The organism is Paenibacillus sp. Z3-2 (assembly GCF_054161325.1).
In genome coordinates this window covers 6,111,593-6,169,263 of record NZ_CP096397.1, presented here as the reverse complement: position 1 = coordinate 6,169,263, position 57,671 = coordinate 6,111,593, and the positions used below count along the sequence as shown (strand labels likewise).

Sequence of the window (57,671 nt, the reverse complement as noted above, 5' to 3'; positions counted from 1 at the left end):
GTGGGCGAAGAGGTTGTTTGCGTTAGATTAGAGCCGCACCTCTCGCAAAAATGGGCATCTCCATTTTCGTGATTACATACTGGACATTTCATGGCATGAGCCTCCAATTTCTAGAAATAATAAACATGTTGACATTGTGTCTAATTTTAACGGTTGGTGACGAAGTTTGTCTATGTTTCGCAGGAATTAATACCCCTATAGGGAAAGTTGAAACGAAGACTCGAATCCTGGTATTAAAATGGAGTTTAGAAGTAACAATAGTATAGAACTGACATGCAGGCATATTAATGTTAATTTCACTATGGTATAAGATGAATTGTTTTCGGCAGTTATTGTCTCATCGTTCGCTTTTATGTGTTATTATCATGTTAACTATATCTTTTGGGTTGCCTATGATCGCATATTTATGTATAATCAATCGTGTTAACACGTCGAATGTACGGTAGTAAGAGATGTGGGTGAGTTCATGGAACTACTGGACAGCAATGAGAGCAAGAAGAAGATGTGCCAGTATTATAACGAAATTTCGAAGGAACTGTTCGGATTTGGCACCACTCTCCTGAGAGTGACCATTGACCAGAATATTGTTACCTTCTACGCGAAGCACCGACGTTCACCGCGCTCTGACGCCCTGGAAGGGGAGGCCCCCGGCTTAAAGCTGGAAGTGGACTTCCGCATGTCTGTCTTATATAAGAAGAAATTCCGGGAGAAGCTCGAGCAACACATGGGTTTGCCAATTGAAGCTATATTGCGGGATTATGATGCGTCCACTCAGTGGGCGATCACGAATGTGATTCTGGAGCAGGCCTAGGATGAATCGGCAGGATTGATTCTTGTTGATGCTTACGGGGGTTGTTGACTGGATTCATAATCAGCTTCCGTACAATTTCATACGATGGCGTCTGTCTTTGGATTGATTCTGAAGCAGAAACCGATGATGTACCGGCAGCGGGTGTCGCTTTCCTTTGTTTACGAAGAAAAGTGTTCTTGTTTATACAAGAGCGCTTTTCTTTTTGTTTTTTAAGTCGAACTATACACAATCAACTAACGTAATTTACACGGGCACTCGATGACAGAACAACCTTCCGATCGCTGTTATCCCCAGATTTTTTGATCCTTTAATAAAGGTGAAATCCGGTGATAAAGGCGCACGCTTCGCTTCTTCAGGTTATTTCTGTCCTCTCCGTTATGTGTAAATGCTTAGCAGAGCATGTACGCTAGTTCAACTTAATGGTTGGGTTGTAAAATCACACATATCAGGGGGAATAAGGATCATGATGAAAAAGTGGATTAGCGGTTTGGCAGCAGTGGCAATGACATCGGTATTACTTGCAGGTTGTGGCAGCAGCACAGAGGATGCAACAGGCGGATCAGGCAGTGGGGGAACAGCGGCTAACAAATTGGTTATCTCCACTTGGGGCTTCTCGGAAGATTTCTTCAATGAATCGGTATTTGGTCCCTTTGAAAAAGAACATAATGTAGACATCGTGCTCGAAGTCGGCAATAACGCTGAGCGTTTGAACAAAATCCGCCAAGGTACATCGAACGTCGATGTCATCTACCTGTCTGACTACTATGCACAACAAGGTATCGATGAAGGTCTGTTTGAGAAAATCGATCGTTCCAAAATTCCAAATGTAAATGACATTTATGATATTCCCAAAGCACCACTTGGTGATGATTATGGCCCGGCCTACACGGTTGGACAGCTCGGTATCGCCTATAACCCGGACCTCGTTTCCAAAGAAGTGACTTCATGGAGTGACCTGTGGGACCCGGCGTTCGAGGGTAACCTGACCATCCCGAATATTACGGCAACGGCAGGCCCAATGGTTGTGGATGCAGCTTCCCGTGTAGCCGGAAACGATACGTTTAATGAAGATGCGGCATTTGCTGAACTGAAAAAACTGAGCGGCAATGTGGTGAAATTCTACAGCCAAACGTCCGAATTCGTGAATATGTTCTCCCAAGAAGAGATTGCAGGCGGACCGATCATGGAAATGTATTTCAAAGATCTGAAAGCTGCCGTGCCTAATGCAAAGTTTGTTACACCTAGCGAAGGTGCATATGCCGTGATGAACACAATCAATGTCGTGAAGGGTAGCAAAAACAAAGAGCTTGCTGAAGAGTTCATCAATTGGCAGCTCAGCCAGGATGTACAAGCGAAATCTGCTAAAGCCAAAGTCGATTCCCCGGTAAACACGAAGGTTGAACTGACTGCTGAAGAAGCAGAAGGCGTAACATACGGCGCTGAAGTGGTTGAGAAGCTGAACAAGCTTGATATGGAATTCGTGAATCAACAAGTTAAAGGCTGGACAGATCGCTGGAACCGTGAGATTGCACAATAAAACAATTAACCGACTGACTTAAAAGTTATCTTTGGTCAACATGTTGAACTTATATCATTTGCAGCAAGCAACCATAACACCGCATAGGAGTTGAGAACGGATGAGTGAAGCGCAGAATCGCATCATTCTGGACGTGGACACGGGGATTGACGATGCACTGGCAATTTTGCTGGCCGTCAAAAGCCGGAAGTTGGACATTCTCGGTATCACCACAGTCTGTGGGAACGTATCACTCCAGCAGGCAACAGAGAATACATGCAAAATTCTTGAACTCGCAGGTGCACCAGCCATTCCGGTGATTGCCGGAGCATCTGGCCCCCTCACTCGCAAGTCGCATTATGAACACCGGGTACATGGACAGGATGGATTGGGCGGTGCGCTGCCTGATCCGGCGGTGTCCAAGCAAGCTGAGGAAGGTTTTGCGCCTGACTTTATCGTGGAACAAGCCAAGCGATATCCAGGCGAACTGACATTGATCATGACCGCACCCTTAACGAATCTGGCACTCGCGCTGATGAAGTGCCCTGAACTGCCTTCTTTATTGAAGGAAGTCATCTTCATGGGTGGTGTTGTTCGCGGACATGGCAATATTACACCGACAGCCGAGTACAACACCTACGCTGATCCGGAAGCGGCTCGTATCGTATTGCACGCAGGTATCGAGAAGCTTACTCAAGTCGGACTGGATGTGACGCGTCAAACATTGCTGAATGAAGCAACGATTGAGCGTCTCACAGATCCTGTACTTCGTGCGTACGTCGCTCAAAGCACCGAGATTTATATCAACCGTTATGAACAAATGAACGGCGTTCGCGCTTGCGCGTTGCATGATCCACTAGCTGTGGGTGTAGCCCTTGCCCCAGAACTGGTAGGACGCAAATCGTATTACGTCGATGTCGAAACCGCCAGCCGCCTGTGCGATGGCCAGATGGTATGTGATTTCCAAAACCGTTTGGGCGAGCAACCCAACACGCTCGTCTGCGAAACCGTAGATGCAGAAAGCTTCCTTGAACTGTTTGTCAACGCGTTAAACGCGTAGCTGCTCTGCCCAATAAGATATTTATAAGATTGCGGAGAGTGCAGAACCGATCTGCGAAGCGTTCCCCTTTATCCCCCGATTTTCACCTATGAAAATGAATCAAAAAAGTCGGGAGATAACAGGGATCGAAGGACGGTACTGCAGTCGGAGTACTCAAGTATCAATCTCGAATTAAATTTACAAGTCAGGAGTATCGCGATGAAGAAATCAGTAATCTACTGGCTATTGCTGCCGGGATTCGTGTTTTTGGCGGCATTTATGATCATTCCGATTGTCCTGACGATCGGGTCGACGTTTTTCCAAGAAAACTCCTTCACGTTTGAAGGATACATGCATTTTTTCAGAGACCCATACTTTTTGAAAATATTGCTTACGACGCTGCAAGTCAGCGTGGTCACCACCATCGTCTGTGTGGTGCTCGGATTCCCGACAGCTTATTATATCTCGCAGAAAGCACCGCGCCGCAAAGGCATTTTGCTGGCACTGGCGATCTTCCCGCTGCTGACGAGCCCGGTCGTGCGCTCCTTTAGCTGGATGATTATCCTTGGACGCAAAGGGCTGATCAATAACACCCTTGTTGGTCTGGGCATCGTGGACAAGCCGCTGGATATTCTGTACACACCGGCAGCGATGATGATCGGTCTGACGCACCTGTTCCTGCCACTGATGATTATCTCTTTGGTGGGTGTGCTTGAGAACATTGACGGTGACCTGCTCAAAGCAGCACAAAGTCTGGGCGCATCGCGCATTACGGCATTCCGCCGAGTCGTGTTCCCACTGGCTGTGCCAGGACTTGTGATCGGAGCCGTGCTTGTCTTTGTCGGAAGCCTGACGGCGTATACCACACCTGCCCTCCTTGGAGGAAAACAGCGTGTAATTGCTACGTTCCTGTATCAGAACGCCATGACCCTCAACGACTGGTATCTGGCCTCGGTTGTTGCCGCGATTATGATTGTGATTACATTTGTCGTGGTCGGTGTCATGAACAAAATGGCCAAAACTTTAAATCCGAAGGGGTAGACATATGCGGGAGAAACATATCGGGCTGGGCCTGTTCAGTCTGCTGGTCTTTATCTTTCTGCTGGGCCCGCTTCTGATCATATCGGTCACTTCGTTTGAACCGGGAACGGTACTCAAATTTCCGCCGGAAGGGTTCTCCTTCCGCTGGTATGAGAATATTTTCAACACAGGCGGATTCCTCCGCACGTTCCAGACGTCCATCCTCATTTCCCTGCTGGGGAACCTGTTGGCGCTGGTGCTCGGAGTTCCGGCTGCGTATGCACTCAGTCGTTACGATTTCAAAGGCAAGTCTGTGCTGAACGCACTGTTCCTGTCCCCGGTACTGATCCCGGGAATCGTGCTTGGTTTTACATTGATGAAATACCTGATCGTAATCTACCATCTTCCGATGTATCTTGGACTATTGATCGGTCATACGATTATCATGCTTCCATTTATCATTCGGGTTATTGCGTCGAGTCTGTCGAGCTTTGACTTTGCAGTGGAAGAAGCTGCGCTGAGTCTCGGAGCGGGACGCGTAAGAACGTTCTTCACGATCGTGCTACCTAACATTCGTTCCGGTATTCTGGCGGCGGTGCTGATTGCCTTCCTGGAGTCCTTCAACAACGTGGATATCTCGGTATTCATGACCGGACCAGGGGTAAGCACATTACCGATTCAGATGCTGACGTATGTCGAGAATTATTTTGACCCAACAATTGCAGCGATTTCCGTGCTGTTGATGGTACTGACCGGACTCTTAATGTTCGTGATCGAACGGATCATGGGCGGATTTTCATACTTTACTAAACGTTAATTGGAGGCGCAGAACGCTATGGCATTGCTGACATTAGACCACGTATCCGTGGCATACGATAAGCAGACAATCCTGAAGGATTTTCAGTTGGATCTGGAAAAAGGTAAGCTGCTCTCCCTGCTCGGACCGAGCGGTTGCGGCAAAACAACTACGCTGCGCCTCATCGCCGGATTCCTGGAAGCATCGCAGGGCAAGTTTATGTTCGGCGGCAAGGATTATACGAAGGTTCCGGCGAACAAGCGGAACTTCGGATTTGTATTTCAGAGTTATGCGTTATTCCCGCATCTGTCTGTCTATGACAACGTGGCCTTTGGCCTGCGGATGCGCAAGGTGAAAGACAAGGATATCTCTTCCCGTGTGATGCGAATCCTTGAAGTCGTTAACCTGAATGGATTTGAGAAACGTTTTCCACAAGAACTGTCCGGTGGACAGCGTCAACGTGTGGCGATTGCCCGGGCATTGGTGATTGAGCCTGACTTGCTCTTGTTCGACGAACCACTCAGTAACCTGGATGCTAACCTGCGACTCAACATGCGGGTGGAGATTCGCCGGATTCAGCAAGAGCTGGGCATTACAACGCTGTATGTCTCTCATGACCAGGAAGAGTGCTTCTCCATCTCGGATCAGGTCGCGATTATGAACAAAGGTGTAGTCGAGCAGCTCGACCGCCCGGAAACCATTTTCAAATATCCCGCAACGGAATTTGTAGCACGATTCATCGGGTTCCATAACTTCATTGAATTTGCAGAGCGTAGTGATGCTGGTGAAGTGATTACCCTGAGCGCAGGTGGACGTACGTTTACAGCAACAGCACATCCCGGAACAGCACGTCCCGGTGCACGCAAAGGTGCGATTCGCCCGGATGATCTGATGGTTAGTGGAGATACTTCTGCGGATGTGGTGAACGCCTTGCCGGGGATTATCAAAGTCAGCACGTATCTGGGACGCAGTTATCAGTATGTAATCGAGACGGAACTGGGTGACTTTACAGCAAATCAGGAGATGGAAACGCCGTACCTTAGTGGGCAGCGTGTCAGCTTGATTTTCCCACAGGACAAGCTTGTACTGGTAGAGTAGTCGTGAATGTAGGGAGTAGCTTTAAGAAATAAGAGCAGCAAAGAAGGTGTTTCATGCGATGATTCCGGACGAGGCAGTGGTACGCAATCAAGTGCAGTGCATCAGATTAAAGTGCAGTTTCATTGTCCAGTCCGGATCGCGGTGAAATGCTTGTGAAAGAAGGAGATTATGCCCCATGCGTGCAGATCAACTCATTGTGAATGTACATGTGTATAACAGTTATTATAAACGGTTTGAAATGAACAACGTTGCTGTACTCGACGGCAGATTCATGTATGTTGGACCCGGCGGACCAGAGATGATTCAGGCAGATGAAGTCATTGATGCGCGGGGAAGATACATGATTCCTGGCTTGATCGATATTCATCTGCATATCGAAAGTACGATGGTGACACCGGAAACCTTTTCCCATGGTCTGATTGGCTGCGGGGTAACATCCATTGTAGCGGAACCGCATGAGATGGCGAATGTATTCGGGCTGGAGGGTGTGCAGGAGATGATGGCTGCGAGTCGGGAGACGACGGTGGACATGTTCTATGCGATCCCAAGTTCCGTTCCGGCAACCCCGATGGAGACAACAGGTGGTTCAATTGAGATCGAAGACATGGACGTGCTGCTCGCCACTGGCGAGATCATCTGTCTGGGCGAGATCATGAACTATGTCGATGTCATCCGTGATCCGGATTGCAAGACGAACCAGATTTTACAGCATATCCGCGAAAACTATCCCGATCTGGTGATCGAAGGTCATACACCGAAACTGCTTGGACTCGATCTGCATCGACTGATCTACGCAGGTATTGATTCCGACCATACCCATCAGAGCATTGAGGGATTGAAGGCGCGGATTGCGGCAGGCATGTTTATTGAAATCCAAGAGAAATCAATGACCCCGGAAGTCATGGAGTACCTGATTCAACATGATGTGGCGCAGCATTTCTGCTTCGTGACGGATGATGTGATGCCAGATTCACTGGTGGAGCGTGGTCATCTGGATCATATCGTACGCAAGGCAATTCAGATGGGGATGCGCCCGGAAGATGCGATCTACGCAGCAACATCTACCCCTGCACTCCGTATGAAAATGACCGACCGTGGCAGCATCGCGCCAGGCAAAGTGGCGGATTACGTGTTACTGTCCAACCTGGGGAAACTGTCGATTGATCAGGTGTATAAAAAAGGCCGCAAAGCTTATGACGACTACGAACCGTATAAGCAGGAACGGAGCACAGGACAGTTCCCGCCTCACTTCTATAAGAGTGTGCAGTTGGAGAAGCTAGGTGTAGCGGATTTTGCAATTCAGTTGTCAGACCCGAAAGTCAGTGGATCAGATGTTGATCTCGCTGGTGAAGGGGAGTACCAATGCCGTGTCATGATGGTGAAGGATGGTTCTACTTTTGTAGAAGAGCATATTGCATCAATTCAGTCTTCGGATGGCGAATTGCAGTGGGAAGACAGCGGATATGCCCAGATCGCGACCTTTGAACGTTATGGCGTGAACGGCAATCGAGCACATGGTCTGATTGGTGGAGACACCATCAAACGTGGTGCTATTGCTACGACATACTCGCATGACAATCACAACCTGCTGGTTGTAGGACGTAACCGTGAAGATATGATACTGGCAGCTAACACGGTGATTTCGAGCCAAGGTGGATTCTGTGTGGTGGAAGACGGCAAGGTGCTGTCCCATCTGGAACTTCCCGTAGGTGGCATTTTGACGGAAGAACCGCTTGCAGTGGTGTCCCATCAAGTGAAGGAGCTGAGAGCAGCGATGTTGTCTCTTGGGTACGTGCATTACAATCCGATCATGTCGATCAGCACGCACTCCCTTGCGGTAAGTCCGGCGCTGAAAATTACGGACCATGGCCTGATTGATGTGAATGCAGGTAAGGTTGTATCCTTGATTGTAGAATAGAGTTTATTAAAAAAAGAGCGTCACCCCATTTCATGACCATGAGTTGTGAAATGGGGTGTTTTTTTATGTATAAGAATGACTGTTCAATGCTTCTTTGCCAGACAGAGGTCTTTGGCTATGGTTTAACCTAGAGAGGGCTGCAAGAAATCCTCTTTTGGACGGGACAAAAGAATACATATATAGTAAGAAGAGAATGTTTGGACGCAAAAGCAGGAGGATAGACAACCATTATGAATGAAAAAAATAATGCTAAAACCATATTTTTCGATGTAGATGATACCTTATACGATCACCTGCAGCCGCTTCGTGGCGCATTGCAGGACGTTCTCGGCCTGCCGGAAGATTTCCCTTATGATGAGGCCTATCATCGTTTTCGTTATTATAGTGACTGGCTGTCTGCTCAAGAAGATCTGTCCGCTGTACCAGAACCGGATGCAGTAGAGCGAATGCGTCGTCGGAGATTTGAGCTGACGATGGAGGAGTTTGGAATCCCTCTACAACAGGGACAAGCTGAAGAGCTACAAGCGCAGTATTTGAGCAGACAATTTGAGATTGTACCTTTTGAAGGAGCATATGAGCTAATCAAAAGGCTTCAGGCAGAAGGCCATACCGTCGGTCTAATCACCAATGGAGAAGGGCAGCATCAGCGGCGCAAGCTTGAAGCACTGGATGTGCTTAGTCTCGTGGACGAGCATCTGATCTTCATCTCCGGTACGACTGGGTATGCCAAGCCGGATCGGAGGTTGTTCGAATATGTGAGTAAGCAGACCGGGACAGAAGCTCGTTCCAGCTATTACATTGGAGACTCGTGGCGTAATGATGTGGTAGGTGCAGTTGATGCGGGGTGGACAATTATCTGGTTCAACCATCGGGAGGCATTGCCGGAGTCCGATCATCAGCCCCATTTTGTAGCACGGAGCTATGAGGAAATCAGTTCTATTCTGACTTTTGAACCCGTCCGAGTTTAAGGAGATTTATGTCTAAAGGAGCAGTTCTGCTACCAGCTTGGTGCAGGTCTGCTCTTTATATTATACCTTCTATAAAGGCATCAATGATGAGGTGTCTAACTCTTCGCTTTCAATTACAATTGCCATTAGTCCAGTTTCTGTTTTAGTTTCATGCCATTCATGTTTATCCCAGAGAACCGCTTCAGCACAATGAATTTTGATGTATTCATTTGTTTCACCTCTAACCCAACCCTCTCCGTTTACGATTAAAAGGAGTTGAGGAACCACAGCTTGGTGATAGCCTATTTCTCCATCCTTATCCAAGTGCATGCATCCTATATGAGCTTCTTTATGGGTCTGCGTGATACGTGACATTACGAAATTAGATTCGAATTTGGTAATCCTCTTACCTGACTCTTGCTTAAATTGAAATATCCTCATGTTTACCTCCGCAATAGTGACAAATTTAACTTCCTACAACGGTAACTGTCCTTATGATGGGTATCATCCTATTCCATAAAAATGATGGAAACCCAATCAGATGAGTTTATCATAGCTCTAATAGGTTGGGAACAATTTGCTTACAATCATCACTTTTCTTATTGCCTGTACCAATGTTTCTATGAAGCTGTGCTTCATGAAATATTCATTTGAAAGAGTAGTTCAGAGCCTTCCCAAACCGTATATGCGGTGTTATAATTAAAACAGGATTTAGATTAAGTCTAAATTAAAAGAAACGAATTAAAGCAGTCCATCCTAAATTTCAAAACCATTTTTATATTCGAGAGGGGATAAATTCCATGAGCACAATCCAAACTAGAAACAACACTTTTGCTAACAACGCCACAGCACTTCAAGAGGTTCTGAACCGTCAGATCGCAGGTTGGTCCGTAATGTACACGAAACTGCATCACTTCCACTGGTATGTTCAAGGACCTCATTTCTTCACACTGCACGCCAAATTCGAAGAACTGTACAACCTGGCTACAGCGAATATGGATGAAGTTGCTGAACGCTTGCTTGCTATTGGTGGACGTCCGGTAGCAACCATGACTGAACAACTGCGTCTGTCTCCGATTGAAGAGGCGCAAGGCCAGTTGTCTGCTGAGCGTATGGTAGAGTCGGTGGTTACTGATCTGCTTACGATGGTGGAGGTGATTCGTCAAGGCATTCACGAAGCAGGAGAAGCGGAAGATAACGCAACGGAAGATATGCTGATTGGATTCACCGCTGCGCTGGATAAAGAGGTCTGGATGTTAAACGCATTTCTGGGCAAATAAACAAAGTCACCCTACATCCTGACAACGATATGTAGAGTCCGTGAACAAAGTGTCCGTTCGCTTACAAATCCGGTGTGCTTGCCGTATAATGATGGCATCCAAGAAGTACAGAATGGTGGAGTGAACAATGCGGTCAGACCTGGAACAATTGCAGGAAGAAGCTGAACGGTTTATATATACATGTTACGAAGAGCTGGGCTATTCGCGTGAAGACGCGCAGGCCCGGCTTGCTGTCGTTATGAGCGAGATTCAGGAAACAGATACTTATGTACACACCACAGAGGAATTGGAGCAGGGTTGTAAAATGGCATGGCGGAACAGCAACCGCTGCATCGGACGGCTGTTCTGGGACAAGCTGCGGATCGTGGACGCACGTCATGCCGATACAGCAGGAACGGCAGCGGATGCTGTGCTGAACCACATCTCTGTAGCTTCTAACGGAGGTAAAGTCATTCCGATGATCACCATCCTTCCACCGGATGGGCCGAGTGGAGCTCCCGTACGGCTCTGGAATCATCAGCTCATCCGTTATGCAGGATATGAGACAGAGCAAGGCATTATTGGAGATCCTGCTTCCGTGGAGCTGACCAAGGCTGCCATGTCCCTTGGCTGGCAAGGAGCAGGTGGCTCCTATGATGTATTACCACTCATTATTCAGGCAAGAGGACAAGAACCCGAGTGGTACGCTGTTCCCGAGGAAGAGATTGTGGAAGTAACTATTGAACACCCCGAGCGAGCGGAGATTGCCGAGCTGGGCATGCGCTGGTATGGTGTGCCGATGATTGCTGATATGCGACTGGAGATTGGCGGTTTATCTTACCCGGCAGCGCCGTTTAACGGTTGGTATATGGGAACAGAGATCGGCGCCCGTAATCTGGCTGATACGTTCCGGTATAACAAACTACCTGCGGTGGCGGCAGCGCTTGGACTCAATACGTCGAGTGAAACGACGCTGTGGAAGGATCGGGCGTTGGTGGAACTGAATGTGGCTGTGCTGTATTCGTTCAAAAAAGCAGGCGTGAGCATTGTGGATCACCACACGGCAGCAGCGCAATTTGCTATGTTTGAACAGCGAGAAGAGAAGGCTGGACGTGAGCTGACCGGGGATTGGGTGTGGCTAATTCCGCCAGTGTCCCCGGCGACGACACATATTTTCCACAGCTCCTATCGTAATGAGATCGTGAAGCCGAACTTTTTCCGTCAAGATCAGGCGTATACCCTGAAAGATGGCGTGGCATCTGCCGCAGAGCCGCGAAGCAGCGAGCAGCAGAATGCACAAGTGGAGAATCACCAGCCTCAGGCCGGGGATGCATCAATGAAATGCCCGTTTGCACACTGAGTAGTGCAGGCGGGTTATTTTTTGCGATTATTTTTTCCAAAGAAGGACTACCCCTCTTTCAATCGATACCGACTGCGCATCGCGGCCTGAACTACAATGGCAGCAGCAATCAGCACCAGATTGAACACAAACACGGAGTACAGCGACCCAATCTCCATCAGTAGTGCTGCCACCAATGGAGACACAATGGAGCCGATCTCGGCCGCAGAGACGATTTTGCCTATGACAGAACTTCGACTCTCGTCCGGGATGTGATCACCAATATGAGCAAAGAATGAATCCATGTAACAGGCCCCTCCGACCCCGCCAATCAGCATACCAACGTAGACCCACAGATAGGAGGACGTGCTTAGAAATACAACGACTTCAATTCCAATCAGGAACATGCCAAGCATGCAGAGCAACAGGCGATCGCCCATCCGGTCAGAGAGATAACCAACAAAGGGAGCAGCGGCAAGCGTAGAGATCCCGGAGACGGTGAAGGCGAGACTGGTTGCAAAGGGGTTCCAGTGCATGATGTGAGCTGCATACAGTGCGAAATAGGTGAGGAATACCGCATAGGCACTCATCTCCAGAAAATGCACCGTACCGTAGCCAATTAGCTGTTGCCGCCGGGTAAGCCTTGTAATTGGGCCAGAAGATGTTGTTGAAGGGAAAGGAGGGGCAGTCGTTGCAGCATGAGGGTGGGAGTTGACCAGGGGTTCTTGTTTCGGGGTAGCTGTAGCTTCTTCTGATAAATGATCATTCAACGTATTCCCAGAATTCTGATCAAGTCTAACTTGTGCCGTCGTCTTCATCCCCATCGCAGCGACCACGGCCATTAGACAACATAAGGTAACGAGCAAAAAAGGCACCGACAAGGGCCAATGCAATGCAAGCCAGCCACTAATGACTGGGCCAAGTACCATACCGCCACCCTCACTGCTGCTGATATATCCATTGTACAGTCCGCGGTTGTCTACACTGCCCCCATCCCCGATGATGGAACGCACGACCACGGTAAGGCCGGTGGAAGCAAGCCCCTGCAGCAGTCGGAGCAGGCCGAATAACACCGCAGCAGTAGACAGCGCGAAGCCACCCATACAGACAGCGAGCAGTAACAGCATGAGGATGAGAGCTTTTTTACCACCTAGTTTCTTATACATGGCCGCTGCAGGAATGCCACCAATCACTTTCCCGACATAAAAAAGTGCAAAAATAACCCCCATCATCCAGCCAGACAGGCCGAACTCCTCAATAAACAAAGGAAACAGGGGCAGGATCATGAAACCGCCCATCTGACTTAGGAAACAAACAGTCATCAGCAAAGGCAGGTTACGACGAATATCCAAGAGCCAAGACTCCCCTCACCATAAAATGGAATCCCAAACATGATTCATTTTCCAAAGGAATGCGTAGATATCGACATATACCCGTAATGTATGCAGGATTTTTGAAAATAAGAAGAAATGACACGTGGCGTTTACATCAAAACCATTGCGGATATACCTGAATCATATATAATAGATGGGTTATCAATAAGGATACATGAACGAAAGTGTACAGACTTAAGATGTACCTCAAGTATAAGGGGGGCGATGTGAGCATGTCAGAACAACAACCGATTATCCGCTTTGAAGGGGTGACCCAGCAATATGATCAGGATGAAGCCGTATTGAAGGCGGTCAGCTTTGAGATTGAGCGGGGTAAATTTTATACGCTTCTTGGCCCGTCAGGGTGCGGGAAAACAACCATATTGCGGCTGATTGCCGGCTTTGCGGAGCCGACACAGGGCAGTATTTATTTTAACGGTGCGCTCATCAACCGAGTGCCTGCCCACCAGCGGCAGGTGAATACTGTATTTCAGGATTATGCGTTATTTCCACATTTGAATGTATTTGAGAACGTGGCTTTTGGTTTGCGGATCAAAAAGATGAAAACAGCTGAAATTCGCAGCAAAGTGTTGGAAGCCCTCAAATTCGTCAATCTTTCCGGTTATGAAAACCGTGAAATTGGCGAAATGTCCGGCGGACAACGACAACGTGTTGCGATTGCACGTGCGATTGTGAACGAACCTGAAATTCTTCTACTGGACGAGCCTTTGTCAGCACTCGATCTTAAGCTGCGGACCGAAATGCAGTACGAGCTGCGGGAGCTGCAACAGCGATTGGGCATCACGTTTATCTTTGTTACTCATGATCAGGAAGAGGCTCTGGCGATGTCCGACGAGATCTTTGTCCTCAATGGTGGCGTGATTCAACAGAGCGGTACACCGAATGATATCTATGATGAGCCGATTAACCGCTTTGTGGCGGACTTTATCGGGGAATCGAACATTGTATCAGGCAAAATGAAGCAGGACTTTGTGGTGGAATTCGCTGGTGCACAGCACGAGTGTGTCGATCAGGGTCTCCAACCGGACGAGCCGGTAGAGATTGTTATTCGCCCAGAGGATCTGGAAATTACAATTGAAGACCAGGGCAAGCTCAAGGTCAATGTGGATTCCCAGTTATTCCGCGGGGTGCATTACGAGATATCCACGTACGACGATGCGGGCAATGAGTGGCTTGTTCATTCAACCAAGAAAGCCGTTGTAGGCGCGCGGATTGGACTGTATTTTGACCCGGAAGCGGTACACGTCATGCGCTTTAACGAGACCGAGGAAGAGTTCGACAAACGTCTCGAAGCCTACCAAGAGGCCGCTCATGCAGACTAAGGCCAGCACACGCAATGCGTATCTGATTCCATATGTATTATGGATGGTGTTGTTCGTTGTGGCGCCGGTTCTGCTGGTCATCTATTATTCGTTCTTCGACGTCGAAGGCAACTTCACGTTTGGCAACTACGCCCGGTTCTTCACACCTGTGTACTTGCAGATGACGCTCAGTTCGTTCTGGTATGCATTTCTGATTACGGCCTTCTCGCTGTTAATCTCCTACCCGACGGCGTATATGCTGACCCGGACGAAGCACAAGCAGCTATGGTTGCTGCTGATCATTCTGCCAAGCTGGATCAATCTTTTGCTAAAAGCGTATGCCTTCATCGGGCTGTTCGGAACGTACGGCTTGACCAACTCTCTGCTTGAAGTAGTGGGTATTGGCACACAGCAGATCTTGTTCACCGACTTCAGCTTTATCTTTGTCTCGGTGTACATCTTCATTCCATTCATGATCCTGCCGATCTTCAATGCGCTGGAAGAGATGAATCCATCATTGATCTACGCGGCGCGGGATCTGGGGGCCTCATCGTGGCTGACATTTCGCCGGGTTATCTTTCCGCTGACGATTAGCGGTGTGAAATCAGGCTGTCAGGCTGTATTTATTCCTGCGCTGTCTCTGTTCATGATTACCCGTCTCATTGCGGGGAACCGTGTAATTACGCTGGGAACAGCGATTGAACAGCATTTTCTCGTCACCCAGGACTGGGGGATGGGCTCAACGATTGCCGTCTTTTTAATTATTGCGATGGCGATTATTATGTTCCTGACTGGATCAGGCAAGAAGGAGGTGCGTAATGGGAAGAAACGGAAAGCTGTCTAACGTCTATCTAGCCGTTGTATTCGCCATACTGTACGCACCGATTGCGTATCTGATCTTCTATTCCTTCAATAGTGGCGGCCATATGCGCAGCTTCGAAGGATTCACGCTCGAATGGTACAGAGAGGTGTTCGCCGATACTCGGCTGCTCATCATTGTGCTGAATACATTTATCATTGCGCTGCTGTCATCGGCCATCTCGACAATCCTTGGTGTAGCAGGAGCACTAGCGATCTACCATGTGCGACGCAAACGGACCAAAAATACGTTGCTGTCACTCAATAACGTGCTCATCGTTAGTCCCGATGTGATCATTGGTGCATCGTTCCTGATTCTATTCACCATGATTGGCATCAAACTGGGCTTCACTTCGGTGTTGCTGTCTCATATTGCGTTCAGTGTGCCGATTGTTGTCATAATGGTACTGCCGAAGCTACAGGAGATGAGTCCGACACTGATGGATGCGGCACGGGATCTGGGCGCTGGTTCATGGCAGATTCTGACGCGTGTAGTGCTGCCATACGTGAAACCGGGTATTTTTGCCGGATTCTTCATGGCACTGACATACTCACTTGATGATTTTGCAGTAACATTCTTCGTCACGGGTAATGGGTATTCAACACTCTCTGTAGAGATATACTCCAGAGCAAGGCAGGGCGTATCCTTGTCCATCAATGCGCTGTCTACCCTGTTGTTCCTGTTGACGGTGTTGCTGGTCGTTGGATATTACTTCATTAACCGCCGTGCAACGCGGATTCCACCTGGAGGGAAGGGGCTGCGTCCATGAAGCAACTGGTACGGACATTTGCAATTGTATTCGTGGCCGCCTTTGCCCTGATGATCCTGGCTTCGTATCTGAACAAGAGTCAGGGGTATTCTGGCGGTAACACGCTGACCATCTATAACTGGGGCGATTATATCGACCCGGATCTGCTTAAGGAGTTTGAGGACGAGACGGGCATTAAAGTGATCTATCAGACGTTTGACTCCAATGAAGCGATGCTGACCAAGATTGAGCAGGGGGGAACCACGTTTGATGTGGCGATTCCTTCCGAATATGCGATTAGCAAAATGAAAGAAGAAGACCTGCTCGTTCCACTCGAACATAGCAAATTGACCCATCTGGACAACATCGATCCTCGGTTCATGGACTTGTCCTTTGATGAAGGCAACAAGTACTCCATCCCTTATTTCTGGGGAACGGTGGGGGTGGTGTACAATCCCGAACTGGTGGGTGGATTAACGTTTGATAGCTGGAACGACCTGTGGGACCCACGTCTGAAAAACCAGATCCTGCTCCTTGACGGTGCACGTGAAGTCATTGGTATGGGTCTCAACAGTCTCGGGTATTCCCTGAACGATACCAACGAAGATCATCTGCAAGAAGCTCTGAAGAAGCTGTCTACACTGACACCGAACGTCAGAGCAATTGTTGGTGACGAGATCAAGATGTTGCTCGCGAATGAGGAAGCAGCCGTTGGGCTCGTATGGTCCGGGGATGCGTCCGAGATTATGGATGAGAACGACAAGCTGGATTACATGGTGCCGGAAGAAGGCTCTAACCTCTGGTTCGACAACATGGTTATTCCAAAAACAGCGACTAATATTGAAGGGGCACACCAGTTTATCAACTTCATGCTGGACCCGGATCATGCCGCTCGCAATGCGGAGTATGTCGGGTATTCCACCCCGAACGCCGAGGCACTTAAGCAGCTGCCAGAGGACATCTCCGAGGATGAACGCTTCTATCCGGACGAGACACTGACAGGTAAGCTTGAGGTTTACGATAATCTGGGAAAAAAAATGCTCTCGCATTATAACGACCTGTTCCTGGAGTTTAAAATGCACAGCAAATAAGAGACAACACCAGTTGCTAACGAATCCACCCTGCTTTATTAGGTAGATTCATAACATGTGTTTCGTTAGACTTGAGAAATCAAAAAGGGGTGCTGCTCGTCATTTCAATTGATGACAAGCAGCACCCCTATTTTTTTACTTACTTCAGAGCAATAGCTCAGGTCATGTTTTTTTCGTGAACACATTCACGGAGGGGACAGAACATACGAAGGAAGCGAAGCGGTCGCCTTTATCAACGGATTTTCCCATTCTAGATGGGATTCAGAAAAATCCGGGGATAACAGCGATCCGAAGTTGTTCTGTCACCGCAGTGATTAAGTGGAAACGAATAATGGGTTACATGCGCTTTTTGCGACCCACCATGATCCACGCCCCACCCATAATCAGCACAATGGCCACGAACGGTTGGATAAAGCTCAAGCTGCTCAGCATCGTGCCAATCGACATCACGGCGAAGAACAGTAGCGATATAACCGTTAGAATGTTAATGGGGATTAGCAACCATTTGTTCCGACCACCGAACCAGTACAATTCGAACAAGCCAACAGCTACAGCCAGAATGAAGCCCGGCCACATCGTACTCCAGTTATTAAACAGCATGGCGATCTGACACACGATACCAACGGTGAGCAGCAACCCACCAGGAACCAGCAGCCCAACCCCTCTGCCAATCATGGAGAAGTACAACCAGTGGAAGAACAGCCCAAGTGGAATCACGAATAACGTGGGCCAGAAGGTCGCGAAGATCGTACCCGGACCGAGTGAACCTCCCTGGTTGAGAATCAAGTACACGCCCAGCAAAATGAGAACAGGCGCAAGGATCGTACGTTTAGCCATAATATCTCTCCTTCTCAATACAAGATCAAAATTTCCGAACGTTGTAGAAATATTGCTTTCGTTACTCACAGCATACCATGAACTGGAAAAGTCTATCCTCCGTCTTTAGAGTTAAAGTAAGCCTAGACTAAAGTCTAGGTTCGGAATATAAACAATCAGTGTGCAGTTATGATCCCAATCATGACAGTAGGTGGGGATTATTTTCTTTACCTGTTTGGGTTCGCACGGTATTGCCCTGGGGTCTGTCCGGTCCATTTTTTGAAAGCATTTTGAAACGCACTTTGTTCTGAGAAATGTAAGGCATAGGCAATATCACCCAAAGAATAGGTCCCTTTACGTAAATATCGCAATGCAAGTTCTTTACGCACCTGTACGGATATCTCATGATACGTTGTCCCTTCTTCACGCAATCGGCTCTGAAGTGTACGAGTGCTCACATCCAGATGCTCTGCGGTATGGTGTAATGTGGGAAAGAAGGAAGGGAGGCTCTCGGTCATCCACCTACTCACTTTTCCGGAGTATGTATTGGACGAGTAAAGATTATCTCTGCTTTCCTGTGCCATGGTTTCAAACACCTTCAGCATTCTTGTATCCGAATATAGTACAGGCTGATGCAGGATATCTTTATGCATGCGCAGGAACGTATGAGTGCCCCCGAATCGGGGGGTGATTCCGAACATGTTCACATAAGGAGATAGATCATTCGAAGGTTCGGGCACTTCATGACTGAATTGGATTTCGTTTAACTCCACCCGACAATTTGCTAGTTTTCTAATCAAGTAGAGCAGTGATACAGCCATATCCTCCACACAATGACGGGACATCTCCTTCTCCAAATTCTGTAAAGCGAATTGAAGGATTAAGTCCTGGCCGTTTATTTCCCAGTTTAAATTAAATCCACTGTATAGAATAATGTTATATCGTTGATAGGCATCCAGTGCATCTCCAATGGTCCTGGAATGCATCATGACATAACCAGGAAGACCCAGGTCTGCGAAGTCCAGTAGTTGTCCCTGGTTCAATCCAAAATACATATCATCGGAGTATGCCGCAGCATACTGCATGATACGTTCCAGTTCTTCAATCGGCATTCGTGCTTCTGGATTCTGCATGATAGCAGGATCTAACTTGGCGTACTTGAAAAACGATTCAGAGTCGAACCCTTTATTCACCAACGTTTTCAAAATCGGATACAACATAGAGATGGATACCCCATGGTCTTGGTTGTTCATATGTCCCCCATTTGCGCGAATCAGCAATTTTTAGGCATCGTTGATCATTTGTTTATAACTACCTTCACTTTATACTTTGGATATGCCTGCTTCTTCGGCTTTTATAACCTTATTATACAGGAGGTACGATGCATGGAATCAAATATTCTGGTGATTAACGGCCATCCTGATCCGCAAAGTTATTGTAAAGCACTGTCGGAAGCCTATATGTTAGGGGCGCGGAATTCAGGCAACTCTGTTGAACTGATTGATTTGAGCAGTATTCAGTTCAACCCTAATCTTCACTATGGCTATCGCCAGCGTACCGAGTTAGAGGAGGATTTGGTAAGAGCTCAAGAACAGATTCAGTGGGCCAACCACCTGGTGTTTGTATATCCGACGTGGTGGGGAGTGATGCCTGCTATTTTAAAGGGATTCATTGATCGAGTGTTTTTACCTGGATTTGCGATGAATTACCGGGAAGGCTCTATCTTATGGGACAAATTGTTGAAGGGAAAGTCCGCCCATATTATTGTGACCATGGATACACCACGGTGGTACAACCGCTGGGTATATCGACATGCCGGACATCGGGTCATGAAATATAACATTCTTAAATTTTGCGGTGTATCGCCAGTTCGTGTGTCCGAGATTAGCCCTATCAAGAGCTCCACCGAAGCTTTTCGTCTGAAATGGAAGAATAAACTGATGGAGATGGGGAGGAGGCAAGGTTAGCACGGTAATGTCCTTAACCGCATTACTTACTAACATACAAAGAACCCACTAGGTTAAGAGTGGGTTTTGTCTGTCTTCCTTTTTATAAAAGGACACAGTTCATTATTCATCACTTCATCACACTCGAACGTTTCTTGCCCCAGCTGTTCACGCCGTCATCCTCAATAATGGAGATGGCTGCGTCAGCGATGTCGGGGTTCGTCATCAGCTTCTCCTGAATACGGAACTTGATGTCATCCGCATCAGCCAGGCTGAGTCCTTTGGTCAGTTCAATCAGACCTTCCACATGATAATAACGGCCTTCCTGAATGATACGCATCATCTGAATATCGGCAACGTGTGTGTCTGCCAGAATGGTCTGGGACACTTTGTCCTCAATATCCTGCGGAGCCGCTACACCAATCAATCCGATCATATTATCATAACCGACACGGAAGGCTACAGCGATCATCAAGCATCCAATAATCGTCGTTACAATACCATCAAGCAATGCAAAATTGGTTAAGGCAATGACCACGACGGAGATCAAGGCTAGAAGGGCACCAAGTACAGCCACAACATCTTCGTAGAATACGAGACGGGTTGGCGGTGCAGCACGGCCTACGTTTTTGATGGCAGCGGGGACCAAGGCAAATCCGGCGGCTTTGGGTGCGCGTGCTTCTTTGAGGATTTCCTTCATAGCTTTGATCAGAATGGCCCCGTCGATCAGAATGTTCAAGATGAGCACACCGATGTTAATCCAGAGGCCCCCGGAATGACCAGCAGGATGCTGGAGCAGGTGTATACCTTCATGGATGGTTTCATAGGCCATAATCGTCACGACAATCACGGCGATCATACAGAAAATGTTGATGACCCGTCCGAATCCGGTCGGGAAGCGGCGTGTAGGTTTTTTCTCGGACAACACACTTCCGACAAAGACAAACCCTTGGTTAATGGCATCAGCGAGTGAGTGCATCGCCGAAGCGAACATGGCACCACTGCCACTGAATAGGAAAGCCCCTCCTTTGCATACGGCAAGTACGGCATTCCCTGCCATCGCTACGGCGGAGGATGTATTGCCCTTTTTGACGAGAGACAGAAAGCTCTCAGACTTTGGTTGTTCAGCCACTCGTATGTCCCTCCCAGATCAATGTATTAGGTGTAGAAAAGGCAATCTTATCTATATAGCATGTGCATTTCCACTAAATGTTATTATAACCGCTTTGACATATCCCATCATTATGCAAAAAAGGTCATATCATCATGTGTATCTCAGTACTGAATGGCCTCCATGGCACGTAAGTTCCGAACGCTCGAATGCGTCAAGCTGCTCCTCCGTCACGCCTTCAAACTCGCGATATGCGTTGAGCAGCTCCCGGCTTTACTCATACTGTACCTTTTACTCCAGCAATTCATCCAATTCATCCAGCAATTCATATATACGCTGTTCTGGCATCCAATTCCCCCCGTATGAGCTATTGAGATAATATGCTGGGTGATATGCGGCAAACTGTGCCTAATTTCACCTCATATTATAGTTATAATCCAGAAAAGCACACAAGAAACTAGAGTCTTGTCTCACAGGCTCCGATGGTCTCATCATTCAAAGGCGGTTGTTGCATAACCAGCACAGCTAGTTACATCCACAGCTCCATCTACCAACTGCTCCTAACAACAAACAAAGCGTGAGCAACAGGGGCAATCCCTGTAACCCACGCTAATTATTTATCTACTATATAAGAGTATATATCCTCTTTAATCAAACTTCCAGCAGGACAGACTAAGGTTGCCATACTGATACGCTTTGAACAGGAGTGATGCCCGTTTATTCCGATGCCCTGAATGGTAATGGGATGGTAATCGGACGGTCATGTATATAAGGAGAATTCATTGAAAACACCACCTATTGAGGAATAAGTTGATGATATCGTCTCTTGATTAAGTTCACTAATATGAAGTAAATATTCTTATTGGTGAACAACATTTATCATGGTTTCATTGTAGGGTCAATACTTTCTTTGTATGATGAATATATGTTATGTATAAGAAACCTTGAAAGCAGTTGATAGAAGATTCGCTGAAGATGAATTATATTCTATTCCCGAGGACGTGATCAGGATGTTAAAGAGTATCGTGCCTATTCTGAGGATATTTGATGAAAACAAGGCCAGAGAATTTTACCTTGAATACCTGGGGTTCCAATTGGATTGGGAACATCGATTTGAGCAAGATATGCCCTTATATATGCAGGTTTCGCTCGATTCTATCGTGATTCATTTATCCGAACATCATGGAGATTGTACACCTGGAGCCGCCTTACGTGTGGAGACGGATAACCTGGATGCATTACATGGTGCGCTTCATCAGAAAGAGTACAAACATGCGCGGCCCGGTATAGAGGAGACGCCTTGGAATTCAAGGGAGCTGACCGTAACGGATCCATTCGGCAATCGGATTATATTTGTTGAGGCATGCGTCGAATAAATGGAGGTTTTTGCCATCAATCAATAGAAGGGGAGGGACGCGATATGGATATTGGCTGGGCTATTCGTACGATCCGCCGGAGCAACGGATGAACGTGGTGCGTAAGAACGAGCGCAAGGAAACGACGGCGGGAAGCGGACAGATCAAAGTACAGCAGCTCACAGCCAAAGGTGCGATGCGTATGTCCATCGTGGAGTTACCTCCAGGTGCATCGACAGGGGTTAGCAAACATGCAGGAGAGGAGAGCCATCTGGTCTTGCAGGGTAAGATTCGTGCGGAGCAATGCGAAGATGTGGAAGTTCTCGAAGCGGGTGATTCGTTCACCTGGAATGCGATAGTCCCCCATGAAGTGACCAATATCGGTGAGGAGCCTGCGGTGGTGCTCATTGCGGTGTCCAAGGAATTGGGTCTGGATCATCTATGGAATACATAAAAAGGAGGGAACATATGCCCCCTCCCACCTTTATCTATCTCATGCGGTCTATTGCGGATTGGTCGTCCAGATGCCTGCGGCTTTGACGAACACACGGTCGGACAGCTTGAGCGTTGCCAGTGCAAGTTCAGCCACATCTTCTGCTTGCATCATGCGATCTTCGTCCCCGATTTTCAGTCCGGCATTGGTTGCAAGCTCCGTATTGACTGTACTTGGTGTCAGCGCCGTTACACGAATGTTGGACTTGCGTACTTCCTGCATTAGAGATTCGGTCATGCCGAGTAGCGCAAACTTGGATGCGCAGTATGCCGAACCTGTAGCGAACCCTCGCTCACCTGCAGTGGAAGCAATATTGATAATGCTGCCGCTACTTTCCTTGATCATGCTTGGAAGCACAGCACGTGTGACGTAATATGTACCCATAACGTTAACATGCAAGATGCGTTCCCACTCTTCTGGGTCCATATCCAACAATGTGCCGAAGCTTGCGATGCCTGCATTATTGATCAGGATATCCACCGCGCCGAGTTCCATCTCGATGGCTGCTACAGCGGCTTCCGCCTGTGTACGATCCGATATATCTGCTACAGCACTGGTTACTTTCACGCCGTATTCTTGACTAAGAGATTGTTGAAGAGCCTGAAGATCGGCAGCGGTACGTGCAATAAGTCCAAGGTGCACACCTTCTTTGGCAAGTGCCTCAGCAATCGCACGGCCGATACCTTTACCAGCACCTGTGATGATAGCTGTTTTATTTTTAAGTTCCATGTGGGTAACTCCTCCTTAGAATTGGACTGGCATCTGATTATACTATATTACCCACAGTTCGGAAAATTGCTTCATCACTATTTGGTAATCTCGATGCTCCCGGAAGAGGTACGGGCTTTGATTAATTCTCGGCTCACCATCGGGGATTCAGGTACATCTACACTTCCGGAAGTAGCCTTAGCGTCATAGATTCCGTCAAAATCAGGTGCAGCTTGAATGAAAATATCTCCTGATGTTCCGGATGCATTAATCGGGGCAGAATGGGACTGCTCAATATGGATGCTTCCCGAAGTGAATTGAACATCGGCTGCGCCGTTTAATTCAGTGATCTCAATATCACCTGATTTGATCTCGCTGTTTACATGACCTACAACCTGATCAGCCGTGAGGCTTCCCGATGTCTGTTTCACGGTCATGTCTCCATCAATCATGGAAGCGGTAATGTCACCTGAAGTTAGAGCCAACTCAATATGGGGTACCTTGATGTTTTCCAGACGAATGGAACCTGAGGTGTTGTTCAGCTCAAGCTGATTGGCGCTCAGACCTGTCAGATCCCAGTCACTGGAGGAAGAATCCAGCATAACCTCATTTAATTGGTGTCCCTCGGGCAGGGCCACAGTTATTATGGAATCTCGATCATTCCAGTTCAGGGTGAAAAACTGCAATCGTTCACGTTCTGTCTGAGACAGTTGGAATGTGCCGTTGGATAAGGTCGCTTGTTCGAAGCTTTTAACTGCGGCAGGGTCCCATTTGCCATCCACTTCGATATAACCGTTCGAATCCGGGCTTACGACAAATTCGATATCCGCACTGAAGTTAGCATTCATAACAATGTTCTGCAATTCATCCTCTTTGAAATCCCATCGTTTGGAGTAATTCTCCCGCTCATCTCCGAATTGAACTCCATAGATCGATGTACCGAGCAAACCGATTCCAATACATATCACGGCCAAAGCAATCCATTTTTTGGTACTCATGCGGAAACATCTCCTTTCATCATGTTTTTATTCCATCTAATGTATTGAAGAGTGACGATTTTGAAGGCTTTATAAACGGACTTGGATGCGATGGCAAAACAAATGCCGACACCGAAAGCGCCAATCGCAACGAAGATCTCTGCTTTATAGAGTTGGCTCAGGAATACGAAATCCACAACCGCTGCCACAGGAGCCAATACCAGCAAGGACAGGCTGGCAATGACAAGCCATACTGACCACATCACGAGACCAAGTGGGATCCCTAGAATCAGATTAAGAAACAACAGGCCGACGGCTGTGAAAAAGTTGCGAGTGGCTCTGGTGCTGTTTCTGGGTGGCCGCATTTCTTGATACGTTGGTGCATAGAACGCATCTGAACCCGGTGTATGGATGTCATACCGATCACCGAGTGCTTCCTTGGCGATCTCTTCCGGCTGTCCGAGTTCCCGGGCGATCTCCTCTTCCAGTCGGCCTTCTCTTAATCCGAGCTCGAAATGTTGATCATAGTCGGCGAGCAACTCAGCCCGTTCAAATGGGTCCATCGGCCGAAGATGAACTTCCATGGCTTTCATAAATTGTTGTCTATTCATTAGGGGGTTCCTTCCTCAATCAGATTTGCGACATTGCGCACAAATTCATTCCATTCTGTCGTCAGTGCCGTCATGTAGTCGCGACCTGTACCGGACAGTCGGTAATACTTGCGCGGCGGTCCTTCAGTTGATTCTTGCAGATAGGTGGTGCAGTACCCGTCATTTACAAGCCGTCGAAGCAAGGGATACAGTGCACCTTCAGCAACTTCAATATGTTTGGAGACCGCCTGAGCCAGTTCGTAGCCATACCGATCCTGGCGGTTAATTAATACCAGGACGCACAGCTCCAATACTCCTTTTTTGAACTGGATGTTCACATTCACACAGGTTCCTCCTTAGTAGCTTCATTTATCACTAGTGTGTATTGTTCAGTAGTAGTGAATTCATCATAGCATTCAGTAGTGTTTAATGCAAGGTAGTGATTTTAAAATAGTCCCATGTCACGATTTATCCCATAACTACTCGTTTAATGTTGATGCGCAGCCGAAACGGTTTGTTTAGCTATAATTCAGCATACGCAAAAACCGGATCGGTTACTTCCGTCTGGAGGCGGATTCCGATCCGGTCTGTGAGATGACTTTTTGTATCAGCGGTTTACAGATTAATCCCTAAGTGTCGGTTAATCCTGAGCGTCCAGAACTTTAAGGTCTTCCACAGCAGGGCCCTCAATGACATGGCCTGCATAATTGTAGCGGGAACCATGGCATGGGCAATCCCATGAACGCTCCCCCTCGTTCCATTCGACTTCACACCCCAGATGAGTACAGGTGGTATCCACCAGAAACAGTTTGCCACTGGTGTCCTTGTAGGCGCCAGCCCGTTTGCCATTATGTCGAACGACAGCTCCTTCGTCTTCACCAATATCGCTAACATTTTTGTGAACAATGTCTACTTTACCAGAGATTAATTCCTTGGCTACATTGGCGTTCTCCACAATAAAGTTCTTCATGCCAGGATCTGCCTTGAATCTTGCTGGATCAAATACTTCAGCATGCGGATTGTCACGTCCGGTGATGCGATCTGCGAGAATATGACCGGCCATTGTACCAGTCGTCATGCCCCATTTGGCAAATCCAGTCGCGACATAGACGCGTTCATGTCTTCCAGTAATCGGTCCGATGTAGGGCACCTTGTCAATGGAGATCAGATCCTGGGCTGACCAGCGATAAGGAATGTTGCGAATACCGAATGTCTCCGCCGCGAACTGCTCCAGGCGTTCATAATGATCGAAGGTGGAGATACCTTGTCCGGTTTTGTGGTTTTCGCTTCCAAAGAGGATATGTTCCTTCCCGTCATATATAACAGAACGCAAGGAACGATACGGTTTATCATCAGAGACGTACATGCCGCCGGCATAAGGTTTCTCAGGTTCGACTAATACGGCATAAGAGCGGTCGGCATGCAATCGGGTGAAATAGAATCCAGGATCATAGACGGGAAAATGAGAAGCCACGACCACATGATCCGCTGTTACAGAAGGTCCATTGCTATAGGTTCTTACATGCAGTGAAGTATCTTCCTCTACATCGGTAACTGTCGTATACTCGTAGATCTGTACCCCGTGCTTTACAGCTGAATCGAGCAAGTAGTGCAGATAGGCCAGTGGATCAAATCGTGCCTGACCCGGCATACGAATGCCAGCTCTGGCTGGAACCGGAATAGGGAGGGGATCTACCCACTCGCCAGGGATATTCAGTTTGCCATAGGCAGTCAGTTCGACCTCCAGTTTTTTGAGATTCTCTTCGGATTGAATATAGACATAGGCATCTTCATCCGCCCACTGACAATCAATCTGTTTTTCCTTGACCAGATTGCGCATCCACTTGGCAGCTTGAGCATTGCCTTCATAGTACATCCGAGCCTGTTCGTGTCCGAAGTGATGCATAATCTCATCGAATATGACGCCGTGCTGTGCTGATACCTTGGCAGTCGTATGACCAGTTGTACCATCTAATACTTTTCCCGCCTCCAGCACGACGACACGCATACCCGTCTGTGCCAGCAAATAGGCTGTAGTAATACCGGCAATGCCTGCACCAATGATGGCCACATCAGCGGTAATATCTTCTGTCAGTTTCGGATAGCTATCGAATTCATGTGTAGCACGCCACAGTGATTCCGGGACCGGGGGCAGACCCGTCTTGGGCTGCTGATTGTCACTCATTTTTTTTCCTCCTTGATTATCTTCAATCTATCGAAATGGGATGTTGTTCAGCGAAAGTCGTCATACTCTTATTCATGATTGCCAGACTATTCCAGAAAAAAACGATACTCTTCAGATTTTGCAGGGGGATGTTCACAATTTCCTGTGATGCACCTCTGTTTTTTTTGTTAAACATGCTATATGATAAGATTTCCGAAACCGTTTTAGGTATATGAAAAAAAAGAGGTTACACAGCTATAAATGCTTATTATAAAAGGATTAATTTCCACATTGGAAGAACGAATACAGCCGAAATTATACGCGTTTTTTTGCTAAGATATGTATTCGCTATCATTCCAACCAACTACCGATCACCAAAGGAGATTCCATATGACGACCAACCAAACGAAATATCCGTTTCAAGATACAGCACTAGAGTTAGACACCCGGGTGAAGGACCTTGTATCCCGCTTGACTGAAGATGAAAAAATTGAATCCATGCTTCAATATCAGCCGGCAGTAGAACGCTTGGGTGTGCCTGCATACAAACATGGTACAGAAGCAGCACACGGTCTGGCCTGGCTTGGAGAAGCAACATCTTTCCCGCAACCGGTGGGGCTAGCCTGCACATGGGATGCGGATCTGATGAAGGAGATTGGTTCCGTGCTCGGAGACGAGGCACGTGTATTTTACAAACGCAATCCGGCAGTGAACGGTCTTACGCTGTGGGCACCTACAGTGGATATGGAACGTGACCCGCGTTGGGGACGGAATGAAGAGGCTTATGGTGAAGATCCGGAACTGACAGCCGAGCTGACGACAGCATTGGTCAAAGGAATTCAGGGCGACCATCCGAAGTATTACAAAGCGGTCGCTACCTTGAAGCATTTCCTCGCTAACAATAACGAAGTGGACCGCGGAAGCGGTTCGTCCAGCATCGATCCGCGCAATATGCGTGAATATTATCTGAAAGCATTCGAGAAGCCGTTTAAGGAAGGCGGCGCACAATCCATGATGACTGCGTACAACTCCATTAACGGTACGCCAGCATTGTTGCATCCATTTGTGAACGAGATTGTCAAAGGCGAATGGGGCATGGATGGCTTCGTTGTCAGTGACGCAGGCGATGTGATGGGCATTAAGAACGATCATAAATACTATGATTCCCACACACCGGGTACCGTAGAATCTGTAAAGGCTGGAATTGATAGCATCACCGATGATGCTGATCTGTCCAAGCAGGCGCTGCGTGAAGGATTGGAACAAGGCACACTCACGATGGATGACATCGACAAGGCGTTGTTCAATACGTTCCGTGTGCGTTTCCGTCTGGGCGAGTTTGATCCGGAAGAGGGCAATCCTTACGCTGCTATTGGTGAAGAATCCATGATGACGGAGAAAGCGAAAGAATTGTCCCTCAGAGCCGCGAGAGAACAAGTGGTATTGCTCAAAAACGACAAAGGCACACTTCCGATGGACAAAACAAAAGCAGGTAAAGTGGTTGTGATTGGTCAACTGGGTGGAACGGTCTATCGTGACTGGTATGCAGGCACCATGCCGTATAACGTATCCCCGCTTGAAGCGATCCGTGGCAAAGTAGGCAGCGACAAGGTTGCGTTCAAGGATGGCAATGATCGCATTACTTTAACTTCCGTAGCCAATGGGAAGAAGATTGGACTGGCGGAAGGTGAGAAATCACCTGTTATTGCATCGGGAGAAGCGGAGACGTTTATGGTGTCCGATTGGGGCTTCGGAAGTTATACCTTGCAGGCCGAAAGCAACGGCAAATATCTGACGACAGATGAAGAGGCCGTAACAGCATCCGCAAATGAAGTGTACGGCTGGTCTGTGAAAGAAGTATTCCACCTGTTGCCACAAGAGGATGGCAGTGTAGGTCTGACCACATGGAATGGCAAAACGGTGACTGCACCTAATGGTGGAAACGATGCATTCGCAGTGTCTGAAGATCTGAAAACCTTCGGTGCCACAGAGACATTCAAGCAGGATATTATTGTGAATGGACTTGAGGAAGCGGTAGCAGCTGCCAAGGCTGCAGAAACGGCGATTGTCTTTGTGGGTAACAATCCGCTTGTAAATGGTAAAGAAGAGATTGACCGTCCAAGTCTGGATCTGGCCGAATCCCAGCAACGTCTGGTTGAGGCGGTCTATGCCGCGAACCCGAATACGGTTGTGGTCATTGTGGGGAGTTATCCGTTTACATCCAATTGGGTTCAGGAGAACATCCCGGCTGTACTGTATACTTCGCACGCAGGACAGGAACTGGGTAACGCAGTGGCTGACGTACTCTATGGCGACTATGCACCAGCAGGCCGTCTGAACATGACGTGGGTCCAATCGGCAGATCAACTGACGGACATCAAGGATTACGATATCATTCAATCCGGTCGGACGTATCAATATTTTGAAGGCAATGTATTGTATCCGTTTGGACATGGTCTGACGTATGCGACGTTTAAATACAGCAATTTGGAACTTAGCCCAGCTCAAGTGGGCACAGAGGGCAATGTTACGGTAACTGTAGATGTAACCAATACCGGTTCAATTGCCAGTGACGAAGTTGTACAATTGTACGTTCGTGCAGGCAAATCCCGGGTGAAACGTCCCCTCAAAACGTTAAAGGGATTCCGTCGTCTTCATATCGAATCCGGAGCTACAGCGACAGTCAGCTTCACCTTGCCTGTGCAAGAACTGGCCATCTGGGATGTGACTCGTGATCGGTATGTCGTGGAAAGTGGGATATACTCCATCATGGTTGCCAAGTCATCCTCTGATGTTCAGCTGGTTGCAGACCTGACAGTAGAAGGAGAGACAATCCCTGCTCGTAATCTGAGTGTTGCAACTCGTGCTGAGAATTATGACGCTTATCTGGGTGTTGACCTGGATGAGAGCAAAGAGGGCGGAAGTGCTGTCCGTGTAGTTGGAGAGCAAGGATGGATTGCGTTCAACGACGCAGATCTGGGTGTCGGTGCAACCGCGATTGAAGCTCGTGTATCAGCGGAACAAGCAGGCGCTGTGTTGGAAGTGCGACTCGGCTCTCCGGAAGGTACGCTCGCAGGACGTGTGGAACTGGCACAGGGCGAAGCCCAACAGTGGTCTACCGTGAAGGCGGAACTTATGGGTGCAGCAGGTACGCAGGATGTATACATTCTGCTGTCCGCAGGCGTACGCATCAGTCACTTCGAGATTCGTTAAGTCAAATAGCTAATGAAGAAGCCTCCGAATACATTCGGAGGCTTTAGTTAGTTGTTCGCTATCAAATGCATTTTTTTACGTTCCATCAAATGTATCTTTATTTTCCGTCAAACGAAATCATTTTTTGCACAAATTGCTTCAATTGCTTGTTGGTTTCATTCAATTGCTCAATCGTACTCATGAAATTGTTTACGAGTTCAGCTTGTTCTTGGGAGCTCGCAGTAATCTCACCAAGTTCATTCTCCATGCCTTGAATGGATTGCCGAACCGAGAGAAGAGAATCTTCAATACGGGCCGTCGCTTCCTTGGTATCGACAGACAGTTTGCGAATTTCTTTGGCAACCACGCCGAAACCTGCACCTGCTTCCCCTACACGAGCAGCTTCTATAGCAGCATTCAAGCCGAGCAGGTTGGTTTGTTCGGAGATTTCTCGAATGAAGCTGGCGACTTGAGTTACATTTCCAGATTTCTGTACAGCTTGTTTGGAGTTGTTCCGGATCTCTTCGGTTGTGGCACTAAGTTCTTCGGAGTGTGCGGCTACATGTTGTACACTGTCAATTAACTGGTTAGTCAGATTTTCGGTAGCATCCATGAGTTATTGCAGTTGCTCCTGATCATCCATGCTGTAGAGTAGGTTAAACAGGGCGATGACTTCACCTTGTTCATTTTTAATGGGAATAAAAGCCACGTCAAAAGGAATGCCGAATAAATCTTTAGGGTAGTGATCGAATCTTTTTACTGTACCCCCGTTCAGATCTGCAAAATTTCGATTTCCATCCAACAGAGGGTCTCCGGGTTGATAATTCAGTTGCTTTAACGATTCCCCTGCTGAGAAATATAGGAATTTCTCATGATCAATAATGGACAGGGTTACATCCTGACGGATGGTGTCTCGAAAGAAAGGCATACATGTAATTAATGCTTGAACAATATCCATATAAAAGGTTAATCCTCCCTGGCTACCTTATGTAAACGGTTAAATTTTAAAAAGCTAAATTGATAACTACCTATATAATATATTACCATGCAATAGAGAAGAAAGTAGAGAGAAAGGATGCAACATTTTTCTTTCAAATAGGCGACGCTACGTCAAAAAGACACGAGTCCTTGGGGACTCGTGCCTTACAACATACTGAGCTGTATGGTAACGACCTTTTGAGTGGCTAGTGTTGCACTGACATCAATCAAACGCTGATTCCGGCTGCCGCGGAAGGACAAAGAGACATCACGCTCGGCTTCAACATATCGCCCGTCGATAATGACATCGCATAATCGGGCAAGCTCCGCTCTCACAGGGTCAGTGACCAGCTCTTCATATTCGAATCCCGTGTAAGCCCACACCGTCAGATCAGGGCGTGCAGTGCGAAGCTGCTGGACCCAGGATGTACATTCTGCTGCCGAGAAAAAGGGATCACCACCACACAACGTAACGCCATCCAGCAAGGGATGGTTCGTCACTTCATGCAGAATCTGCTGCTGCCGCTCCTCTGTAAAGGGCTCACCTGCTCGAAAGCTCCACGAATCCGGACTGAAGCAGCCCGGACAGGCGTGACGACATCCGCTGATGAATAACACGGCGCGCAGGCCTGTCCCTTCATTCACCGATTCCGGGATGTAACCATACAGATTCACCGGTGCTTCACCCGATCCCGCACTTCGGCCTGCTTCGCAGCATTGAAGCGTACTTTGTAATCTCCAGTCAGATAACCCGTTACGCGGCGTAATCGCTGGAAGTGGACATGGTTCTCGTGGGCTTCGCAGCCTGGACATACATCCCCGATGACCCCTTCATAACCACATGCAGGGCAGCGATCAATGGGGTGATTAATGGAAAAATATCCGATATCCTGTGCTAGTGCATATTGCACGATCCGCAGGAAAGCGGCGGTGTTGGCTCGAACGTTCCCGTCAAGCTCCACATAGGAGATTGCACCCGCATTGCATAACGTATGGAACGGGGCCTCCAGTTCAATCTTCCGATAAGCTGGAAGGGTATGATAGACCGGGATATGGAATGAATTCGTATAATACTCCCGATCATTAACTCCAGGAATGAGGCCATAACGCTTTCTGTCGATCTTTGTGAACTTGCCGGACAACCCTTCAGCAGGCGTGGCAAACAGGGTGATGTTCAGGTTATGCTGCTCGCTCATCCGATCACAGAATTCTCGCATGGTCCGAATAATGTTCAGCGCTTCACGATGTACATGCGTGTCCTGCCCATGATGACGCCCATAGAGAGCTGTCATACATTCAGCGAGACCGATAAAACCAAGGGATAACGTACCGTGTTTCAGCAGATCCGCAACGGGTTCATTGGGAGCGAGCTGCTCTCCACCTTCCCATACACCCTCCCGCATCATGAAATCGGATGCCTTGGCAGGTTGCGCGGTCTGGATTCGGTAGCGATGTAACAGACCGTTAGCAGCATTATACATTACGGATTCCAGTGCGGTGTAGAATCCTGCCCGATCCGCAACGGCTCTGCTGCCTTGGCAGATACCAAACCGGATGCCGAGCTTAACCAGGTTAATGGTGTTGAAGGACAGGTTCCCCTTACCACTCTGACGATTGCGTCCAAATCGATCAGCCAGTGTACGTGTACGGCATCCCATGGTGGCGATGATCGTATCTGGATCTTCCGGATGATAGAAGCGCAGATTGAAGGAGGCATCCACATTGACAAAGTTGGGATACATCCGCCGGGATGAACAGGTGACTGCGAGACGGAACAAGTCATAGTTCGGCTCGCCTTGAGCCTGATTGATGCCCTGTTTGCACTGGAAAATATGTTGAGGGAACACCGGTGTCTCCCCGTTACCCAGACCGCGGATGGTTGCTTCCAGCAACGAGCGTGAAACCAACCGACCTTCCGCTGATGTACATAATCCATAGTTCAGTGAAGTGAACGGAATCTGACCACCTGCACGACTGCTCATCGTATTCAGGTTATGAATCAGCGATTCAGCAGCTTGTCCTGTCTCCAGTTCAGTCTCTTCATAGGCGAAGGCATACGCCTGCGGGCACTGATTCTTCGCTTCGATACTATCCAGATGAAGCTGTTCATCCCCGATCAGGACATTTTCACCGAAGAGACGTTGTCCTTTGCGGTAATGTTTGCGGAACGATCGCTGTACATAGGGAGCCAGATCCCAGTCAATCTTGTTGGCTGACACACCGCCATATTGACTGTTCTGTTGGGACTGGAAGATGATCGCAACCAGGGCCATGGCAGACATGATCGTCTGAGGTGTGCGAACCGATCCGTTACCTGTATTGAAACCTGCAGCCAGAAGACGGTCAAACGGGATAAAGATGCAGTTGGTCGTTCCGAGTGCATACTGATCCAGATCGTGCACGTACAGATCCCCGTTCTCCACAGCTTGAGCAAGCTCTTCCGGCAACACATGACGCAGAGCATGCCACTTGGCGGTCTCCGAACCGAGCCTGCTCATCTTGCCGCTGAAGGAGTCTCCGTTCAGATTGGCATTTTCCCTCAGCGTATCGGCGTCTTCTGCGCCAATAATTCGTCTTCCCAGGTCGGATAATAGATCGGATGCCGGTGGAGTGGCATACTCAAGCATGTTCATGTAAGGTTCCTCCTAAAATGATTTGGATATCATTCAATTTCCGTGTAACACTATATGTAGATTCGTATCATCCATTTATAAACTATATGTGGTTTTTTTGGTGTGATAATGATCACATACCTTACAGGACAAAGTGGACTTTCCTTTAATTGCTGTGGATAAAGTTTCCCAAAGTCTGAGCGGAAGCCTACAATTTCTAGTTATCCTACAAGTATAATATCCGAAGTCGGACAAGATGGACTCTGACCAGTCTGAAAAGGCGTTTTCCCATAACTTTTCGTTTGTTAAACCATCCGTTTAAGACCTGTTTTTGACCGCAAATGGCAATAAGCAGGAGTAAGATTCTCATATATTTCTACGGTGTTAATCATATAAGTATAGATTGTGACAGCTATTCGGATTTGACATTCTGCAAGGTGTCTCTTCTCTGAAGCGCAGATGGGAGATGGATGTGCGTATGACTTCAGGTTCGAGTGTAGCGCATGAGTAAATCAAGGAAGGCTTCAAGCCGGATGTGGCCGTTGTAGATAGGGGACTTCTTCTGGAAGGCGGAGCAGTTGATTTTGTACATGAGCTGAAGCAGCGCATGGAAAATCTGTCCGTCATTGTTCTGGTTCCCTATGGCATGCATATTGACCTAGCATGAGGCGGAATCCTTTGATGCTGTTCTGACGAAGCCGGTTTGACAAGCTGATCTGTTGAATGCATTGAGTATTACGCTGCCTTAATCGAGCAGACAGATGATGGAATACCTTAATTTGCGCACCTGCTATAGGTGCGCAAATTAAGGTATTCTCTTTTTAATTTCCCATTTTCTGAACCAAAACTCTTTTCATTCGAGCTGGTTACGTTACAATAGAATGTGAACTTCATCTTTATAACCAATAGAGGAGGATATGCAATCAATGGATTATCGCAGATTGGGTGGAAGCGGACTGAAAGTAAGCGAGATCAGCTTGGGAAGCTGGCTGACGTACGGAGGGTATGTGGAACGTGAAAATGCGGTGAAATCAATTGAAACTGCATTCGATGAAGGCATTAACTTTTTTGATACAGCCAATGTATACGAACGGGGTGCAGCAGAAGAACTGCTTGGGCAGACGCTCAAAGCTTACTCCCGTGACTCCTATGTACTTGCAACCAAAGTATTTGGAAAAATGGGGGATGGTCCGAATGACCAGGGTCTGTCTCGTAAACATATCATGGAGCAATGTGAAGCCAGCTTGAAGCGCTTAGGCGCTGAATATGTGGATATCTATTATTGCCATCGTTATCATACAGAAACACCGATCGAAGAAACACTGCGTGCGCTTGATGACCTGGTACGTCAGGGCAAAGTATTGTATGTTGGCGTCAGCCAGTGGACTGCGGCTCAGATGGAAGCTGCTTTGGGTACAGCAGACCGCCTGCTTTTGGATCATATCGTGGTCAATCAGCCGGTGTACAACATGTTTGACCGATATATCGAAAATGAGATTATTCCGCTGGGTGAGCGCAAAGGCATCGGACAAGTCGTATACTCCCCGCTTGCTCAAGGTCTATTGACCGGAAAATATACGTCCGTTTCCGATATTCCGGAGAACAGCCGTGCTGCCAAGCTGGGCTGGGACGAAGGAAAGATCAATGCAGATCGCATCGGAAAAGTTCGTCAACTGATTGAGGTGGCGGACAAGCTGGATCTGAAGGTTGGCCAACTGGCCCTGGCATGGATTCTGCGCCAGAGCAACGTATCCAGTGCACTTGTAGGGGCGAGTCGTCCCGAGCAGGTAAAAGAGAACGCAGCTGCATCTGGCGTGAAGCTGGATGCTACCATTGTCGAGGAGATTGAGCGTATTCTTGCTTAATCCCCTGTCAGCACACAAGATCGGATGATATATAATCATCCATAAGCAAAGGGATGTCCTGTACGCCTGAATGGCGAACGTGACATCCCTTTTTGTTAAGTGGAACATGACAGGTGATAACAGGCTTTAAAGCGTAAGAGGCAGAGAGCGAAGTGGTAAGTCACAGACGCGATTACGTCCTGTATTTTTGGCTTCATATAGTGCACGGTCAGCCTGTTCGAAGAAGTCGTTATCATCATGATTATCACAATGATCTGGATACACGGCTACACCGATAGAGATGGTTAGACGAATCATGTGCCCGTCAGGCAGGGCAAATTGATATTTCTCTACCCCTTGCCGGGTCGATTCAGCGATAGCCATGGCCTGTCGGTGTCCACAATCGAGCAAGAGAATGGCGAATTCTTCACCACCGTTTCGTGACACGATATCAGTGGAACGCGCATGCTCAACAAGCAGTTGTCCGAGTTGCTTCAGAACCGCATCTCCGGCGGAATGACCGAAGGTGTCGTTTACCTTTTTGAATCGGTCTATATCGATGGCAAGCAAGGACAATTTTTGTTGATAATCCCGCGCGTGCTGAAGTTCTGATTGAAGTGATTTTTCGAACTGTCTTCGATTGCTCAGGTTGGTAAGATGGTCGGTAGATGCTCTTCTCTCCAAAAGGAATAACATTTCATTCGATTTATTAATAAATTCTGCGATGAAATAGATAAAGATCCCACCGACAAACGAAATCGTCATCTGTAACGGATATACCTTCATTAATGAATTCATGCTGTCCGTGTTTAACATAAGAATAATAAAGATCAACGTGATGCCCAGCAGGTTCATCGTAATAATTTTGGTCAGTCTGGACCAGGAAGCATAGGCGAAATATACACCGGACAATCCGATCAGAGTCATGATAAATCCGGCATCAATGGCAGAAGATGATATGCCGAACATCAGAATACGAAGAATTGAGATAACAAGTCCTGTAACGACCGAAGCCAGTCCTCCCAGATATACCGCTGCGGTAACGATGGGCAGATGCCGTAGATCTACAATCGTACTTTCGTTCAGAGGGAAGGAATAGTTCATGAGTACTGTGCCATATATGCCGAATAATAAGCCGCCGATCAACTGAACACGTAAGGAGGGAAAAGGCAATCGGATACTATAGAACTTGGCGATGATTCCGGACACATACATAAACGTAATCATGACACAGATATTGATGAAAAAAGTGCTTAACAACCGACATTCCCCCTTTTTACGCACATCCCTATATTTTATCTGAAAAATGGTGCTGTAGCGAACCATATTATCCCAAATTATTGAGGGGATTGCTGGGAAAGTTGTTTTTAATTCCATATCCGGGTTGTTGGCGTGGATATTGACTTCAATATACAATAAGATTTATACTTAATCTAAATCAAAATCAAAATTCATCCTCTTTAACTGGGAAGACTATTGTAAGTAGAAGATCAGCGTCTGATTTCATATAAAATGCATTAATGATAAAGGAGAAATGGTTGTGAGAACTTTAAATCTGACGATACAACGGCAAGCAGTATATGATGTGGTGCGCCATTCGGAAGATCACCCGACAGCTGCTGAGGTAATGAATCGACTCGTGGAACAAGGTTATAACCTGGCCTATGGTACAGTATATAATTCCCTTCGTTATCTGACGGACAAAGAATTGATACGGGAGCTTAAACTCGGAGAGACAGCAAGTCGATATGATGCCCGCATGGATGATCACCAGCACATTATGTGTGAAGTGTGCGGCAAAGTGGACGAGGTGATGACGGAGGTTCCTCCACAATGGATGAAACAGGTAGCTGAGGAAACCGGATATGCAATCGATCATGCTCATGTGGTCTTTGGAGGTGTCTGCGGGGAATGCAGAAACAAACGGATCAAGTAAAAATAAAGCTGCCTGGCCGCCGTTTACCCATTCGGGTTAAACCCGCCTTGTCCGATTCAACACCTCTTGTGGACAATTGTCCTGTTACACGGCGTGTTATTCTGATCAGCCCGATGCCGGGGCAGGTGCACGAACTGGTTAAGGCCTTGACGGATAGCTGCTTCGATGTGCTGGTCTTTCACCGCTGGGAACCGGATCTGCATGAACGCCTTGTCTTCGATCTGTTGATCTATGATCTGTCGGTTGCCGGAACCATCGATGCATTTGCTGGGATCAGCAGCCGATTGAACCGGGAGGCAGAACACACAACGCCATGTCTGTATCTGGTCGGTGAGAAGATGATCGGCAGCGCGAGTGGACCGATGCTTCAGGAAGAGTTGTTGGTGTGGCCTGCACGTCCGCAGGAAGCTCTTTACCGGGTGCAACGTATGATTGGCAACAGTCCTGCTATGCCGAAACGTGGATTTTTGCCTGAGGAAGGGCAGCGTGTCGGATTCAAGGATCTATGGCTGGATCGTGAACGGATGAGTGTGCAGCGCGATAATAACCGGATTCATCTGACCAAGACCGAGTATGATCTGTTGCTCAAGCTGATCGATGCCAAAGGTGCAGTCATTTCCCGTGAGGAGATGCTCAGCGATATCTGGGAGACAGATTTTACGGGTGGAAGTAATGTGGTTGATGTTCATATCAAAAGTTTGCGCAAAAAATTGGGCGATAACGCGTCTTCGCCGCAATATATCGTAACAGTAAGAGGAGTGGGCTACCGCCTGGCGGATTAGTCCGCTTTTTTTATATCTATCGCTCACGTATGTTCATACGTCATTCATGATTGGATCAAGAACCTCATCGTAATCTCATGTGAACCTCATGCAACAGATGAATGGGACATGTTAGAATCAATTTAACAGTTAGATCAAGTCTAAATGTATATTTAAACCGAAGCCGAATATGATTTTAATAGTCGATATATAGCAGCCGTGAGACATATTAGAGGAGGACGACATGATGACAGAACGTATGACAACCAATCAAGGTGCACCTGTAGGTGATAATCAGAATTCCCGCACAGCAGGCAGAAGAGGACCAACACTGCTTGAAGACTACCATCTTATTGAGAAAATTGCCCACTTTGACCGTGAACGTATTCCCGAGAGAGTCGTACATGCGAGAGGTGCCGGAGCCCACGGCGTATTCACGCTAGAGCAGAGTATGAAGGCTTATACAACAGCGGACTTCCTGCAAGATCCAGGTACGGAGACCGATGTGCTGGTTCGTTTTTCGACTGTTATTCACGGTACGGGATCCCCAGAGACTGCACGAGATCCACGTGGATTTGCCGTCAAATTCTACACACGCGAAGGCAACTATGATATCGTGGGCAACCATCTGCCTGTCTTCTTCATTCGTGATGCCATGAAGTTCCCTGACATGGTTCACTCCCTGAAGCCAGCTCCAGATACCAACATTCAGGACCCAGCTCGCTATTGGGACTTTATGACCCTTTCACCGGAATCAACCCACATGATGACCTGGTTGTTCTCTGACCTGGGTATACCGGCGAATTATCGGGAGATGGATGGATTCGGCGTACATGCTTTCAAATGGATCAATGCACAGGGACAGGTCCACTATGTGAAGTATAAGTGGGAGTCTGCACAAGGGGTTCGAGGCTTCTCTCGTCAGGAAGCTACCGAGGTACAGGGCCAGGACTTTAACCATGCTACCCGTGATCTTCGTGAACATATCAAGAACGGGCAATACCCGCAGTGGAAGCTTCAGGTACAACTGTTGAAGCCTGAACAGATGGATGATTTTGCTTTTGATCCACTCGACCCTACGAAGACTTGGCCTGAGGATGTACTCCCGTTCCATACGGTGGGAACCATGACCCTGAATCGAAATCCGCAAAACTTCTTTGCTGAAGTGGAGCAGGCTGCCTTTTCTCCAAGTGCGGTTGTACCTGGAATTGAGCCTTCTGAGGACAAATTGTTGCAAGGGCGCTTATTCTCTTATCCGGATACACAGCGTCACCGGCTTGGAACGAACTATTTGCAAATTCCGGTGAATTGTCCGTACGCACCCGTTCGTAACCATCAGCGTGATGGACTCATGAATGTGAATCAGGACCCATCTCCGGTGAACTATGAACCCAACAGTTCCGGGAACAGCCCGCAGGAAGATCCGGCATACCGGGACAGTCAGGTTCCGTTGCAAGGGCACGTTACACGCGAGAAAATTGAGAAGACGGATGATTATACGCAGGCAGGAGAGCTTTTCCGTTCATTTACCCCTGTAGAGCAGCAGCATCTGCTGGATAATCTGATCAATGATCTCAAGGGTGTATCTGTTGATATTCAAATGCGTGCGCTCTGCCACTTCTTCCGGGCGGATGGACAGCTTGGCGGACGGTTGGCTCATGGACTTGGCGTGGATATTTCTGCATATATGCCGTCACAGGATAGAAAATAAAACGCAGTCTGACCATGTACGCATAACATAATATAGGCTGATATTTCGGTGAAGGCCGGGCAGAACCGTGAAATTGCGGAACTCCCGGTCTTTATGCTTTTTTGGTGAAATGGAAAACAAATTTACAAATCATTTACATAAAATAGCTGACATAGAGGTTGACTTCTCACTTGATGGCACTACAATGAGTAGTGTGAGGGGTGTCAGAATATGAGAATACACAATTTCAAAGTGGGTGAGCGTGGGCTCAACCGATTTTTCGGTCCGCTGGAGGCCAAGATCATGGACATTTTATGGGCTCGTCCTGGCAGTAGCATTCGTGAAGTGCAGACCGCACTTGAACAAGACAAAGACGTCAATTTTAATACAGTCATGACCGTCATGAATCGGCTCGTAGACAAAGGACTGCTTGGCAAGTCTCAAAAGGGCAGAACATCTTTGTACCAACCGGTACAGAGCAAGGAGGAGTTTATGAACGACCAATCCAAGGAACTGTCACATGAGTTGGTGGATGAATTCGGAGCGCTGGCATTGAATCATATGCTGGATGCCCTGGATGAAGCAGATGCGGGTCTGATTGAACGCCTGGAACAGAAGATCAAGCAGTGGAAAAAGGATAGCGATTAAGATGTGGAAGGCCCGCTCGAAGCTGTTGTTTACCGTCGGGTTTGGCATTCCGTTACTCGTGTTCATGCAGATGTTCATGTACGCGATGTACAAGATTTTTGGCTGGGATATCCCGTTTAATCTGCTCTGGCTCTGCAATCACTGGATGAGCCGACTGGGCTGGTTATCCGTGGGGCATTTTCTGCTCGCACTCGTCTTGCTGACATTCGCCGGAACAGGCTGGTTGCTTACGGTTCGCATGATGAAAACCAGGGCAGCTGTGCGTAAACTCCGCTCCATGGAGATCCGGGCACTGTCCCGTGAACTGGAGTCGAGATATCACCCTCTCGGACAGCCGGGATTCATTGTCGTGGACAAGCCATCCCCAGTTGCATTTACAATTGGTCTATGGAGACCTTGTATCGTACTCTCCACAGGGCTTCTGACGATGCTTGATGCAGAAGAGGAGACTGCGGTTGTGTATCATGAAGTCCACCATCTGTGGCACCGTGACCCACTGAAAACCACGCTGCTGTCGGTATTTGCAATTATGATGCCTTATATTCCCGTATTGAAGCATACGTCGAAACATTACAATATCGTGAGAGAGATTCTGGCGGACAATGAGGCCATTGAGCGTACAGGTAACGCAGCAGGTATTGGCAGTGCTTTGCTCAAGCTGCTCCGTGCTTGTCCTGAACCTTGGGGAGCAAATGAACTAACTGTTCAATCGTCATTTGCGGATACGTCGGTAAATGTCCGAATTTCACGTCTGCTGGACCCGGAACAGGACGTTACGCTGAGATTGCCACGCTACGCCGTTCTGATGTCGGCTACCGTTTTCCTGTTGCTGTCTATCTTGTTTGTTTGGTCCATTGGATGAATCAACTTAGCTAAATGTGAGGTCGAGTATAACACTAGGAAGGAAGATGAACATGAATAGCAAAAGTGTAGAGATTGGATTACTTTTCTCAAGGATTATGATCGGTTTGATCTTTGTATTGCACGGCTGGAGTAAATTCGAAGGTGGAATCAGTGGTACAGTAGGTTTCTTTGAAAGTATCGGTATTCCCGGATTTCTTGCATCCGTTGTAGCCATCATTGAGTTGGTGGGTGGTGCGGCGATGATTCTTGGTTTGGGAACACGGGTGTTTGCCGCTCTGTTCGTCATCGTTATGGTTGGAGTTCTGTTTACAGCCAAAATGGGTGAGCCGTTCCTGAGTGGTACCGAGTTAGATTACCTGCTGCTGGCGGGGTCCCTGACACTGCTCTTCACAGGAAGCCGCTTCCTGGCTGTGGATTATCTTATCTCCAGACAGGGGAACGCTCGTCAGAATGTTAGTGCTTGAATTTAATCCTGCAATGAGGCTCTCTATGGCCAGCCTGGTTTCGAAGCTGTATTCGCGAACAGGGCTGATCGGTAGAGAGCTTTTTTCAAACGCAACAGCCTTTTTGCCTTATTTGGACGACAAGCCTATGGTTTGATACAATGAGAATAAGTGTGCTACTAAGAAAAAATAAGGAGGATGAATTTATGATTAACGTCATTCCATCCGCTGCCCGCTCCAGCTTTGATCGAGGCTGGCTTCGTGGCAGTCACAGCTTTTCCTTTGGAGAATACCAAGACCCGGAGAATACTTCGTTTGGACCGATGCGGGTAGCGAACGACGATGTGATCGCGCCTGGTCGCGGTTTTGGGGCTCACCCGCATAGTGACATGGAGATTGTATCCATCGTACTGAACGGCAAGCTGCGACATGAAGATAACCTGGGTAATGTAGCCGTTACAGGCTTTGGTGGTATTCAGCGGATGTCAGCAGGCAGTGGCATGATTCATACCGAGCATAATGCATCCGATACCGAAGAGGTACGTTTGCTCCAGCTCTGGTTCATGCCACAGACGAAAGGGTTGCAGCCCTCCTACGAGACCACATCATTTGATCCAGCGGCATTGGCAGGAGCGCTTGTACCTATTGTATCGCCAAATGGGGGACCAAGAGCGGCAACCATTCATCAAGATATGACGATCTACCTCAGCCGATTGGCCAAAGACGAGACGTTAACCTTTAATCAGGATACGGGACGTCGCATGTACATTTTCTCCATCGAAGGAACGTTGGGATTGAATGGAGAGTACCTGTTGAATGAAGGCGACACGGCTCGTGTGGAACAACATAGTTCAATTGAGCTGCAAGCAGGCGAAGATACGTTCTATATGATCATTGATTTGCCGTAGATGGGTGTTGGAATAAACTCCAAGAACAGAGGAGGAGGATTATACGTATGGCGCAGCAGGAATGGTTTATGGTTAAGCATGCGGTGACTGGACGAGGATTGGCTAATAGCAAAACAGATGCACTGTCCTATCGGTTCCAACAGGAGGGCACAGGTTTCATATTTACCGTGACGGGTCTGGACGAGCAGACCGTGGAACAGATTCCTGAAGCTCAGACAGGAACTGAACGTATTTCGATTCGTCCAACGCAAGGCTCAGCCCCTTTTGAAGCACTGGTACTATGTAGAGGGTGAGCGGGTAGCGTATGACGGGGAGCGTCACACGCTAAGTATCTATGCGAAGTCGGAAATTCGTTATGTCCCTGATGATTATTTTGCCGATTAACGTATAAGTGACTATAGAATTTGGAACATCCCAGAAGGTCTCTGTGAATACAGAGGCCTTTTTACTGTCTGGATTCGAAGAATGCATTCTTAATTTTGCAAAAAGGACCACATAATTCCCTGCTTTCTGGCACAAGCTACCTTGTATAAAAAAACAGAGCGGAGGGACGGCATATGGCAGACAAAACATCAGGGAGAGACAAGTCCAGAACTTCGGGACCAGCTTCAGAAGAAAAAAAACATGTTCCTCTGGGACTGCCGTCCCCGCCTTTTCTGCGGCAGCCGATCAGCGCAGTACATGAAACTCAGATTCAGGCGATAAAGGAGATCTTCTCCGATTGCTCGGATGTGGTTTTCCGTAATGTCATGATCACGCCTGAAGTGAAAGGGCTGCTGGTATACATCGAAGGCATTGTTAATTCGGCTGATATTCAAGATCACATGCTGCGTCCGATCATTCGTGGACTGATACAGCAACGTACAGATGAACCTGATGTTCCACTGGATGATACTCGCGTAGAGCTGACGCAGGTGAAGCGAGTTGAAACTTGGGCTGCTGCGACAGAAGGTATCCTTGCATCCTCCGCACTTCTGGTGGTCGATGGAAGTGCCAAAGCCTGGATGTTCAATGTCAAAGGTGGCGCAAGACGCGGTGTGGAAGAACCTCAGACGGAATCTGTCATTCGGGGACCACGGGAAGGATTTACGGAAACGTTACGAGTGAACACAGCATTATTACGCTTCAAATTGAAGACACCTGCCCTCAAGATGGTGAGCATGACGCTGGGCACCGAAACCAAAACCGATATCGTTCTGACTTACCTGGAAGGGATCGCGGATCCAAAGCTGGTCCAAGACGTTAAGGAACGCCTGGAAAAGATCAAAATTGACAGCATTCTGGAAACAGGATATATCGAGGAGTTAATTGAGGACCATCCGTATTCTCCCTTTCCCCAGATGCACTATTCCGAGCGACCGGATACGGTAGCAGGCAATCTACTAGAAGGGCGAATTACCATAATGGTCGATGGTACGCCATTTGCGCTGATTGCCCCTGTTACGATGTGGCAGATGCTTCAAGCCAGCGAGGATTATTATGAGCGATTCTTTATCAGTAATCTGGTGCGCTGGATTCGCTTTTTGTTCGTAGCCATTGCGTTATTCCTGCCAGCACTGTACATCGCTATTACGACATTTCATCAGGATATGCTGCCAACCACATTGATACTGAGTATCGCCGGAGCACGGGAAGCCATTCCTTTTCCGGCACTGGTTGAAGCTCTCATCATGGAGCTATCCTTCGAGGCACTTCGTGAAGCAGGAGTCAGGTTGCCGAAAACGGTTGGACAGGCCGTCAGTATCTTGGGTGCACTTGTAATTGGGCAGGCAGCCGTTCAGGCAGGGATTGTATCTGCACCGATGGTTATTATCGTATCCATGACAGGTATCGCTTCCTTTACGATTCCGCGGTTTAACTTTGCGATTACCGTTCGTCTATTACGTTTTCCGATCATGTTACTGGCTGGCATGTTCGGACTGTATGGCATCGTGATCGGTCTGGTCCTGATTTCGGTGCATCTGACCCAGATGACTTCATTTGGTGTGCCTTATCTGTCGGGTCTTAGCCCTTACAGTAAAACGGATACCAAGGATATTCTCATTCGTGTGCCGTGGTGGAAAATGATCAATCGTCCATCTACCGTCCATGATAACCAGAAACGGATGAATGAGAAGATTAATGGTTCCCCCGAAGCAGAGGAAGGGTGGTAAACACATGCAGTTCATACTTAAGTATCGCGCAGTGGCTGTACTGCTGTTATGTACTGTTCTAATCTCGGGCTGTTGGGATCGTGAAGAGATTAATGATGTCGCCTTTGTGATCGGAATCGCGATTGATAAGGAGAAGGATAACTACAGGTCCAGCTTGCAGATTGCGCTTCCTGGACAATCCGGTTCTTCCGGGAGTGAAGGAGGAGGAGGGGGCACAAGTGGTGATAAATCTTGGTTCATATTGTCCAATACAGCCAAAACCTTTCACGGAACATCTCTTGAAGGGCAAAAGGCGCTCTCACGCAGAATATATTACGCTCATCGTCGTACTCTGCTCATCGGTGAGGATTTGGCGAGGGAGGGCGTTGCCCCTATGCTGGATTTGATGACACGTTACCCGCTCAATCGTTTCTCAGCGTTGCCGGTTGTGACAAGAGGAGAAGCATATAAGGTCTTGGATACTGATGCACCCATAGAAAAATTTCCATCTGAGATGGTGCGGGAATTGTGTTTTTTAAATATGCGAAATCCCCGCTCACTCAAGACGTTTATAGATTCCATTCTTAGCGAAGGCGTAGATCCTTTTCTGCCCATAGCTTCGGTTGTTGACACTGTGCCGAAGAACTGGAAGGACCCCAAAACGAACATCAAGATGGATGGATTGGCCATTTTCAAGAAAGACAAGATGGTAGGCATGATCGACAAAACACCGGCAGATGCACTGATTCTGGCCATGGGTGAGGCAAATGCGCCAGAGGTTATAGTCGAGGCTCCACGGGGAGAAGGAGATATATTCATTAAACTGAACGAGAACAATTCTTCGCTGCATCCCAGTGTCAAGAATGACAAGGTTAAGGTGAACATTCAACTGTACGCCAAGGGAGTTATCGTGGATAACGAATCGAATTACGGTGACCGGCGGGAGGAAGAGATATTGAAGTTAAATGATGCCATCCACAAGAAAATAAAGTCAGACATTGAGGAAGGCGTCCGATTGGTTCAGCAGAAGTATCATGCCGATATTCTTGGAATCGGTCGATCTATCCATCAGCACCTGCCTGCGGAATGGGACAAGATGAAGGATCGATGGGATGTCATTTATCCTGAAGTTGAGGTAACCGTTATTCCCCATGTCATTATTGAAAATGTAGGAGTGATCAATAAACCGATCGGTGTCATAGAGGAGGAGGTCGTACATGATTAAACCGCTTTTATTTACCTATCTGGGCATGGCAATTGTGTTCATCTTGATGGATTTCAGACATATGAAACAGGCAGCAGCCATTAATCGATGGATATCCTATGGTCTGATTGCATTGGGAACGGGCATTTGGTTCTATGTCAGTCACTTGAGTAAAACGCAATATGTCACGGTATGGATAAGCCATGTTATTCAGCGATTTTTACCTTTACCATAGATTGCAGATAAGGGAGTATGCAGATTGCAGAATGAATGACGGAAAGGAGGTATTGTATGAATCAGAGTGTGACTCATCGGCAGATCGTGCTGCTCGTGCTGCTACTCAGTATTACAGGTACGCTGATTCAGCCTCACGCGCAGGCCATTTCCAACGCGAAGCAGCATGCCTATCTCTCGTATGTGCCCGTTGTTCTTGTGATGATGGCGTCTCTATGGTTGATAAGTCGGGTCCAGCGGCGATTTCCCGATCAGGATCTGTTCGAATCCCTTATTCAGCGATTCCCGTTTTTGGGGAGAGTAATGGGATTGCTGTACATTCTATTTTTTTTCTTCGTTTTTGCAAGAGATATCCGACTATCGGGTGACTATGTAAGTATAACGCTACTGGAGAACACACCCATTTCCATTATTGTATTATCTCTGGTGGTCATGGGGGTCTTTATCGTTCGAGGTGGACTGGGTTCTTTAATCGGAATGGCGGAGTTGTATGTTACCCTGTTTCTGCTGATCTCGGTGATTATACCTTTCATGCTTATTCAGCAGGTAAATATGGATAATCTCATGCCTTATTTTCATGTTGATGTTGCAGGGGTAAGCAAGGGGAGTTGGTACATATTTTCTTTTTATGGAGAGATGATTGCATTGCCGTTTGTAGTCAAGGGAAGCGATTTTCGTTTCAAGTCAATTCTATGGGGAATTATCCTCTCGGCACTGCTCATGATGCTGATTATTGTGGAAACTATCACTTCTATTGGCGTTCCTATTGCTTCGAGATTGGTATATCCTTCGTATGAGCTGGCACGACAACTACAAATTAGTGACTTTCTGGACCGGTTTGACCTGGCACTGGCAGCAGTAACCATGCCGACCATGATCACGAAGATTGCATTTGATCTATACTTTGTCTGCTGGGGACTGAAGCGGATGATCCCGAAAGTGTCGGGAAAGATGATGACGGGCCCGGTCGCCTTGGTCGGATTCGTATGTGCTTTCTGGTTCTTCCGAAACGCGATTCAGCTCAATCGTTTTACCCGGGAATGGACATGGATCGCCATTGTGTTTGAGGTGCTGTTTCCGATCGTGCTGTTTCTGTTTCTTCGTCCTCGCAAAAAGGATACCGATGAATCTTCCGAACAGAAATCCGGAGAGCAATCCAAGCGAGAAAAGCAGGAAAAGGAGCAGAAATCGGCTGATTCAGGAAAGGATGGGGAGAAGAGACGGAAGGATTCCCATGGTGGGGAGCTCCAGCCTTCCTGATGCAAACCATCAAAAATCGTTATAGATAAATGGACAGAAACACGTTGAACACCGTTTCCCTTCACTGCAGTACCCTGTATACTGTAGTCAGACTGATGAACATTCGGCTGAACTAACGGGGGGAACATGAATGGCTCAACATTTGGCAGGTGTACGTGTAGCATTGACAGGACCACGAAAGTCGAAAGAGATGTCCTTGCTGGTTGAAAAAATGGGTGGAATTCCGCTTGTGCGACCGGCACAGGGAACGGTATTTCTGGATGATCGGAATATCAGGAATGGTCTGGTATCCTGGATCTCGGACCCGCCAGACTGGGCGGTATTGACCACCGGCATGGGTCTGGACGCGTTGTTTGAAATGGCTGAGGATATGGAAGTCGCGGGAAAACTACTGGATACGCTGTCGGAATCCTCAATTGCGGCCAGAGGATACAAGACGGTGAATGCACTGAGAAAGCGCAAGTTAACGCCGGTAGTACGGGATGACGATGGCAGCACGGACGGGCTCATTCGTGAATTCGCCCCACATGATCTCGCAGGGAAAAAGGTGATGTTGCAGCTTCATGGGGAGACAGCTCCCAAACTCGTTGCATGGTTAGAGGAACAAGGAGCAATCGTGCGCCAAGTGCTTCCTTACCGCCATGTACCACCGGAAGAGGCTGAACTGGAACAGCTTTTGAATGAGATTGTACAGTACGAGATAGATGCTGTTGCTTTCACAAGTGGACCACAGGTTAGATTTCTGACGCAATATGCGGCATCGCAGAATAAGCTCGAACCGATGCTGGAAGCTTTCAGACAAGGTGTAATCCCTGCGTCTGTAGGTAAAGTGACAGCGAATTCGATGCGAGAAGAAGGCATTGAGGCGCTGGTGATTCCGGAGGAAGAGAAGATGGGCGCGCTCATCGTTGAACTCGGGCGTTACTTCGCAGCGGGACATGCGGACAAGATCCGCAAGTAGCAGCAAAAAACAGTCGAGCAATGAGTCTAAACGAATTCAATCCTTAGGCAATTTGATGATTCTAACCGAGTTGTATATGCATATGTTATTCCGGGTTCTGATCTTATTTTTGGATCAGGACTTTTTTCTGTTTTGTCTGAAAATAGAAGAAGAGACAAGTATCATAAGCATGGACATTATTTCCTGAGCGGTGTTATTATGAAGACAATATTGAATGAAAACAAGCAAGGTGCTCTTGCGTAAAGCAAGAGGTAACAGGGAATCGGGTGAAAGTCCCGAGCGGTCCCGCCACTGTAATGGTGAAGCCCTTTTTGATCCAAGTCACTCGCATAGCCGGGGAAGACAGAAAAGGAAGCTGATGATCCAGAGCCAGGAGACCTACCTTGCATGTGTCACCGAACCCTTCGCGGAAAGGAATGGTGTACGAAGAATCAGGAATTGGGCGAACAAGCGGTTCGCCCGGCTGGCCCCCTTGGGCCACATAGTCACAGGATTACCCTCTGGGAGTCTGGGACTGTGTTCTTGAGTGTACGTACATGCGTATCCCATCCGTTATAAGGATGGGATTTTTTTGTTTTTACATGAAAGTGATATCCCTACGATCTCCAGTTTTGTGTTGGAAAAATAGTGGCAGAGGAATAAGTTAACAGAGCTAGGAATTGAACACGCTTAACCGTTGGGGAGAAGGTCGGCATAGCCGTCCTTCTTCACTGTTTAATCCGTACGACAAGTGTGATGAAGGAGGAGAAGCAATGCAAGGTCAAGGCAAGCTGCTAATTATCGGGTTCGGTCCTGGAGCGATGGAACATATCACGAAGCGGGCACTCGAAGCGCTTCAGGAGAGCGAGGTCATTATCGGATATAACACTTACGTGGATCTCATCCGACCTCTGTTGAACGGGCAAGCGATTGTACGTACGGGGATGACAGAGGAAGTAAGCCGTGCGCAAGAAGCGGTCCGACAGGCGGAGATGGGCAAGATTGTCGCGGTAATCTCCAGTGGTGACGCGGGCGTATATGGTATGGCAGGTCTGGTATACGAGGTTCTGATGGAGCAAGGCTGGAAGCCGGATACGGGTGTTGCGGTTGAAGTCATTCCGGGCGTGTCGGCCATTCAGTCATGTGCTTCTCTATTGGGAGCCCCCGTCATGCATGATGCATGTACGATCAGCCTCAGTGATCACCTTACGCCGTGGGAGACCATTATTCGCAGGGTCGAAGCTGCAGCGTCAGCTGATTTTGTCATTGCCCTCTACAATCCACGCAGTGGGCGGCGTACACGCCAGATCGTGGAGACACAGGAAATGATTCTGCGTTATCGTGACCCACAGACCCCGGTAGGTCTGGTGAAGAGTGCATATCGTGAGCGTCAGGACGTTGTCATGACCACACTGGAGGATATGCTGAATCATGATATCGGCATGCTGACGACCGTGATTATCGGCAACTCCTCGACCATGATGTACGAAGGACTCATGGTCACCCCGCGCGGGTATCAGCGGAAATATACGCTGAATACCACGGAACAGTCGCTCAGACCCCATGAGCGACTGCGCACGGAAGCCGAGCCATGGTCGCTCGGCGCAAGGGAAGCCCGCGCTGCCGCCTCCGGCGATGCAGCGGGCGAGAGCACGGCCAGCGATGCATTGGCCGCGCAGCCACAGGCGGAGCCAGCCCTGCGCGGCGCAAGCACCGGAGCGGGCATGGCCCCGCAAGGGCAGCCGCCCGCTGGCGCCGGGGCGGCTGCCGCTATGCCTGCGGCAAGCCCAGCCGGCAGCGCTGGCACCGCTGTGCTTGCCGGCGAGCGACCTGCTTTCGCGGCGGCAGAGGCCGCTCCGCGCAAGGTCGCAGAAGCGCCACGCACCGGCGCAGCTGCGCTCGCCGCTGAGGCGCTGACGCGGCTCGCGGCAGGCGGAGCGCTCGCGAGCGAATCGGCGAGCCGCTGGCTGGAGGCAGCAGCGCCAAGCCAGACGGCAAGTGCGCCACAGGCTGCGACCGCAACAGCGGTACGCACCGTGCCTGAGCCTGGGCGCAAGGCGCCGCTGTTCGAAGTCGGCGTCTCGCCCGGCGTGGGCAACAAAAAATTCACCGCCGCCCAGATGGCGTTGCTGGCGCAGTGTGCAAGTGAAGACGGCGAACTGGAGTATACGCCGGAGCACCAGATCATTTTGAGAGTGCCGACCTTTGAACCGGACTCGCTGGTAGAAGAGCTGCGTGCAGCGAATTTTATCGTTGTCCCGATTGGAGATGTCATCAAGGTGAAGGCCTGTGACTTCTGCAATATGGAGAAGGATGATGCTGTTCCGATGGCTAACCATCTGCAGGCGGTGATCGGCGGACTGGGTGCACCCAAAGAAACGAGTGTGGCACTGAATGGCTGCGGCATGGCATGTTATGGGGCAGTGCTGGAGGATATCGGCATCGTGTATCGCAAAGGTGCATATGACCTGTTCCTCGGCGGCAAGAAGTTCGGTCGCAATGCTCACCCTGCCCAGCCCGTAGCGGAGGGAATTCCGGGTGACCAGATTGGTGGGATTGTGGAACGCATTGTGGCGGATTACAAGGAAAAAGGCCATCCGAACGAGCGTTTCCACAAATTCTTCAAGCGGGTCGGCGTGATTCAGGGCTTCCGCCATGTGGATGCACCGGTCACTGTGGAAGTAAACCCGATATGTGGTGACTAAGACTTGATTAAGTCCTTGACTGATTCGGTCCCTGCGTGGAAACGTGATGGTTTACCTTGTCAGGACTTATGCAATATTGTGCAATCTTCGCTGGATTTCAGCTGATATAGATGGATTGATGTTTCGAGTAATGTATCGAATGGAATGCCAGAAGAATGAATATGCAAAGCCTGATCTGTGGGTCAGGCGGGGGAGGAATAACAGAAGATGGATGCAATATTGTTGGTGGGACACGGGAGTCGTGATCCCGAGGGGAACCGGGAACTGAAGGAGTTTGCAAGTGAGGTAGCAGCGAAGGCACCGGAGAATACGTTGGTGGAGACTTGTTTTCTGGAGTTAACGAGACCAAGTATTGCTGAAGGTGTTACCGCTTGTGTGGATCGAGGGGCAACACGTGTCGTGTTGGTGCCGATCATTTTGTTTGCTGCCGGTCATGCCAAGATTGATATTCCCAACGCCATTGATCGTGCCAAGGCACGTTATCCGCAGGTGGAATTCGTATATGGTCGTCCTATCGGTGTTCATGAGAAAGTTGTCCAAATCATGCAGACCCGTCTGCAAGAAGCCCAACCTGTACTTGTGGCATCCCAAGGCGGAACACCAGTAGTAGCTCCACCTGTTCCGGTGACGGATGAGGAGACCGCAGTATTGGTGCTAGGACGGGGGAGCAGTGACCCGGATGCCAACAGTGACTTTTTCAAAATGACCCGGATGTTATGGGAGAAACTGCCTTACAAGTGGACGGAAAGCAGCTTTATTGGCGTGACTCAGCCCTCATTCCCGGATGGATTAGAGCGCTGTCTGCTGCTGGGTGCGAAGAAAATCATTATCATGCCTTATTTCCTGTTCACAGGTGTACTGATCAAGCGCATTGATGAAATGACTGCGGAATTTGCAGCGGCACATCCAGACATTCAGGTCGAGGTTGGTGGATATTTCGGATTTCACCCGAAGCTGGTTGAACTCGTACTGGAGCGGGCCCATGAGGGGCTATACGGACGTGTAACAGCCAACTGTGACAACTGCCAATTCAGACTGGAAGCAGCCAAACACCATCACCACCATCATGATCACGACCATGGGCATGACCATGATCATCACCACGATCACCATTATGAACACAACCATGCGCACAGTCACGATCATTCAGACCATGATCACTCCCATCATCATGATAAGCATGACCATCTGCACGTACATGCACACGATGAACACACGCATAAGCATGACCACGATCATGATCACAATCAGACTGCCGTCGATCGTGAAGCATCACTCGATTATCATCATGATCATGATGAAGAGCTGCATCATACGCATCACGAGCACGAAGGAACCGTACAGGAAGATGCTTCTCCCGATCAGGCTGAGGTTGCAGCAACTTCAGAGCAGGTGAATCGTCCATGATCTTCATGTTGTGTGGTACGAGTGATGCAAGGGAACTGGCTTTACAGATTCAGCAGCAAGGAACAGACGTGCTGACTTCCGTTGTAACCGACAGTGCGGCGCATAGCCTAACAGAAGCCGGATTACCCGTTCGTACAGGCCGTTTGACAGTGGAGGCAATGGTGGAACTGGTGCGTGAAAAAGGTAGCCGTGCCATCGTGGATGCAAGTCACCCATTTGCCGAAGAAGCACATGCCAATGCGATGGAAGCAGCAAAACAGGCGGGGATTCCATATATTCGTTATGAACGGGCAGGCCTGGCGTACGATGATCATGCGTTACTTCATGTGGTATCTTCCTACGATGAAGCAGCACTCAAGGCCAAAGAGCTGAAGGGCTCCGTCATGCTCACCACAGGTAGCAAAACGTTGCAGATCTTCACTAAGCACCTGCTCGGTGATCCGGACATTCGTCTCGTTGCCCGCATGCTTCCACGTCTCGACAATATGGAGAAATGCGGTGAGCTTGGCGTGGAACAGCGCAATATTATTGCGATGCAGGGACCTTTTTCCCGTGAAATGAATGAAGCCTTGTACAAGCACTATGCGACGACTGTAATGGTTACCAAGGAGAGCGGCAAGACCGGAGCGGTGGATGAGAAAATCCAATCTGCACTGGAGCTGGACATTCATGTTGTGCTGATTTCACGCCCCGAGGCTGAATTTGGGACGGTGTTTGATCATTTTGAAGGTGTACTGGATGAGTTGAAGCGCGTATTGGTGCAGTAGAACACCCCGATAGTCTTAATTTGAATAACGAATATTTGAATGACACCACTACTTGAAGGAGTGAAATGCATATGGATTTCAAAACGGAATTTAAACCGTTGACCGTACAACCACAGGAGATTGAGGGCAAAAGCTTTGAGATGATCACGGAGGAACTGGGTGAGCATCCTTTCACGGATGAGCAATATCCCGTGGTACAGCGTGTTATTCACGCCTCGGCTGATTTCGAACTGGGCCGTAGCATGGTGTTCCACCCGGATGCCATTCAAGCAGGTATTGCAGCACTCCGCGCCGGCCAATCTGTCATTGCGGATGTTCAGATGATTCAAGCTGGCGTAAGCAAGGATCGCATTCGCGGTTTCGGCGGAGATGTGCACGTACATATTTCGGATCCAGATGTGATGGAGGAGGCCAAGCGCCTTAACACTACTCGGGCAATTATCTCGACGCGTAAAGCAAATCAATTGTACGAAGGCGGGATTTACGCCGTTGGTAACGCACCAACAGCACTGCTGGAATTGATCCGTTTAGTCAAAGAAGGCGAAGCCAAACCAGGCCTGATCATCGGTATGCCAGTTGGATTCGTATCCGCAGCCGAGTCCAAAGACGAGCTGCGCAAGCTCGACATCCCGTTTATCACCAACATCGGCCGCAAAGGCGGAAGCACCATCGTCGTAGCGGCTCTGAACGCCATCTCCCTGATGGCAGTAAAGGCTTAATCATTATGTAACCGCCCATAAGGTATTGGCCAGCGTTAACGAACCGTATAGATCTTATATTGTGGATTATCATCCATTTCATATTTTAACGAACCTAAGTAACGCTATCCCGGTGAAAAATCGCCAAAAAGCGTTGGAAACATCGTCTTTTTAATAAAATAACGTCACTACGATTCGTTACAATTTTCGTATGTGGAATATGGCCCTAATAGCGTCTTCTCGGTTCGTAAAAAGGTAGATGTCATCGAAAAGGCATACATCCATGTTCGCATGACTGAAACGAATTTCATGGGTAAGCTTGGTTCACCGTTATAAGGTGGTTAATCCCCAAGTATCTGCAAAAATGAATAGCAGACGCACAAGCACAAAACTGCGTAACTACATTCCATGCCAAGTTTTAGTGGCGTGGAATGATCAGTTACCCAAAACAAACCTCAGGGCATAGTTTAGCCCATGAGGTGGCATTACGCAGTTCCGCCAGGTGGATGCAGAAGCAGGTAGCAGCGAAGGGGACAACGCGATCATAAAAATGATCCGGCCCCGGGGTGGTCCAACAAAGAGGTGAGTTTCCAGATAACCGCAACACCGCGTAACTACATTCCATGCCAAGTCCTACTGGCGTGGAATGATCAGTTACCCAAATAAACCTCAGGGCATTGTTTAGCCCAAGAGGTGGCACTGCGCACTGTGCTAGGTGGATGCAGAAGCAGGAAGCAGCGAAGGGGACGGAATCGATTCTGAAGAAGCGAAGCGGTCGCCTTTGTCTCCGGATTTCTCCCTTTAGAATAGGGAATCAAAGAAATCTGGAGACAACAGCGATCATAAGAACGATCCGTACCCGTAGCGGCCACCCAAGCGCCCAAAGCCACCACCCACGCACGCAGCGTAATGCAACCTAACTAACAAAGGACGGGAGGTTCAAAACCCATGATAGGCGGCAATACCCCAGACCCCGACAAACCAATGCGTTCCGGCTTCACCACAGGAGCGTGCGCGACAGCCGTTGCCAAGGGAGCAACGCAACTCCTGTTAACAGGTGTTACGCCGGCACAGGCCGTGGTTTCATTGCCCGCGGGCTTTGACCACTCGTTCGAACTGATCGAGCAGGAACTGACCGATGGCGTAGCGACCTGTGCCACCATCAAGGACGCGGGGGATGACCCGGACGCCACGCATCGGGCGAAGATCATCGCGCATGTGTCGTGGCGAGACGAGCCCGGCATGGAGCTGGATGGGGGAATCGGCGTAGGCCGAGTCACGAAGCCCGGACTGCCCGTGCCTGTAGGCGAAGCGGCAATCAACCCCGTTCCGCGCCGCATGATTACCGAAGCGGTAACCCAGGTGCTTGCCGAACATGGCACAGCCAGAGGGGTGCGGGTCGTGATCAGCGTGCCGGAAGGCGAAGAGATCGCCAAGAAGACCCTGAATTCCCGGCTCGGTATTCTGGGTGGTATCTCCATCTTGGGTACACGAGGCGTGGTCGTTCCGTTCTCCACCTCTGCCTACAGAGCGAGTGTCGTACAAGCTATTTCCGTTGCTCAGGCATCGGGCTGTGAACATATTGTGCTGACGACGGGCGGTAGTAGTGAGAAATACGCGATGAAAATGATGCCCGAGTTGCCAGAGGAAGCCTTTATCCAGATGGGGGACTTTGTCGGATTTGCTATCAAACACGGTAAACGACTGGGCATGAAACGGATTAGTCTGGTCGGAATGCCCGGCAAATTTGCCAAAGTGGCTCAAGGCGTCATGATGGTGCACTCCAAGAGTGCGCCGGTGGATTTTGGATTTCTTGCGTCTGTGGCCCGGGAGACCGGAGCCGGAGATGAACTGGCGCAAGCGATCGAGGAAGCCAACACGGCGACTCAGGTGGCAGATATGATGACTGAAGCGGGGTACTTGCCCTATTTTGAAAAGTTATGTACATATGCTTGCCAGCACTGTTTGGAACATGCGGGAGGCGGCATAACGGTGGAAGTGGTATTGGTCACGATGAAAGGAATGGAACTGGGGAGGGCGGAAATCAGTGAACTCGAAGACAGCAACTGGAGCAAAGAATCGTAAAATCCGCATTATCGGCGTGGGTGAAGAAGGCGCGGCAGGATTGACAACGGATAGCCTGAATCTCATTCAGGAGGCAGATGTACTTGTGGGCGGAGAGCGCCAGCTGGAGTATTTCCCGGCATTTGCGGGTGAGAAGTTAGCGATCAAGAGTGGTTTAAGCGATCTGGTTGTGAAAATAAAAGCGTTGCAGGCCGCACACAACGTCGTTGTGCTTGCCTCGGGAGACCCGCTGTTCTACGGCATCGCCGGGTATCTGGCGCGCAAATTAGGCCCGGATCAATTGGAGATCCGGCCTAATCTCAGTTCGCTGCAGCTGGCATTTGCCCAGCTTGGCGAGAGCTGGCACGATGCCGTGCTCGAAAGCGTGCACGGACGCCCGCTCAAGGGCCTCGCACAGCGCATCGATGGCAAAGCCAAAATTGCGCTGCTCACGGACGAGCACAACAGCCCTGCTGCGATCGGGGCATATCTGCAACAGTTCGGCATGACCGAGTATGATGCCTACGTTGCCGAGAACCTGGGCGGGGCAGACGAACGTGCCCGCCTTTACACCCTGGACGAGCTGGCGGCAGCAGAATGCGGCCCGCTGAACGTCGTGATTTTGCTGCGCCGCAAGGAGGCACCTGCGCCGCGCAGGGGATTCGGTTTTGCCGATGAGGAATTCCATCAGCGCAAACCGGAGAAAGGCCTGATCACCAAGCGCGAGGTCCGCGCATTCAGCTTGGCTGAACTGCGACTTGGCGTGGACAGCATTGTGTGGGATATCGGCGCTGGCTCAGGCTCGGTGGCGGTAGAATGCACGCGGCTCGCGCCGCAGGGACAAGTCTTCGCCATCGAAAAAAATGAAGGGGACCTCGTGAACATCGAGGCCAACCGGATCAAATTCCGGACAGACTTCACCGTCCTGCATGCCAAAGCACCAGCAGGGCTGGACGAACTACCGAATCCGGATGCGGTGTTCATTGGCGGCAGCGGCGGCGAACTCGCTCAGCTGATCGCCTTGTGTGCGTCCCGGCTGCGGCCAGAGGGACGCATCGTGGTGAATGCAGCGACCATCGAAACGCTGC

55 protein-coding genes and 1 riboswitch (2 of these 56 running past the window's edge) are annotated in these 57,671 nt (G+C 48.7%); of the genes, 39 read left to right on the top strand and 16 right to left on the bottom strand.

What is annotated here, in order from left to right:
- Positions 1–92, bottom strand: partial view of a hypothetical protein gene (locus tag M1D71_RS27515; RefSeq protein WP_458124454.1) — the beginning only. 826 nt of this gene lie to the left of the window's left edge; 92 of the gene's 918 nt are visible here — the first part of the coding sequence; its start codon is at positions 90–92; its stop codon lies off the left edge, out of view.
- 374 nt (positions 93–466) lie between these two features.
- Here M1D71_RS27515 and M1D71_RS27510 point away from each other — a divergent pair, with 374 nt between their 5' ends.
- The 8 genes from M1D71_RS27510 to M1D71_RS27475 all read left to right on the top strand — a co-directional run bounded on the left by M1D71_RS27510 (position 467) and on the right by M1D71_RS27475 (position 9,166).
- A complete protein-coding gene (locus tag M1D71_RS27510; RefSeq protein ID WP_017691786.1) occupies positions 467–811 on the top strand; it encodes a Na-translocating system protein MpsC family protein in 345 nt (114 codons plus the stop codon).
- Positions 812–1,277: 466 nt separating this feature from the next.
- Entirely contained in the window at positions 1,278–2,348 is a 1,071-nt protein-coding gene (locus M1D71_RS27505; protein WP_458127366.1) for an ABC transporter substrate-binding protein, read from the top strand.
- A 100-nt stretch (positions 2,349–2,448) separates the two neighbouring features.
- Entirely contained in the window at positions 2,449–3,387 is a 939-nt protein-coding gene (locus M1D71_RS27500; RefSeq protein WP_458124453.1) for a nucleoside hydrolase, read from the top strand.
- A 198-nt stretch (positions 3,388–3,585) separates the two neighbouring features.
- Positions 3,586–4,407, top strand: coding sequence for an ABC transporter permease (locus tag M1D71_RS27495; RefSeq protein WP_036612869.1), 822 nt, complete (start codon positions 3,586–3,588; stop codon positions 4,405–4,407).
- Positions 4,408–4,411: 4 nt separating this feature from the next.
- On the top strand, positions 4,412–5,203 hold the full coding sequence (locus tag M1D71_RS27490) for an ABC transporter permease (protein ID WP_458124452.1): 792 nt from the start codon (positions 4,412–4,414) through the stop codon (positions 5,201–5,203).
- A gap of 18 nt (positions 5,204–5,221) precedes the next feature.
- Positions 5,222–6,280: an ABC transporter ATP-binding protein gene (locus M1D71_RS27485; RefSeq protein ID WP_458124451.1), complete on the top strand. Its 1,059-nt coding sequence runs from the start codon at positions 5,222–5,224 to the stop codon at positions 6,278–6,280.
- Positions 6,281–6,455: 175 nt separating this feature from the next.
- Positions 6,456–8,198, top strand: coding sequence for an adenine deaminase (locus M1D71_RS27480; protein WP_458124450.1), 1,743 nt, complete (start codon positions 6,456–6,458; stop codon positions 8,196–8,198).
- Positions 8,199–8,428: 230 nt separating this feature from the next.
- The gene (locus M1D71_RS27475; protein ID WP_458124449.1) at positions 8,429–9,166 is read left to right on the top strand and encodes an HAD family hydrolase; all 738 of its coding nucleotides are present in this window, start codon (positions 8,429–8,431) and stop codon (positions 9,164–9,166) included.
- A gap of 69 nt (positions 9,167–9,235) precedes the next feature.
- On the opposite strand, the gene M1D71_RS27470 is transcribed toward M1D71_RS27475, so the two are convergent.
- On the bottom strand, positions 9,236–9,586 hold the full coding sequence (locus M1D71_RS27470; protein ID WP_458124448.1) for a cupin: 351 nt from the start codon (positions 9,584–9,586) through the stop codon (positions 9,236–9,238).
- A gap of 359 nt (positions 9,587–9,945) precedes the next feature.
- Between M1D71_RS27470 and M1D71_RS27465 the strand changes: the two genes are divergently transcribed.
- Positions 9,946–10,425 carry a Dps family protein gene (locus tag M1D71_RS27465; RefSeq protein WP_458124447.1) on the top strand — a complete coding sequence of 160 codons (480 nt, stop codon included), beginning with the start codon at positions 9,946–9,948 and terminating at the stop codon, positions 10,423–10,425.
- Between the two features lie 127 nt (positions 10,426–10,552).
- Positions 10,553–11,764: a nitric oxide synthase oxygenase gene (locus M1D71_RS27460; protein ID WP_458124446.1), complete on the top strand. Its 1,212-nt coding sequence runs from the start codon at positions 10,553–10,555 to the stop codon at positions 11,762–11,764.
- 47 nt (positions 11,765–11,811) lie between these two features.
- On the opposite strand, the gene M1D71_RS27455 is transcribed toward M1D71_RS27460, so the two are convergent.
- Entirely contained in the window at positions 11,812–13,095 is a 1,284-nt protein-coding gene (locus M1D71_RS27455; RefSeq protein WP_458124445.1) for an MFS transporter, read from the bottom strand.
- A gap of 254 nt (positions 13,096–13,349) precedes the next feature.
- On the opposite strand from M1D71_RS27455, the gene M1D71_RS27450 reads away from it, so the two are divergent.
- The 4 genes from M1D71_RS27450 to M1D71_RS27435 are packed head-to-tail and all read left to right on the top strand — an operon-like array spanning position 13,350 to position 17,136.
- Entirely contained in the window at positions 13,350–14,459 is a 1,110-nt protein-coding gene (locus M1D71_RS27450; RefSeq protein ID WP_458124444.1) for an ABC transporter ATP-binding protein, read from the top strand.
- Complete coding sequence (locus M1D71_RS27445) at positions 14,449–15,282, top strand: ABC transporter permease (RefSeq protein WP_017691799.1); 834 nt, start codon at positions 14,449–14,451, stop codon at positions 15,280–15,282. The genes M1D71_RS27450 and M1D71_RS27445 overlap by 11 nt, the downstream gene beginning before the upstream one ends.
- A complete protein-coding gene (locus M1D71_RS27440) occupies positions 15,257–16,066 on the top strand; it encodes an ABC transporter permease (protein ID WP_062836831.1) in 810 nt (269 codons plus the stop codon). Before M1D71_RS27445 ends, M1D71_RS27440 begins: the two co-directional genes overlap by 26 nt.
- Entirely contained in the window at positions 16,063–17,136 is a 1,074-nt protein-coding gene (locus M1D71_RS27435; protein ID WP_458124443.1) for an ABC transporter substrate-binding protein, read from the top strand. Before M1D71_RS27440 ends, M1D71_RS27435 begins: the two co-directional genes overlap by 4 nt.
- Before the next feature lie 336 nt (positions 17,137–17,472).
- Here M1D71_RS27435 and M1D71_RS27430 read toward each other — a convergent pair whose 3' ends face one another.
- Both M1D71_RS27430 and M1D71_RS27425 read right to left on the bottom strand, forming a co-directional pair.
- Positions 17,473–17,973, bottom strand: coding sequence for a hypothetical protein (locus M1D71_RS27430; protein ID WP_036667859.1), 501 nt, complete (start codon positions 17,971–17,973; stop codon positions 17,473–17,475).
- 206 nt (positions 17,974–18,179) lie between these two features.
- Positions 18,180–19,205 carry an AraC family transcriptional regulator gene (locus M1D71_RS27425; RefSeq protein ID WP_458124442.1) on the bottom strand — a complete coding sequence of 342 codons (1,026 nt, stop codon included), beginning with the start codon at positions 19,203–19,205 and terminating at the stop codon, positions 18,180–18,182.
- A gap of 132 nt (positions 19,206–19,337) precedes the next feature.
- On the opposite strand from M1D71_RS27425, the gene M1D71_RS27420 reads away from it, so the two are divergent.
- A complete protein-coding gene (locus M1D71_RS27420) occupies positions 19,338–19,919 on the top strand; it encodes an NAD(P)H-dependent oxidoreductase (RefSeq protein WP_458124441.1) in 582 nt (193 codons plus the stop codon).
- A gap of 109 nt (positions 19,920–20,028) precedes the next feature.
- Here M1D71_RS27420 and M1D71_RS27415 read toward each other — a convergent pair whose 3' ends face one another.
- Positions 20,029–21,030: a cation diffusion facilitator family transporter gene (locus tag M1D71_RS27415; protein ID WP_458124440.1), complete on the bottom strand. Its 1,002-nt coding sequence runs from the start codon at positions 21,028–21,030 to the stop codon at positions 20,029–20,031.
- 989 nt (positions 21,031–22,019) lie between these two features.
- On the opposite strand from M1D71_RS27415, the gene M1D71_RS27410 reads away from it, so the two are divergent.
- Together M1D71_RS27410 and M1D71_RS27405 are read left to right on the top strand one after the other, a co-directional pair.
- On the top strand, positions 22,020–22,385 hold the full coding sequence (locus M1D71_RS27410; RefSeq protein WP_458124439.1) for a glyoxalase superfamily protein: 366 nt from the start codon (positions 22,020–22,022) through the stop codon (positions 22,383–22,385).
- 10 nt (positions 22,386–22,395) lie between these two features.
- Positions 22,396–22,818: a cupin domain-containing protein gene (locus M1D71_RS27405; protein ID WP_458124438.1), complete on the top strand. Its 423-nt coding sequence runs from the start codon at positions 22,396–22,398 to the stop codon at positions 22,816–22,818.
- Positions 22,819–22,866: 48 nt separating this feature from the next.
- On the opposite strand, the gene M1D71_RS27400 is transcribed toward M1D71_RS27405, so the two are convergent.
- From M1D71_RS27400 to M1D71_RS27380, 5 genes are all read right to left on the bottom strand, one after another.
- A complete protein-coding gene (locus M1D71_RS27400; RefSeq protein WP_458124437.1) occupies positions 22,867–23,586 on the bottom strand; it encodes a 3-ketoacyl-ACP reductase in 720 nt (239 codons plus the stop codon).
- 77 nt (positions 23,587–23,663) lie between these two features.
- A complete protein-coding gene (locus M1D71_RS27395; protein WP_458124436.1) occupies positions 23,664–24,563 on the bottom strand; it encodes a DUF4097 family beta strand repeat-containing protein in 900 nt (299 codons plus the stop codon).
- Complete coding sequence (locus M1D71_RS27390) at positions 24,560–25,153, bottom strand: HAAS signaling domain-containing protein (RefSeq protein WP_458124435.1); 594 nt, start codon at positions 25,151–25,153, stop codon at positions 24,560–24,562. Before M1D71_RS27390 ends, M1D71_RS27395 begins: the two co-directional genes overlap by 4 nt.
- Complete coding sequence (locus M1D71_RS27385) at positions 25,153–25,476, bottom strand: PadR family transcriptional regulator (RefSeq protein WP_458124434.1); 324 nt, start codon at positions 25,474–25,476, stop codon at positions 25,153–25,155. Before M1D71_RS27385 ends, M1D71_RS27390 begins: the two co-directional genes overlap by 1 nt.
- Positions 25,477–25,772: 296 nt before the next feature.
- Positions 25,773–27,317: an FAD-dependent oxidoreductase gene (locus tag M1D71_RS27380; RefSeq protein WP_458124433.1), complete on the bottom strand. Its 1,545-nt coding sequence runs from the start codon at positions 27,315–27,317 to the stop codon at positions 25,773–25,775.
- Between the two features lie 369 nt (positions 27,318–27,686).
- Between M1D71_RS27380 and M1D71_RS27375 the strand changes: the two genes are divergently transcribed.
- Positions 27,687–30,509 (top strand): glycoside hydrolase family 3 C-terminal domain-containing protein, encoded by a 2,823-nt coding sequence (locus tag M1D71_RS27375; protein WP_458124432.1) that lies wholly within the window; start codon positions 27,687–27,689, stop codon positions 30,507–30,509.
- A 97-nt stretch (positions 30,510–30,606) separates the two neighbouring features.
- Here the strand turns inward: M1D71_RS27375 and M1D71_RS27370 are convergent, their stop codons facing one another.
- The 4 genes from M1D71_RS27370 to M1D71_RS27355 all read right to left on the bottom strand — a co-directional run bounded on the left by M1D71_RS27370 (position 30,607) and on the right by M1D71_RS27355 (position 34,099).
- Complete coding sequence (locus M1D71_RS27370; RefSeq protein ID WP_458124431.1) at positions 30,607–31,101, bottom strand: methyl-accepting chemotaxis protein; 495 nt, start codon at positions 31,099–31,101, stop codon at positions 30,607–30,609.
- Positions 31,102–31,104: 3 nt separating this feature from the next.
- Positions 31,105–31,446 (bottom strand): hypothetical protein, encoded by a 342-nt coding sequence (locus M1D71_RS27365; protein ID WP_458124430.1) that lies wholly within the window; start codon positions 31,444–31,446, stop codon positions 31,105–31,107.
- Positions 31,447–31,631: 185 nt separating this feature from the next.
- Positions 31,632–32,141: an anaerobic ribonucleoside-triphosphate reductase activating protein gene (nrdG, locus tag M1D71_RS27360; RefSeq protein ID WP_458124429.1), complete on the bottom strand. Its 510-nt coding sequence runs from the start codon at positions 32,139–32,141 to the stop codon at positions 31,632–31,634.
- On the bottom strand, positions 32,138–34,099 hold the full coding sequence (locus M1D71_RS27355) for an anaerobic ribonucleoside triphosphate reductase (protein WP_458124428.1): 1,962 nt from the start codon (positions 34,097–34,099) through the stop codon (positions 32,138–32,140). The genes nrdG and M1D71_RS27355 overlap by 4 nt, the downstream gene beginning before the upstream one ends.
- 514 nt (positions 34,100–34,613) lie before the next feature.
- Between M1D71_RS27355 and M1D71_RS27350 the strand changes: the two genes are divergently transcribed.
- Positions 34,614–34,745 (top strand): hypothetical protein, encoded by a 132-nt coding sequence (locus tag M1D71_RS27350; protein WP_458124427.1) that lies wholly within the window; start codon positions 34,614–34,616, stop codon positions 34,743–34,745.
- Positions 34,746–35,004: 259 nt separating this feature from the next.
- Positions 35,005–35,943, top strand: a complete 939-nt coding sequence (locus tag M1D71_RS27345; protein WP_458124426.1) for an aldo/keto reductase family protein — start codon at positions 35,005–35,007, stop codon at positions 35,941–35,943.
- Between the two features lie 126 nt (positions 35,944–36,069).
- On the opposite strand, the gene M1D71_RS27340 is transcribed toward M1D71_RS27345, so the two are convergent.
- Positions 36,070–37,182 (bottom strand): GGDEF domain-containing protein, encoded by a 1,113-nt coding sequence (locus M1D71_RS27340; protein WP_458124425.1) that lies wholly within the window; start codon positions 37,180–37,182, stop codon positions 36,070–36,072.
- Between the two features lie 280 nt (positions 37,183–37,462).
- On the opposite strand from M1D71_RS27340, the gene M1D71_RS27335 reads away from it, so the two are divergent.
- The 19 genes from M1D71_RS27335 to cbiE form a co-directional block, all read left to right on the top strand.
- Entirely contained in the window at positions 37,463–37,858 is a 396-nt protein-coding gene (locus M1D71_RS27335; protein WP_145324627.1) for a Fur family transcriptional regulator, read from the top strand.
- Positions 37,834–38,640 (top strand): winged helix-turn-helix domain-containing protein, encoded by an 807-nt coding sequence (locus M1D71_RS27330; RefSeq protein ID WP_458124424.1) that lies wholly within the window; start codon positions 37,834–37,836, stop codon positions 38,638–38,640. Before M1D71_RS27335 ends, M1D71_RS27330 begins: the two co-directional genes overlap by 25 nt.
- A gap of 226 nt (positions 38,641–38,866) precedes the next feature.
- A complete protein-coding gene (locus tag M1D71_RS27325; RefSeq protein ID WP_458127365.1) occupies positions 38,867–40,330 on the top strand; it encodes a catalase in 1,464 nt (487 codons plus the stop codon).
- A 210-nt stretch (positions 40,331–40,540) separates the two neighbouring features.
- A complete protein-coding gene (locus M1D71_RS27320) occupies positions 40,541–40,957 on the top strand; it encodes a BlaI/MecI/CopY family transcriptional regulator (RefSeq protein WP_017691824.1) in 417 nt (138 codons plus the stop codon).
- A 1-nt stretch (position 40,958) separates the two neighbouring features.
- A complete protein-coding gene (locus tag M1D71_RS27315; protein ID WP_458124423.1) occupies positions 40,959–41,819 on the top strand; it encodes a M56 family metallopeptidase in 861 nt (286 codons plus the stop codon).
- Between the two features lie 52 nt (positions 41,820–41,871).
- A complete protein-coding gene (locus M1D71_RS27310; protein WP_458124422.1) occupies positions 41,872–42,285 on the top strand; it encodes a DoxX family protein in 414 nt (137 codons plus the stop codon).
- Between the two features lie 185 nt (positions 42,286–42,470).
- Positions 42,471–43,172, top strand: a complete 702-nt coding sequence (locus M1D71_RS27305) for a pirin family protein (protein WP_458124421.1) — start codon at positions 42,471–42,473, stop codon at positions 43,170–43,172.
- 47 nt (positions 43,173–43,219) lie between these two features.
- Positions 43,220–43,465, top strand: a complete 246-nt coding sequence (locus tag M1D71_RS27300; RefSeq protein WP_458124420.1) for a hypothetical protein — start codon at positions 43,220–43,222, stop codon at positions 43,463–43,465.
- Between the two features lie 264 nt (positions 43,466–43,729).
- The gene (locus tag M1D71_RS27295) at positions 43,730–45,325 is read left to right on the top strand and encodes a spore germination protein (protein ID WP_458124419.1); all 1,596 of its coding nucleotides are present in this window, start codon (positions 43,730–43,732) and stop codon (positions 45,323–45,325) included.
- Positions 45,326–45,329: 4 nt separating this feature from the next.
- Positions 45,330–46,529, top strand: a complete 1,200-nt coding sequence (locus M1D71_RS27290; protein WP_458124418.1) for a Ger(x)C family spore germination protein — start codon at positions 45,330–45,332, stop codon at positions 46,527–46,529.
- Positions 46,522–46,743: a hypothetical protein gene (locus tag M1D71_RS27285; protein ID WP_458124417.1), complete on the top strand. Its 222-nt coding sequence runs from the start codon at positions 46,522–46,524 to the stop codon at positions 46,741–46,743. The genes M1D71_RS27290 and M1D71_RS27285 overlap by 8 nt, the downstream gene beginning before the upstream one ends.
- Positions 46,744–46,799: 56 nt before the next feature.
- Positions 46,800–48,002 carry a GerAB/ArcD/ProY family transporter gene (locus M1D71_RS27280; RefSeq protein WP_458124416.1) on the top strand — a complete coding sequence of 401 codons (1,203 nt, stop codon included), beginning with the start codon at positions 46,800–46,802 and terminating at the stop codon, positions 48,000–48,002.
- A 130-nt stretch (positions 48,003–48,132) separates the two neighbouring features.
- Positions 48,133–48,963, top strand: coding sequence for a uroporphyrinogen-III synthase (locus tag M1D71_RS27275; protein ID WP_458124415.1), 831 nt, complete (start codon positions 48,133–48,135; stop codon positions 48,961–48,963).
- Between the two features lie 210 nt (positions 48,964–49,173).
- A riboswitch (cobalamin riboswitch) is annotated at positions 49,174–49,363 on the top strand.
- A 352-nt stretch (positions 49,364–49,715) separates the two neighbouring features.
- Positions 49,716–51,647: a precorrin-3B C(17)-methyltransferase gene (gene cobJ / locus M1D71_RS27270; protein WP_458124414.1), complete on the top strand. Its 1,932-nt coding sequence runs from the start codon at positions 49,716–49,718 to the stop codon at positions 51,645–51,647.
- Between the two features lie 207 nt (positions 51,648–51,854).
- Entirely contained in the window at positions 51,855–53,054 is a 1,200-nt protein-coding gene (locus tag M1D71_RS27265; protein WP_458124413.1) for a sirohydrochlorin chelatase, read from the top strand.
- Positions 53,051–53,821, top strand: a complete 771-nt coding sequence (gene cobK, locus M1D71_RS27260; protein ID WP_458124412.1) for a precorrin-6A reductase — start codon at positions 53,051–53,053, stop codon at positions 53,819–53,821. Before M1D71_RS27265 ends, cobK begins: the two co-directional genes overlap by 4 nt.
- A gap of 71 nt (positions 53,822–53,892) precedes the next feature.
- Positions 53,893–54,540, top strand: a complete 648-nt coding sequence (locus M1D71_RS27255) for a precorrin-8X methylmutase (protein WP_458124411.1) — start codon at positions 53,893–53,895, stop codon at positions 54,538–54,540.
- Positions 54,541–55,467: 927 nt separating this feature from the next.
- Positions 55,468–56,604, top strand: coding sequence for a cobalt-precorrin-5B (C(1))-methyltransferase (locus M1D71_RS27250; protein WP_458124410.1), 1,137 nt, complete (start codon positions 55,468–55,470; stop codon positions 56,602–56,604).
- Positions 56,567–57,671, top strand: partial view of a precorrin-6y C5,15-methyltransferase (decarboxylating) subunit CbiE gene (cbiE, locus tag M1D71_RS27245; RefSeq protein WP_458124409.1) — the 5' portion only. 176 nt of this gene lie beyond the right edge of the window; the window shows 1,105 of its 1,281 coding nt (coding positions 1–1,105); its start codon is at positions 56,567–56,569; the stop codon falls past the right edge of the window. Before M1D71_RS27250 ends, cbiE begins: the two co-directional genes overlap by 38 nt.

Bases quoted from the DNA above. Each gene is read 5' to 3' on its own strand.
- M1D71_RS27310 (WP_458124422.1), top strand. From the start codon at position 41,872: ATGAATAGCAAAAGTGTAGAGATTGGATTACTTTTCTCAAGGATTATG.
- M1D71_RS27420 (WP_458124441.1), top strand. From the start codon at position 19,338: ATGGAATCAAATATTCTGGTGATTAACGGCCATCCTGATCCGCAAAGT.
- M1D71_RS27510 (WP_017691786.1), top strand. From the start codon at position 467: ATGGAACTACTGGACAGCAATGAGAGCAAGAAGAAGATGTGCCAGTAT.
- M1D71_RS27390 (WP_458124435.1), bottom strand. From the start codon at position 25,153: ATGAATAGACAACAATTTATGAAAGCCATGGAAGTTCATCTTCGGCCG.
- M1D71_RS27490 (WP_458124452.1), top strand. From the start codon at position 4,412: ATGCGGGAGAAACATATCGGGCTGGGCCTGTTCAGTCTGCTGGTCTTT.
- M1D71_RS27325 (WP_458127365.1), top strand. From the start codon at position 38,867: ATGACAGAACGTATGACAACCAATCAAGGTGCACCTGTAGGTGATAAT.
- M1D71_RS27355 (WP_458124428.1), bottom strand. From the start codon at position 34,099: ATGAACATGCTTGAGTATGCCACTCCACCGGCATCCGATCTATTATCC.
- M1D71_RS27460 (WP_458124446.1), top strand. From the start codon at position 10,553: ATGCGGTCAGACCTGGAACAATTGCAGGAAGAAGCTGAACGGTTTATA.
- cobJ (WP_458124414.1), top strand. From the start codon at position 49,716: ATGCAAGGTCAAGGCAAGCTGCTAATTATCGGGTTCGGTCCTGGAGCG.
- M1D71_RS27295 (WP_458124419.1), top strand. From the start codon at position 43,730: ATGGCAGACAAAACATCAGGGAGAGACAAGTCCAGAACTTCGGGACCA.
- M1D71_RS27435 (WP_458124443.1), top strand. From the start codon at position 16,063: ATGAAGCAACTGGTACGGACATTTGCAATTGTATTCGTGGCCGCCTTT.
- M1D71_RS27380 (WP_458124433.1), bottom strand. From the start codon at position 27,317: ATGAGTGACAATCAGCAGCCCAAGACGGGTCTGCCCCCGGTCCCGGAA.
- M1D71_RS27345 (WP_458124426.1), top strand. From the start codon at position 35,005: ATGGATTATCGCAGATTGGGTGGAAGCGGACTGAAAGTAAGCGAGATC.
- M1D71_RS27275 (WP_458124415.1), top strand. From the start codon at position 48,133: ATGGCTCAACATTTGGCAGGTGTACGTGTAGCATTGACAGGACCACGA.
- M1D71_RS27505 (WP_458127366.1), top strand. From the start codon at position 1,278: ATGAAAAAGTGGATTAGCGGTTTGGCAGCAGTGGCAATGACATCGGTA.
- M1D71_RS27320 (WP_017691824.1), top strand. From the start codon at position 40,541: ATGAGAATACACAATTTCAAAGTGGGTGAGCGTGGGCTCAACCGATTT.
- M1D71_RS27315 (WP_458124423.1), top strand. From the start codon at position 40,959: ATGTGGAAGGCCCGCTCGAAGCTGTTGTTTACCGTCGGGTTTGGCATT.
- M1D71_RS27285 (WP_458124417.1), top strand. From the start codon at position 46,522: ATGATTAAACCGCTTTTATTTACCTATCTGGGCATGGCAATTGTGTTC.
- M1D71_RS27375 (WP_458124432.1), top strand. From the start codon at position 27,687: ATGACGACCAACCAAACGAAATATCCGTTTCAAGATACAGCACTAGAG.
- M1D71_RS27290 (WP_458124418.1), top strand. From the start codon at position 45,330: ATGCAGTTCATACTTAAGTATCGCGCAGTGGCTGTACTGCTGTTATGT.
- M1D71_RS27465 (WP_458124447.1), top strand. From the start codon at position 9,946: ATGAGCACAATCCAAACTAGAAACAACACTTTTGCTAACAACGCCACA.
- M1D71_RS27280 (WP_458124416.1), top strand. From the start codon at position 46,800: ATGAATCAGAGTGTGACTCATCGGCAGATCGTGCTGCTCGTGCTGCTA.
- M1D71_RS27495 (WP_036612869.1), top strand. From the start codon at position 3,586: ATGAAGAAATCAGTAATCTACTGGCTATTGCTGCCGGGATTCGTGTTT.
- M1D71_RS27470 (WP_458124448.1), bottom strand. From the start codon at position 9,586: ATGAGGATATTTCAATTTAAGCAAGAGTCAGGTAAGAGGATTACCAAA.
- M1D71_RS27500 (WP_458124453.1), top strand. From the start codon at position 2,449: ATGAGTGAAGCGCAGAATCGCATCATTCTGGACGTGGACACGGGGATT.
- M1D71_RS27440 (WP_062836831.1), top strand. From the start codon at position 15,257: ATGGGAAGAAACGGAAAGCTGTCTAACGTCTATCTAGCCGTTGTATTC.
- cobK (WP_458124412.1), top strand. From the start codon at position 53,051: ATGATCTTCATGTTGTGTGGTACGAGTGATGCAAGGGAACTGGCTTTA.
- M1D71_RS27250 (WP_458124410.1), top strand. From the start codon at position 55,468: ATGATAGGCGGCAATACCCCAGACCCCGACAAACCAATGCGTTCCGGC.
- M1D71_RS27445 (WP_017691799.1), top strand. From the start codon at position 14,449: ATGCAGACTAAGGCCAGCACACGCAATGCGTATCTGATTCCATATGTA.
- M1D71_RS27425 (WP_458124442.1), bottom strand. From the start codon at position 19,205: ATGAACAACCAAGACCATGGGGTATCCATCTCTATGTTGTATCCGATT.
- M1D71_RS27400 (WP_458124437.1), bottom strand. From the start codon at position 23,586: ATGGAACTTAAAAATAAAACAGCTATCATCACAGGTGCTGGTAAAGGT.
- M1D71_RS27485 (WP_458124451.1), top strand. From the start codon at position 5,222: ATGGCATTGCTGACATTAGACCACGTATCCGTGGCATACGATAAGCAG.
- M1D71_RS27300 (WP_458124420.1), top strand. From the start codon at position 43,220: ATGGCGCAGCAGGAATGGTTTATGGTTAAGCATGCGGTGACTGGACGA.
- M1D71_RS27330 (WP_458124424.1), top strand. From the start codon at position 37,834: ATGCAGAAACAAACGGATCAAGTAAAAATAAAGCTGCCTGGCCGCCGT.
- M1D71_RS27305 (WP_458124421.1), top strand. From the start codon at position 42,471: ATGATTAACGTCATTCCATCCGCTGCCCGCTCCAGCTTTGATCGAGGC.
- M1D71_RS27395 (WP_458124436.1), bottom strand. From the start codon at position 24,563: ATGAGTACCAAAAAATGGATTGCTTTGGCCGTGATATGTATTGGAATC.
- M1D71_RS27475 (WP_458124449.1), top strand. From the start codon at position 8,429: ATGAATGAAAAAAATAATGCTAAAACCATATTTTTCGATGTAGATGAT.
- M1D71_RS27265 (WP_458124413.1), top strand. From the start codon at position 51,855: ATGGATGCAATATTGTTGGTGGGACACGGGAGTCGTGATCCCGAGGGG.
- M1D71_RS27480 (WP_458124450.1), top strand. From the start codon at position 6,456: ATGCGTGCAGATCAACTCATTGTGAATGTACATGTGTATAACAGTTAT.
- M1D71_RS27450 (WP_458124444.1), top strand. From the start codon at position 13,350: ATGTCAGAACAACAACCGATTATCCGCTTTGAAGGGGTGACCCAGCAA.
- M1D71_RS27430 (WP_036667859.1), bottom strand. From the start codon at position 17,973: ATGGCTAAACGTACGATCCTTGCGCCTGTTCTCATTTTGCTGGGCGTG.
- M1D71_RS27365 (WP_458124430.1), bottom strand. From the start codon at position 31,446: ATGGATATTGTTCAAGCATTAATTACATGTATGCCTTTCTTTCGAGAC.
- M1D71_RS27410 (WP_458124439.1), top strand. From the start codon at position 22,020: ATGTTAAAGAGTATCGTGCCTATTCTGAGGATATTTGATGAAAACAAG.
- M1D71_RS27370 (WP_458124431.1), bottom strand. From the start codon at position 31,101: ATGGATGCTACCGAAAATCTGACTAACCAGTTAATTGACAGTGTACAA.
- M1D71_RS27255 (WP_458124411.1), top strand. From the start codon at position 53,893: ATGGATTTCAAAACGGAATTTAAACCGTTGACCGTACAACCACAGGAG.